Annotated in this window: 43 protein-coding genes (1 of these 43 running past the window's edge); 19 read left to right on the forward strand and 24 right to left on the reverse strand. The window is 43.1% G+C overall.

Annotation, left to right across the window (positions count from 1 at the left end; genetic code table 11):
- Positions 1 to 790: 790 nt before the first annotated feature.
- Both AB4138_RS15240 and AB4138_RS15245 read left to right on the forward strand, forming a co-directional pair.
- Positions 791 to 1,393 carry a porin family protein gene (locus AB4138_RS15240; protein WP_017059668.1) on the forward strand — a complete coding sequence of 201 codons (603 nt, stop codon included), beginning with the start codon at positions 791 to 793 and terminating at the stop codon, positions 1,391 to 1,393.
- 338 nt (positions 1,394 to 1,731) lie between these two features.
- On the forward strand, positions 1,732 to 2,334 hold the full coding sequence (locus AB4138_RS15245; protein ID WP_017059669.1) for a DUF2971 domain-containing protein: 603 nt from the start codon (positions 1,732 to 1,734) through the stop codon (positions 2,332 to 2,334).
- Between the two features lie 100 nt (positions 2,335 to 2,434).
- Here AB4138_RS15245 and AB4138_RS15250 read toward each other — a convergent pair whose 3' ends face one another.
- The 4 genes from AB4138_RS15250 to matP form a co-directional block, all read right to left on the reverse strand.
- Positions 2,435 to 3,655, reverse strand: coding sequence for a hypothetical protein (locus tag AB4138_RS15250; RefSeq protein WP_017066879.1), 1,221 nt, complete (start codon positions 3,653 to 3,655; stop codon positions 2,435 to 2,437).
- Between the two features lie 144 nt (positions 3,656 to 3,799).
- Positions 3,800 to 4,111: a hypothetical protein gene (locus AB4138_RS15255; protein ID WP_017059671.1), complete on the reverse strand. Its 312-nt coding sequence runs from the start codon at positions 4,109 to 4,111 to the stop codon at positions 3,800 to 3,802.
- Positions 4,112 to 4,216: 105 nt separating this feature from the next.
- Entirely contained in the window at positions 4,217 to 4,525 is a 309-nt protein-coding gene (locus tag AB4138_RS15260) for a DUF3634 family protein (RefSeq protein ID WP_017059672.1), read from the reverse strand.
- Positions 4,526 to 4,548: 23 nt separating this feature from the next.
- The gene (gene matP, locus AB4138_RS15265; RefSeq protein ID WP_017059673.1) at positions 4,549 to 5,004 is read right to left on the reverse strand and encodes a macrodomain Ter protein MatP; all 456 of its coding nucleotides are present in this window, start codon (positions 5,002 to 5,004) and stop codon (positions 4,549 to 4,551) included.
- Between the two features lie 189 nt (positions 5,005 to 5,193).
- Here matP and AB4138_RS15270 point away from each other — a divergent pair, with 189 nt between their 5' ends.
- Entirely contained in the window at positions 5,194 to 6,846 is a 1,653-nt protein-coding gene (locus tag AB4138_RS15270) for an AAA family ATPase (RefSeq protein ID WP_372306630.1), read from the forward strand.
- A gap of 70 nt (positions 6,847 to 6,916) precedes the next feature.
- Complete coding sequence (fabA, locus tag AB4138_RS15275) at positions 6,917 to 7,432, forward strand: bifunctional 3-hydroxydecanoyl-ACP dehydratase/trans-2-decenoyl-ACP isomerase (RefSeq protein ID WP_017059675.1); 516 nt, start codon at positions 6,917 to 6,919, stop codon at positions 7,430 to 7,432.
- Between the two features lie 252 nt (positions 7,433 to 7,684).
- On the opposite strand, the gene rmf is transcribed toward fabA, so the two are convergent.
- The 14 genes from rmf to AB4138_RS15345 form a co-directional block, all read right to left on the reverse strand.
- Positions 7,685 to 7,858, reverse strand: coding sequence for a ribosome modulation factor (gene rmf, locus AB4138_RS15280; protein ID WP_017059676.1), 174 nt, complete (start codon positions 7,856 to 7,858; stop codon positions 7,685 to 7,687).
- A 161-nt stretch (positions 7,859 to 8,019) separates the two neighbouring features.
- Entirely contained in the window at positions 8,020 to 9,756 is a 1,737-nt protein-coding gene (locus tag AB4138_RS15285) for a DUF3466 family protein (RefSeq protein ID WP_372306633.1), read from the reverse strand.
- 9 nt (positions 9,757 to 9,765) lie between these two features.
- Positions 9,766 to 11,682, reverse strand: a complete 1,917-nt coding sequence (locus AB4138_RS15290; protein WP_017068914.1) for an ABC transporter ATP-binding protein — start codon at positions 11,680 to 11,682, stop codon at positions 9,766 to 9,768.
- Entirely contained in the window at positions 11,660 to 11,920 is a 261-nt protein-coding gene (locus tag AB4138_RS15295) for a glutaredoxin family protein (RefSeq protein ID WP_019823251.1), read from the reverse strand. The genes AB4138_RS15290 and AB4138_RS15295 overlap by 23 nt, the downstream gene beginning before the upstream one ends.
- 25 nt (positions 11,921 to 11,945) lie before the next feature.
- Positions 11,946 to 14,066, reverse strand: coding sequence for a bifunctional 23S rRNA (guanine(2069)-N(7))-methyltransferase RlmK/23S rRNA (guanine(2445)-N(2))-methyltransferase RlmL (gene rlmKL / locus AB4138_RS15300; RefSeq protein ID WP_017059679.1), 2,121 nt, complete (start codon positions 14,064 to 14,066; stop codon positions 11,946 to 11,948).
- A gap of 506 nt (positions 14,067 to 14,572) precedes the next feature.
- Entirely contained in the window at positions 14,573 to 15,121 is a 549-nt protein-coding gene (locus AB4138_RS15305; protein ID WP_372306636.1) for a cell division protein ZapC, read from the reverse strand.
- Positions 15,122 to 15,326: 205 nt separating this feature from the next.
- Positions 15,327 to 16,337, reverse strand: a complete 1,011-nt coding sequence (pyrD, locus tag AB4138_RS15310; protein WP_017063847.1) for a quinone-dependent dihydroorotate dehydrogenase — start codon at positions 16,335 to 16,337, stop codon at positions 15,327 to 15,329.
- Positions 16,338 to 16,667: 330 nt separating this feature from the next.
- The gene (locus tag AB4138_RS15315) at positions 16,668 to 21,509 is read right to left on the reverse strand and encodes an NAD-glutamate dehydrogenase (protein WP_372306638.1); all 4,842 of its coding nucleotides are present in this window, start codon (positions 21,507 to 21,509) and stop codon (positions 16,668 to 16,670) included.
- Between the two features lie 228 nt (positions 21,510 to 21,737).
- Positions 21,738 to 21,956, reverse strand: coding sequence for a DUF2835 domain-containing protein (locus AB4138_RS15320; protein WP_081325156.1), 219 nt, complete (start codon positions 21,954 to 21,956; stop codon positions 21,738 to 21,740).
- Positions 21,957 to 22,175: 219 nt separating this feature from the next.
- Positions 22,176 to 24,782 carry an aminopeptidase N gene (pepN, locus tag AB4138_RS15325; protein WP_372306641.1) on the reverse strand — a complete coding sequence of 869 codons (2,607 nt, stop codon included), beginning with the start codon at positions 24,780 to 24,782 and terminating at the stop codon, positions 22,176 to 22,178.
- Positions 24,783 to 25,000: 218 nt separating this feature from the next.
- On the reverse strand, positions 25,001 to 25,684 hold the full coding sequence (locus AB4138_RS15330; RefSeq protein ID WP_372306644.1) for a hypothetical protein: 684 nt from the start codon (positions 25,682 to 25,684) through the stop codon (positions 25,001 to 25,003).
- A gap of 322 nt (positions 25,685 to 26,006) precedes the next feature.
- A complete protein-coding gene (prc, locus tag AB4138_RS15335) occupies positions 26,007 to 28,001 on the reverse strand; it encodes a carboxy terminal-processing peptidase (RefSeq protein WP_372306647.1) in 1,995 nt (664 codons plus the stop codon).
- 17 nt (positions 28,002 to 28,018) lie between these two features.
- Positions 28,019 to 28,642, reverse strand: a complete 624-nt coding sequence (gene proQ / locus AB4138_RS15340; RefSeq protein ID WP_017057223.1) for an RNA chaperone ProQ — start codon at positions 28,640 to 28,642, stop codon at positions 28,019 to 28,021.
- Between the two features lie 97 nt (positions 28,643 to 28,739).
- Positions 28,740 to 29,231: a GAF domain-containing protein gene (locus tag AB4138_RS15345; protein WP_017066966.1), complete on the reverse strand. Its 492-nt coding sequence runs from the start codon at positions 29,229 to 29,231 to the stop codon at positions 28,740 to 28,742.
- A gap of 89 nt (positions 29,232 to 29,320) precedes the next feature.
- On the opposite strand from AB4138_RS15345, the gene AB4138_RS15350 reads away from it, so the two are divergent.
- The 4 genes from AB4138_RS15350 (at position 29,321) to rsmF (ending at position 36,670) form a co-directional block, all read left to right on the forward strand.
- Positions 29,321 to 31,117, forward strand: coding sequence for an ABC transporter ATP-binding protein (locus AB4138_RS15350; RefSeq protein ID WP_017059690.1), 1,797 nt, complete (start codon positions 29,321 to 29,323; stop codon positions 31,115 to 31,117).
- A 54-nt stretch (positions 31,118 to 31,171) separates the two neighbouring features.
- On the forward strand, positions 31,172 to 32,455 hold the full coding sequence (locus AB4138_RS15355; RefSeq protein ID WP_136982185.1) for a paraquat-inducible protein A: 1,284 nt from the start codon (positions 31,172 to 31,174) through the stop codon (positions 32,453 to 32,455).
- Positions 32,442 to 35,099 (forward strand): MlaD family protein, encoded by a 2,658-nt coding sequence (locus AB4138_RS15360; RefSeq protein WP_372306649.1) that lies wholly within the window; start codon positions 32,442 to 32,444, stop codon positions 35,097 to 35,099. Before AB4138_RS15355 ends, AB4138_RS15360 begins: the two co-directional genes overlap by 14 nt.
- A 149-nt stretch (positions 35,100 to 35,248) precedes the next feature.
- The gene (gene rsmF / locus AB4138_RS15365) at positions 35,249 to 36,670 is read left to right on the forward strand and encodes a 16S rRNA (cytosine(1407)-C(5))-methyltransferase RsmF (protein ID WP_372138234.1); all 1,422 of its coding nucleotides are present in this window, start codon (positions 35,249 to 35,251) and stop codon (positions 36,668 to 36,670) included.
- A 299-nt stretch (positions 36,671 to 36,969) separates the two neighbouring features.
- Here rsmF and AB4138_RS15370 read toward each other — a convergent pair whose 3' ends face one another.
- Positions 36,970 to 37,878 (reverse strand): S1 RNA-binding domain-containing protein, encoded by a 909-nt coding sequence (locus tag AB4138_RS15370; protein WP_017059694.1) that lies wholly within the window; start codon positions 37,876 to 37,878, stop codon positions 36,970 to 36,972.
- 28 nt (positions 37,879 to 37,906) lie between these two features.
- On the opposite strand from AB4138_RS15370, the gene AB4138_RS15375 reads away from it, so the two are divergent.
- A complete protein-coding gene (locus AB4138_RS15375; protein WP_017063834.1) occupies positions 37,907 to 39,262 on the forward strand; it encodes a hypothetical protein in 1,356 nt (451 codons plus the stop codon).
- 108 nt (positions 39,263 to 39,370) lie between these two features.
- On the opposite strand, the gene AB4138_RS15380 is transcribed toward AB4138_RS15375, so the two are convergent.
- Together AB4138_RS15380 and AB4138_RS15385 are read right to left on the reverse strand one after the other, a co-directional pair.
- Positions 39,371 to 39,856, reverse strand: coding sequence for a PaaI family thioesterase (locus AB4138_RS15380; RefSeq protein ID WP_017059696.1), 486 nt, complete (start codon positions 39,854 to 39,856; stop codon positions 39,371 to 39,373).
- A 159-nt stretch (positions 39,857 to 40,015) separates the two neighbouring features.
- Entirely contained in the window at positions 40,016 to 40,903 is an 888-nt protein-coding gene (locus tag AB4138_RS15385; protein ID WP_136974300.1) for a putative PEP-binding protein, read from the reverse strand.
- A 207-nt stretch (positions 40,904 to 41,110) separates the two neighbouring features.
- Between AB4138_RS15385 and AB4138_RS15390 the strand changes: the two genes are divergently transcribed.
- Together AB4138_RS15390 and AB4138_RS15395 are read left to right on the forward strand one after the other, a co-directional pair.
- Positions 41,111 to 42,169: a 3-deoxy-7-phosphoheptulonate synthase gene (locus tag AB4138_RS15390; protein WP_017059698.1), complete on the forward strand. Its 1,059-nt coding sequence runs from the start codon at positions 41,111 to 41,113 to the stop codon at positions 42,167 to 42,169.
- A 12-nt stretch (positions 42,170 to 42,181) separates the two neighbouring features.
- On the forward strand, positions 42,182 to 42,664 hold the full coding sequence (locus tag AB4138_RS15395) for a YajQ family cyclic di-GMP-binding protein (RefSeq protein WP_017063832.1): 483 nt from the start codon (positions 42,182 to 42,184) through the stop codon (positions 42,662 to 42,664).
- A 185-nt stretch (positions 42,665 to 42,849) separates the two neighbouring features.
- Here the strand turns inward: AB4138_RS15395 and AB4138_RS15400 are convergent, their stop codons facing one another.
- The gene (locus tag AB4138_RS15400) at positions 42,850 to 43,791 is read right to left on the reverse strand and encodes a bifunctional precorrin-2 dehydrogenase/sirohydrochlorin ferrochelatase (protein ID WP_017059700.1); all 942 of its coding nucleotides are present in this window, start codon (positions 43,789 to 43,791) and stop codon (positions 42,850 to 42,852) included.
- A 480-nt stretch (positions 43,792 to 44,271) separates the two neighbouring features.
- Here AB4138_RS15400 and AB4138_RS15405 point away from each other — a divergent pair, with 480 nt between their 5' ends.
- The 6 genes from AB4138_RS15405 to AB4138_RS15430 all read left to right on the forward strand — a co-directional run bounded on the left by AB4138_RS15405 (position 44,272) and on the right by AB4138_RS15430 (position 49,901).
- Positions 44,272 to 45,300: an amino acid ABC transporter substrate-binding protein gene (locus tag AB4138_RS15405; RefSeq protein ID WP_017059701.1), complete on the forward strand. Its 1,029-nt coding sequence runs from the start codon at positions 44,272 to 44,274 to the stop codon at positions 45,298 to 45,300.
- A gap of 71 nt (positions 45,301 to 45,371) precedes the next feature.
- Positions 45,372 to 46,577 (forward strand): amino acid ABC transporter permease, encoded by a 1,206-nt coding sequence (locus AB4138_RS15410; protein WP_017066316.1) that lies wholly within the window; start codon positions 45,372 to 45,374, stop codon positions 46,575 to 46,577.
- 1 nt (position 46,578) lies between these two features.
- Positions 46,579 to 47,676, forward strand: a complete 1,098-nt coding sequence (locus AB4138_RS15415) for an amino acid ABC transporter permease (protein ID WP_017066317.1) — start codon at positions 46,579 to 46,581, stop codon at positions 47,674 to 47,676.
- A 22-nt stretch (positions 47,677 to 47,698) separates the two neighbouring features.
- The gene (locus AB4138_RS15420) at positions 47,699 to 48,463 is read left to right on the forward strand and encodes an amino acid ABC transporter ATP-binding protein (RefSeq protein ID WP_017059704.1); all 765 of its coding nucleotides are present in this window, start codon (positions 47,699 to 47,701) and stop codon (positions 48,461 to 48,463) included.
- A 282-nt stretch (positions 48,464 to 48,745) separates the two neighbouring features.
- Positions 48,746 to 49,411, forward strand: a complete 666-nt coding sequence (locus AB4138_RS15425) for a Bax inhibitor-1/YccA family protein (protein ID WP_017057206.1) — start codon at positions 48,746 to 48,748, stop codon at positions 49,409 to 49,411.
- A 160-nt stretch (positions 49,412 to 49,571) separates the two neighbouring features.
- Positions 49,572 to 49,901, forward strand: a complete 330-nt coding sequence (locus AB4138_RS15430; RefSeq protein WP_372306654.1) for a TusE/DsrC/DsvC family sulfur relay protein — start codon at positions 49,572 to 49,574, stop codon at positions 49,899 to 49,901.
- 59 nt (positions 49,902 to 49,960) lie between these two features.
- Here the strand turns inward: AB4138_RS15430 and yccX are convergent, their stop codons facing one another.
- Positions 49,961 to 50,248 carry an acylphosphatase gene (gene yccX / locus AB4138_RS15435; RefSeq protein WP_017059706.1) on the reverse strand — a complete coding sequence of 96 codons (288 nt, stop codon included), beginning with the start codon at positions 50,246 to 50,248 and terminating at the stop codon, positions 49,961 to 49,963.
- An 88-nt stretch (positions 50,249 to 50,336) separates the two neighbouring features.
- On the opposite strand from yccX, the gene AB4138_RS15440 reads away from it, so the two are divergent.
- Entirely contained in the window at positions 50,337 to 51,740 is a 1,404-nt protein-coding gene (locus AB4138_RS15440; RefSeq protein WP_102319806.1) for a methyl-accepting chemotaxis protein, read from the forward strand.
- A 128-nt stretch (positions 51,741 to 51,868) separates the two neighbouring features.
- Entirely contained in the window at positions 51,869 to 53,062 is a 1,194-nt protein-coding gene (locus AB4138_RS15445) for a class I SAM-dependent methyltransferase (RefSeq protein ID WP_108082860.1), read from the forward strand.
- 88 nt (positions 53,063 to 53,150) lie between these two features.
- Here AB4138_RS15445 and AB4138_RS15450 read toward each other — a convergent pair whose 3' ends face one another.
- Positions 53,151 to 57,671 carry the 3' end of a tandem-95 repeat protein gene (locus tag AB4138_RS15450; protein ID WP_372306657.1) on the reverse strand. The gene runs 6,054 nt beyond the window's last position, so the window shows 4,521 of its 10,575 coding nt (coding positions 6,055–10,575); its start codon lies off the right edge, out of view; its stop codon occupies positions 53,151 to 53,153.

Genomic DNA, 57,671 nt, shown 5'->3' on the forward strand with positions numbered 1-57,671 from the left:
CATAACCATAATACGCAGTTGGCATGACAAAAAAGGAGATTGAAATCTGAGAGGTTTCAGGGCCTGTTACTCGCGTAATTTTACGTACAGCGCCGCATGAATCTATCTATTTAATTACTGGCTGGCTTTGACTCCGCGTTAATTGGATTAAATCGTGATGGCTTTATCACATGTCTGCTCAAACTTAATTAAGACTTCTAATTACGGATGCCTCTCCAAAGTTAGTCCAGAGTCTCTGCTGGTTGAGTGTTAAAAGCTATTACCCTGATTTTGCTTACCAAAGAACCTAGATGATTAACGCTTCCACTAACTCTCGGTCTATTGTCCGTACTACCAATAAACTGAAAAGACTTGGTTACTCTTGTTCGCTAGATTTAACGGTCCCAAAAGACCAAGCGAACTCCCGAATCATCTAGTCTTGTTTACCTATGTTGGCTTGTTCTTCACCAAATTGAATCAACTATCAACGTCATCAGTAACATCCGTATTCGTTTTTCAAACCACTAACTTTGAATTTTCTGATGCCCAACGGTCATTGTTACCAAACTGCGTTGCCATCCAAAACGAACTTCTATAAACGACTTGGCTAATCGTAAGTTACAGTGCAACATAAATTCTATTAACCTCTGTCTGGACTATATTAACTTGTCTCATAACTGCGATAATGACACTTCTATTACCAACAAGTCTTTAAAATCAGATCTTTAGGCTAGTTCTCAATTAGTTAGAGTATCTTTTGTTTGTTAACATATTCTGGAACTGAATAACTTATTATCTTAGAAGGCTTTACATGAAAATCAGTACAATCGCCCTATCGCTATTCACCGCTTTTTTTGGCATCAGCTCGCAGGCGCTTGCTAGTGAAAACGAAAACTCACCTAGAGAGCATGGTCATTTTTATGCTGGTGTTGATATCGGCTTTTATAATGAAACTGAATTAGAATATCGTGGCAGCGCCATTGAAGATTCATCTGATCTATCAGACTTTAGCTATAACTTGGTTGGAGGCTACGAATTCAATACACATGATGTCGTCAAACTGGGGCTAGAAGCCGAGTACCGAAAAATCGGAAAAGTTAGCTATAACGACTTAATGGATATTGAAGGCCATGCTTTCTTCGTAAACATTAAACCAAAGTTTATTGTTGAAGGTGACGTATTAGATCTGTATGTATCTTTATTAGCCGGTGTTGGCTCTATGGATATGGAAGCGAAAGCTTTTGGAGTATCAGACTCTAAGTCTGAAGCAGCCTACCAAGTTGGTGCTGAGCTTGGTGCGATGGTAACAGACAACATCGATATCCATATTGGTTACCGCTATGCAAACGTTGAAATTGAATCCATCGATGTGTCACCTCAAACCGCTTACCTAGGTGCAAGGTACCACTTCTAAACTTGATTCACTCGTAGGCTCAATACTACTAAAGCCGTCCTTTTAAAGCTCGGCTTTAATTTTGATCACCTATTTCCCTACTCGACCTCTACTTTGACAAGACAATTCAACCATAAATAAAGTTACGTTGTATCTTCTGTAAAAAGTTACAACTTGAAAGCTTTGCCCTAACGCAAAATAAACCACTTTAACAGGCTACTATTTCGTGTTTAAATTTTGATCTATCAAACAGTTATACGAATAAATTTGGTGATTAAGCAATCAAATGCTATGCATTCAATCCTTAAAAGTAAATTAAAGTGTTAACATCAGGCAATTTTGTAAACTAGGCGTTTGATATGTTGCCTAAACTTTATAAGTTCAGATCGCTCCACGACAGAAACATACAATCTATTTCCGAGTGTTCGTTGTGGTTTGATTACGCTAAAACTTTTAATAACCCTTTTGAATCTAACCACGCATTCAACAAAGAGCTTCAACAAAACTTTAAGATCATGTGTTTCTCTCAGTCGAACGACCACCCAATACTATGGTCGCAGTATGGTGACAACTTTAAAGGCATGTGTATCGAGTATGATCTCAACTGCTATAACGGTGAGGCCAATCTCAACTGTTTTGAAGTCCAGTATGAAGACGAACCGAATATGTTCCGCCCGGCATCGCTAAGAGGTTTACAAACATCAAGACTGGGAGCTGAGATATTCAAAATTAAGCATTCTAATTGGCGTTATGAAAAGGAATACCGCTGGGTATTACCTGATGACGAGATGATCGGAAATAAACTCTACCTTAATAGAGAGTGCCTAAGCTCGGTGATTCTGTCAGAGCACGCTCCTGCCGACAGGAAATTGAAAGTTCTGATGACTTGCCAGCGCCTTGGTATCCCTGTTAAACACGCAATAGCAAAGCAAGAGTCGTTTACCTTCGAAGTGGTCAGTTAAGTAGAGTGTAATCCTACTGTTTAGCGCCAAAACAAGACATTCACATAAAGTTACAGCGCAACAAAAAAGAGAGCGACATTAATGAGACTCTCTCTTTTTATTACATGTTCACCGTAAGCTTTCCCAATCCTTTATCTTGCATCTGCTCAATCGTCGCGATAGACATTTGAACAGTTGAAAACCAATAAGGTCGGTGCTTAACGTTAAATAGTTCACTATTATCTAACGCCTCGAAAACAGAATATTTTCTACCTTGAGCCAAAGCTGCACCATAAACCGTTCGCTCAAGTACTGGAATGTCATTCACTTCCTCTAGAAGTGCCCTCTTGATGAACTGATTTCCAGGGCTCCAATCTATAAATTCAACGAGGTTTTTTAGTAGCTTAAGCTCTAGCTGCTCGACCATTGATTCAAGAAACTGTGTGTTTGGCATCACCTCAGTACAAGCATAATATTCGTCATGCTTGTCACTTGCTTCACGATAACCAAGCATCGTTTTTACCAATGCGTCTTCAAACGTTGAAGAAAAGTGGTTACAAATTAAAAACAAAGGCAGAACTCTCAACACACCAAGTAAAATGCCTACGTTAGGATCTTTAACCGACGTTTCTTGAAGTCGAATTCGAGTCGCATTTGACGTCACGACCAAGTGTTGCCAAACCTTAGGTGTGATGTGTTTAATGTTGCCATCATTCCACTTAATCAGCTGTTGACTCATTAACAATGGGAACAATAAACGACAATTTTCTATTCCTATTTGTCGTGCTGCAACTTTTGGATCGAGAATTACCTTAGATTTCTTTCCATATTTATCTGCAAACTCTTGATTGGAAACAAACTCGATTAAACTTGAGCTCAATGGCCTACTTTTCGCGGATATTTCATGGAGTTTGGAAAAGTTTAAAGATGGCGAATACGCAACACTAGCGAACTGATTGTAATCGGGTAAGTCTGAAAACAACGAACTTATTAAGGTACCTTGAAGCTTCTCAAGCATTAGCGCAGAAGCGGCATTGCTGACATCATCGATAACGTATCGTAAGGTTTGTTGCTTCGCGTCGACTTTTTCACGATGAGCATTGACTCTATCCTGCTCGCAGCGCAATAAAATACGTTGATTGTGAGATATGCGGTCAGATTCATCAAATATGACACTATCACAATACCTATTTTCCAAACTTAGTAACGTGTCTACTGTAGATTGTGCGAGCTTATATTCAGGTGAGATTAACCATCGATTAAAGCGAGCTTCAACATTGATTGAGACCTTCCTTGAGATCTCAACTACTTCAGGGGTATAACTTTTATTTGCTAACAACAACCGTGACTTTCCTTTGCCGTAAATGCTCTTGTATCGGCATATCCTGCCTTTATAACAAAACTAATATTAATAGAAATTAGAGATTGGTTCACGAAATTGTTTCAATAAAATCAAGGATATTTAGTTATAGTGCGTTGAGAGTGGCTAGTGTGTGATATGTAGCCGGATATACTTTTCTGGAAAGCTGTATTTGAACCTTTTCTTCGTCGGTAGGTGTTTTTTCGCCTGCTTGCAAACTTTACTATCTCCAGACGTTCTCACCTTTTTGATTCTTGCATAACCTTTAGAGTGCTTCATCTCAATCATCAGATCGCAATAACCCTCGAAATCAACATTACTCTTGTTGAGCCCTTTCATGACGGTGACTTTTATCTTTTTAGCTACAGGATTAACCAATGCATCGTCGGGAAAAGCGACTGGGGATAAAAAACATAATAGTAATACTAGATATCTCATACTGCTCTCTCTTTGTTGAGGGTGAGAACAGTATGCGGAGATTTAAGAGAAATGAAGGATTAACTTAGTATGAGGATTGACCAGCTAACGCGTAACTCTCAACGATTACGCTTTCTTTGAGCCTTTAGACTTAAAACCATTATGCGGGAACACGTTACGAATACGTTGCTGTACGTTTTTAGGAACATCTTTAGTGAACTTGAGATTGTAACCAGAACGTTTTGCATACACTTTTAGCTCGCCTTTAAAGGTATTGTTATGACCAATCTCTTGAAGGTTGTGCTTAAAGCTCGGTGGAAGATGCCCTTTAACTTGTTCGATCGCCCCGTCGCTAAATTTAATTTTCAATACCGGTCGGTCGACTGCTACTAACCAAAAAACTAATACCGCACCGATTAAGATTACGTACATCATAATGTCACCACTACTGTTGATGGTTATTTATCGTCAGAAAGGAGCTTGCTTAAGTCTTCTTTGAGGCTAGTCACCGTCTTGCTGGCCTGCTCACTACGAGACGCTTCGCTAACCAAATACTCGATGGCATCTGAGAGCGTACAACCTAGCTCGTTCGCACGTTGAGATAGCTTTTCCCATACACGGTAATCAAGGTCGATTGATTTCTTCTTTGTATGAACTTGTTCAGCATTGAAGTGGCGTTTTCGCTTAGCTCTGATCGCTTGTTTAAGCTTGTTATCGAGCTCAGGAGACATGTTGTTAGATATCCACTCAAGGACACCTGTAGGTTGGTGTTCAAGCTTCAATAAGGCTTTAACAGCAACGTCAGCTTCACTTGAATCTATGTGGCAGGTGATCGACTCGCCTTCTTTCCATTTTTTGACCAGATAGTTCCATTTCCAACCACATTCCAAGTTTTCAAGTTGCTGATATTTCATGTCTAATCTCGAGAGTTAATCCTAGTGACAGCGTAACCCAAAATAGGCTATTTAACAATTATGATCTTGAAAGAATAGACCAAGATCATACTTATATTAGCTTAGTGATTAGTAACTACAACATAGAGCTACAAGCGAGATCGGTTTTTCTATATACTCCCTACCTCATTATCATAATCAGAAACTTAAATGACTCAAGTAGATTGGCGACATGTTACGCCTCAGTACGACGAATATAGCGCTCAATTAGAGCAATTCCCTGACATCTCGCCTTTCCCGTTTTCAGATATTCAACATAGATTCAAAGATGCGTTAACCCGCTTTGTCCGTTTGTCTAACCTTTCGCGTGTTTTACTTGTAAACGCTCCAGACAATTCGATCTATCGTCAAATGATTGTTGAATCTCTAGTCACTGCTTTAGATGATCACACTCTACCGGTTATAAAAACTGAGTCTTTAAATGCTGTCTCTCTGTTTGACCAAGTTCAGTCAAAAGACGGTAAGGTTGTAGCGACAAAGCCCGGCCTACTGGCTAGAGCAAACAACGGCTATCTGATCGTTTCAGCAAACTTGATCTTGGCCAACCCAGGAAGCTGGTTACTGCTTAAATCAGCACTGCTTGGTGAAGCCGTAGAACCAATCAGCAGTAATCCAGAGCACTTGAACCCATCCCCGACTTTGCCTTTGACTTACAACATTAAGTTGATTGTTGTTGGAGACAGAGCTCAACTAGGTGACCTTGATTACCTGGACAGCGATATTCAAACCGGCTTTTGCCTATTTAGCGAAATTGAACAAGATATCAAGCTCTCTGAAGAGACTTTGACTCAATATCTTGGTTACCTTAAGTGGCTTCAACAACGCTATGAATTACCAAACATCACGCAACAAGCGTTGACTGGCATTCTTACTGCCGGAGCAAGAGAAACCGAAGATCAAAGCTATATCCCACTGTGCCCTATTTGGCACAACGCGTTATTGAACGAAGCTTTGATTGAAGCCGACAATGGTGAGATTGATATTCACCATATCCAGCAAGCTCAACAGCACAAATACAACCGTGAATCTTATCTACCAGAACGCGCCCTTGATGATATTCGTGATGGCCAAGTCATTATCGAAACTGAAGGTGAACAAGTTGGTCAAGTTAATGGATTGACGGTCATCGATGTACCGGGACACCCAATATCGTATGGTGAACCTGCACGAATTTCCTGTGTTATTCACTTTGGTGATGGTGATATTGCCGATGTTGAGCGCAAAGCCGAGCTGGGTGGTAATCTTCATGCTAAAGGCATGATGATCATGCAAGCATTTGTGAGCAGCGCACTAAACCTTGAAGATCCATTACCATACGCAGCTTCCGTAGTATTTGAGCAGTCTTACTGCGAAGTAGATGGCGATAGTGCTTCTCTTGCGGAGTTGTGTTCTCTGGTTAGTGCTTTGTCTGAATACCCTATCAATCAACAAATTGCGGTTACTGGTGCAGTGGACCAATTTGGTCGTGTACAAGCGGTTGGTGGGCTAAACGAAAAAATCGAAGGCTTCTACCATGTGTGTAAGCACAATGGCTTAACTGGCGAACAAGGTGTGATCCTTCCAAGATCGAATTTAAGGCACCTCGCACTGAAGCCAGACCTTATTGAAAGCATTAAGAATGAAGAATTCCATATTTGGTCTGTGTCTAATGTAGATGAAGCAATTCCTCTCATTATGAACAAACCATTTAGAGACGATGAACAAGAAAGCGTTCTGAGCAAAATCGCGGAACGTATTGAAAACTTTGAAAGACATGAGCACCCTATTGGAATCGTTGGACGCATTAAAAACTGGTTTGTCTAGTACTGATCGGACTTGTTTAGCGTACACCTGTTCACTAATATGCACCTATCAAAAATCGGAGTAATTGATAATGCAAAACAAACGTGATTCTTACACTCGCGAAGAGCTTCTAGCATCAAGCCAAGGCGAACTATGGCCACAAGGTCCTCAACTACCAGCACCGAACATGCTAATGATGGATCGCATCACTAAAATGTCTGAAACTGAAGGTGATTACGGTAAAGGTTTAGTTCTTGCTGAGCTGGATATTACTCCTGACCTATGGTTCTTCGATTGTCACTTCCCAGGTGACCCTGTAATGCCGGGTTGTTTAGGCCTTGACGCAATGTGGCAGCTTGTTGGCTTCTACCTTGGTTGGGTTGGCGGCGAAGGTAAAGGTCGAGCTCTAGGTGTTGGCGAAGTGAAATTCACTGGTCAAATTCTGCCTACAGCGAAAAAAGTAACTTACGAGATCCACATGAAGCGTGTTGTTAACCGTCGTCTAGTTATGGGCCTTGCGGATGGTCGCGTACTTGTTGATGGTAAAGAGATCTACGTTGCTAAAGATTTGAAAGTTGGCCTTTTCCAAGATACGTCAGCATTCTAATCTAATAGTTAGATTTTTAGTAAAGCAGCCCATGGCTGCTTTATTTTCGTTCCAATAAATTTAGTTATAGTGCATTAAAGTATCCCGTATTAAGCTTGAAACAGGATAAATCCACCAGCGATACGCTTATGATAGCGAAACTATAATACTTTATAGCTCTGGGGAGCTTATCACTCGTCTGAAACTAACAAGGCTCCGGCCGTTGTAATCAACAGACAATGGAGCCCTGACCTTGAATTCTTTACGCCCTATCTACTTATAGAGACCTGATTGCTTGTCATCTTTGGCGTCACGCCATCCACCTAACCAATAAGACCTAGAATCCATTTGGCTATATGGGCAAGCTTCTTGCGACCGTCCATTTAAACCAGCCTTGTAGCCTTGAGATTGTGCTCGTTCTAGTCGATCACGCTTTTGTCTCTTCATAGTGCAGTCCTCATACGGGTGTTCCATTTACTAACATACAATGATTACAACTTTACGGAGTTTTTGTGACTCCAACTTTAAGAATCGGTCAAATTTTCACTTTTCTCAAGGCGAAAAAAAGCCCGAGTTCAGAATTGTGAACTCGGGCTCAGGAGATAAAATTATTTAAATTTTCTGCGGAACCCTAATAGACCAAGCACAGTCAAAGTTAACCAACCTAGGCTACCACCTTGGCGCTCAACTTTCTCGGTGTCGGTGCTACGAGTTACTACGCTATCAATGTCAGAGCCAGTGTCATACCTTGCTCCCTTGATTGGGATAAGCTTAACAGCTACAACCTTTTCGGCTGCGTTAGATGAGGCACCACCACAGTATGAGTTGTGTGATGTTGTGTCATAAGGCTTATCATTACCGTCGACTGTACATTTGATAGCCGTTGCTGAAATCACGCCAGCATCATTGATATCCGTCGCATCAATGATTCTAAATTGGTTATTGTGACTAGACGCATCACCATCATTTGTTAAGTCATCTAACCACCATGCTTTACCACCAAAAATATCAACACGGCGTTCATCAGTTGAAGACGGGAGATCGTAAGGGTAAATAAAGCCTCTGTGTCTTCTTTCGCTGCCATCGACTTCACGCGTCGTTTCCGCATCGATCTGGCCAACAAGTTCATTGTAATTATTTACCGCTTTAGCTTCACCGCTTGAGCCACTGAAGAAGATACCGCCAGACAAATACGTTGCTGTTGGGTTTTTAGCATCCGTTACAATAAAAGGCTTATTACCGGCACTTCCATTTTCAGGAACATAACCGTTACGTTTTGAATATCCAACTGCAAACAAGTTGTCGTTAATATCGGTTGCTACTGAGTTACTGTATCTAGCATCATCGTTAGATGAACCAGACTTAACCTCTGCACCGCTAATTTGTGTAGTTGTCCACGTTGCCGTAGCGAGATCGAGTGAAGTACTCACAAAGACACTTGCATTCATATCTTGTAGATCGCCGTTTCCATCAGCAGTATTATAGCCTACACCATAAAAAAGAGAGTCCGATTCAACAATTGAACGCATGCTGCCTTGGGCAAAATAATCGCCCTGTTGAGCGTTACCAGATCTAATCCAGTCGATCTCTTTCGTTATTGTGCCATCCCAAATAGCCGCCTTTGAACTAAACGTTGTATCTGACGTATCCGTTTTAGCTCCTTCCGTAGATACACTACCTACATTGTAAACTTTGTCGTTACTTGCTTTGATAGCGTGCCATGCACGAGTTTCCGAAGTGCCTGTTGGCCCATTTGGTGTAGTTGTGAACATCGCGTTATTACGAATACCACCTTCAGATTTAACCCCCAAAGGCTCAACTTCATCGGCATCGTTTATATAAAGCGAGTTAATTACCGTATTGCGGCTATCAAAGGTTTCGCCACCTTCAACAAAGGCTTTCGCATTGACATGAGTAAGGTCGTTTCTTTCCTTATTCCAAGTATCATTCCAACGATTTTGAGCCCAGCTTTCACATGTAGAATATCTCAGCTCTCGATAACAATAGTTTTCGAAATCATCACGCTCTTGAATGTACTGAAATGGTGCATCCATTGCGAATGGTACTTCTTCACGATAACTTACCGCTTCAAGCGTATCGCGAGTCTCACCAGCAAGTTTAAATGCACTATCGGTACAGTTGGTTGCAGCTGAATCGAAGCAACCTAACGCAAGCTCATTCGTTCCGTCTGTCGCAACACCAGGTTGAATCGCCACACCATAGATTTCAGAGGCACCTGTAATTGAAGGAGTGACTTCAACGACCTTGTAAAGCGCAGCGTTGGCATTAGTTGCAGCCAAAACTAGGGCTGCAACAGTTGTTAATTTGAATTTAGTACAAGTCATTATTACTTCTTAACTTTCCTGTTGTAGTGCCTCGAGCTCTTCCCAGCGCTCAAAAGCAACTTCAAGCTCCTGCTCTGCTGCAGATAGCTTATCTAATACTGGTTGTGTCTGCTCTACAGATTTTGAAAAGAAGCTTGGATCGTTGACTTCTTCCTGAAGAGTTTCAATTTGAGTTTCCAATTCTTCCAAACGCATTGGTAGCGCTTCTAGTTCTCGTTGTAGCTTATACGATAACTTCTTAGGTTTAGCCTTAACTGGCGCAGTTTTGGGAGTTTCCTCAACTACTTTCTCAGGCTTTGATGGCTTTTCAACCTGTCGGTACTCTAATGCTTGCTTTCTTTGCTGCTGGGCATCGTGGTAACCACCAACAAATTCTTCAATAACGCCATTACCCTCAAAGATCCAACTTGTCATCACTGTGTTATCAACAAACTGACGATCGTGACTCACTAAAAGCAGCGTACCCTGATAGTTGGCAAGCAAATCTTCTAAAAGTTCCAAAGTTTCGATATCTAGATCGTTGGTTGGCTCATCGAGAATCAACAAGTTGTTCGACTTAAGGAAAATACGCGCCAATAACAGACGGTTTTTCTCACCACCAGATAGTGCTTTAACAGGAGTGCGAGCACGTTTTGGAGAGAATAAGAAATCTTGTAAGTAGCTTAGAGCATGACGCTCACGGCCACCTACGGTCACTTCTTGCTTACCATCCGCGAGGTTATCAATTACAGACTTCTCAGGGTCTAGAATTTCGCGGTATTGGTCAAAGTAAGCGACTTCAAGCTTAGTACCACAATGCAAACGACCTGAATCAGGCTTAAGCTGGTCAAGAAGCAGCTTAAGTACCGTACTCTTACCACAACCGTTAGGACCAATCAGAGCGATACGATCGCCACGCATGATGTTGAAGCTGAAGTCCTTAACAATTTCTTTGCCTTCAAAGCCAAAGTTAAGATTCTCAGCTTCAAATACAATCTTGCCTGAACGCTGGCCATCGTCGATTTGGATAATCGCTTTGCCCTGCACTTCACGACGGTTCAAACGTTCTTCACGTAGCTTCTTAAGCGCACGAACACGGCCTTCGTTACGAGTACGACGAGCTTTGATGCCCTGACGAATCCAAACTTCCTCTTGAGCAAGCTTCTTATCGAATTCAGCGTTTTGCATTTCTTCAACACGAAGCGCCTCTTCTTTCTCAACAAGGTAATTTTCGTAATCGCCCGGGAAAGAGCTCAATTTACCGCGATCAAGATCGACAATACGTGTTGCCATCGATTTAATGAACGCACGGTCATGCGAGATAAAGATGATTGAACCGCGGAAGTCTTTCAGGAAGCCCTCTAACCATTCAATGGTTGCAACATCCAAGTGGTTAGTCGGTTCGTCGAGTAGAAGCACGTCAGGGTCACATACAAGCGCACGAGCAAGTGCCGCTTTACGTTGCCAACCACCAGACAAATCTGTCAGTTTGGTTTCAGCAGTCAGCTTAAGTGCTGCCAATACGTTACTTACGCGATCTTCAAAACGCCATGCATTAGCATGATCCAGTTGTTCTTGAACGCGAGTAAGGCGGTTTAGATTCTTTTCACTTGGGTCTGTCGCGATGAGATCCAGAAGATCATGATAGATCTTCAGCTGTTCGCCGATTTCAGCAAGGCCACCAGCAACATAGTCATAAACTGTACCTTGTTCATTACGCGGTGGATCTTGTTCTAGACGAGACACAACCACATCTTGCGTGATTTGCATCTTACCGTCGTCCATGATGATGTTTCCAGATAGGATTTTCATCAATGTCGACTTACCAGCGCCATTGCGCCCTACTAAACATACACGTTCGTTTTCTTGCAGCACGAAGTCCGCACGATCTAATAATGGGTGATCACCAAACGCTAATTGCCCATTATGAATTGTAAGTAATGCCATTCTTCTTTAACCAATCATTAAGTTCTAACAAGCCAAATGGCCAGTTAAGCTCTGAGCTTTGAGAAAGGTCAGAGCTTTCAAATTTGAGCACCGGAATAGTGACCCCGTAACGGGAAAAGAGCTCATCATCAAATGCAATGTCAACAACGTTGACGTGATGGCTAATGTTTAACTGTTCCGTGAGTTGGAATGCCATCTCACATAGATGGCACCCTTCTGTACTGTAGAGAGTCAGCACTCTATATCCTTATACGATCTCTTAACTACTTATGTGTAATCAACCAGCAGTTATGAATGTGCTTATTGCGAGAGAAGTCCAATGGAAGTGTCTTCGCTGAGATATTCTGAGCCTTAAGACCTAACTCATCTAGAGCTTCCAAGTCCATTTTGAAGTGACGCTTGTTGTTAGAGAACACAATCGTGCCTTCTTCACGAAGAAGACGTTTAAGGTTTTCCATCAGCTGAATGTGATCACGTTGAACATCGAAAGATTGATCCATACGCTTTGAGTTAGAGAACGTAGGTGGATCGATAAAGATCAGATCATAAGAACCCTGCTCTTTAGCTAGCCATTGTAGACAGTCAGCTTGAACAAACTGATGTTGACGACCAACACGACCGTTAAGCTCCATGTTCTCTTTCGCCCACTCTAGGTAGGTATTAGACATATCAACAGTAGTTGTAGAACGAGCACCACCCACAGCAGCATGAACAGATGCACTTCCTGTATAAGCAAACAAGTTTAGGAAATCCTTACCTGCGGCCATCTCACCGATACGACGACGAGTGATCTTATGATCTAGGAACAACCCGGTATCTAGGTAATCATGAAGATTAACAATCAGCTTAACGCCATACTCGTTCACTTCTAAGTTCGATGAGTCTTGAGCCAATTTCTGGTATTGAGAACGGCCTTTCTGTTTCTGACGAACTTTAAGCACAACGTTGTTTGCTTCTACGCCTGTTACTTGAATAGAAGCACGGATGATATCGGTTAAGCGACGTTTTGCCTTCTCTTCCGGTACATCTTTAGGCGCTGCGTATTCTTGAATCACAAGGTGACCTGGGTATACATCAATCGCTACATTGTATTCTGGTAGGTCAGCGTCGTAGATACGGTAGCAATCTAATTGCTCTTTCTTAGCCCACTTGCCAATTTTACCGATGTTCTTTTTAAGACGGTTCGCGAAATCAGGTGCAATCAATTGTTCTTGCTCGCCTGATGGACGCTCTGACATCGGACGATCTGAAATTGAGTAGTTCTTTTGGTGACACGGTAACGCACCGTTGTTCAACTTGAACTGTTTATCTGCACGCATGCGTAAGCAGCTTAGTAGCTCGTCTGAGCTAGAGAAGATAGATGCGTTACAGCCACCAAATTCAGCTTTGAGCTGTGCACCGAATGCTGTGTAAAGTGCAATAAGACCCGGCTCGGTACCAAGACGTTCACCGTAAGGCGGGTTAGAAACAATCACACCATCAGTAAACTCTGTAGGACGCTTAAGCTTTGCAGCATCGCCTACTTCGAATTCAATCAACTCTTCAACACCCGCACGACGAGCATTGTCACGCGCTGTTTTGATCATGCGTTCGTCATTGTCATAGCCATAGAACTTACATTCTACTTTCTTAACGCCACGACGACCTTGAACGTTCGCTTCCGCTTTCACTTCAGCCCAAAGCTCTGGTTCGAAATCTTCTAGTGATTCAAAACACCACTTCTGGCGTTTAACACCTGGAGCCATGTTTGCAGCCATCATTGCCGCTTCAATCACTAACGTACCTGAACCACACATAGGGTCTAGGAAAGGCTTAGTCGCATCCCAACCACTACGAAGAAGAATCGCTGCAGCAAGTGTTTCACGCAGTGGTGCACGACCTGATTCTGGACGGTAACCACGTTGGTGAAGACCGCTGCCCACCATATCAACACCAAGAATCGCTTTATCACGGTGTAGACGAACGTGAATACGAATGTCTGGGTTCTCTTTGCTGATAGAAGGACGAGGTAGAGACTTCTTCTCGAAGCAATCAACAACAGCATCTTTTACTTTCATTGCACCGTATTGGCTATTTCGGATTTCGTTGTTCGTACCATTGAAGTCAACAACAAAACGCTTAGAGCTATGGAATTGATTTACCCAGTTAACCGCAGTGGTTGATAGGTACAAATCCATGTCGTCCATACAAGTGAATTCAGAAAGGACACGTACAAATCGAGAAGCCAAACGGCTCCACAAACAACAACGATAAATTTGCTCATTGGTGGCTTTGAATTTAACACCTGCTTGAACAGGTTTTGCGTTTGTAATCCCTAGTTGGGTTAGTTCTTCAACTAATAAATTCTCAAGGCCATTTGAGGTAACCGCTAGATATTGATTCATAGTGTTCTTTTATTGATAAAAATGAGCTCGATTATACCTGAATTTGTTACTAGAGCATCACACTAAACTCGTCTTTTCATTGAATCTTTCTTCTAACTGGCTAGCAAACGCACAGTGTTGAAGCGATCGCTTACCCACATCCCCTTAGAACATAAGACTTATCAAACCAACACGATTCAGGACCCAATACCGACCAAAGCGACAATGTGAATTTATATTCACCCTAAAATTGGTATATACCAAATGAAATTTAAGGGTGAAAGTTAGCTACAAAAGGGCAAAAACAGGGAATAAAGATGGGAAAATTACACTTCTGGAGATAAAAACAGGCAGAAATTAAGGTGAAAAAATAGTCGTAAGTTCACTATTTAAATGGATAAGCAGTGATGTATTTATCAGGATGAGGTTTTTTAGGCACAAAAAAATCGGCTAATGAGCCGATTTTGGGGAAGATTTGACAGGTTGATGCGTTGCGATGTGTGAGGGATGATGGACTAAATTGAAGGCTAACCGACCATAGCAATGTGCGTTTGATGAAGAATAGCGTTCGCGTCTATCATTCTATCGTGCATGACCTTAATCGAGTCGCCAAAGCGTAACCCTTTTGAAGATGTAAGCAGAAACTCTTCTAGGTCGACAAATGCACATAGGCTCGCACACTCTCCCACTTCTAATACAATGAAATACCCTAAGCTATGCTCGTTATTCATTTGTACGATATCCCCTTCCTGAGGATATTCGTGGCCAGCGCCCTGTGAGTCGAAGAACCAACTCTTAGGCTGTACAGGCTTGTGGAAGCGCTTTGCTGCCACGCAATAAAGCGCGAGTTCAGCTTGACGAGGCTCAGACAGTTCTAAGCCAGAAATTTGTTCTTTGAAGGTTTGGTATGAAGATGCGTCATCAACGGTGAATTCATTATCTCTAAACGCGCAGTCCACCAGCTTATTGCGGACCAGATTCGTTTTGAAAATCATATCCTCTCCGAGGTTTAGCATTAATGAACATTGCTGCTCATCGTAATACCAACTCCATGTATCGCTAGGTTTAAGCATCATTTCGTCTCACACTGTTGAACCATTCCATTAGGTAAAACGCAAAATTACCTTCAATTACAGTAATTTTACTGAGCAATAGGCAAAAAAAAAGAGGAAATGAATTCCTCTTTCTTATCGCTTTTCTCTACAACTCAGTGAGTTACAGTGTCTCTTTTAGTAAGACGATGCCAGATTGTCGCTTTTCAAAAATAAAAGCAATTTCCGCTTATAGATTTTTAACGATGTCGCCAACTAAGCCTGGGCCTTTGTAGATGAAACCAGAGTAAACCTGTACAAGCTTCGCGCCCGCCATCATTTTCTCTTTTGCAGCAACATACGAGTCAACACCACCTACTCCAATGATCGGCAGTTTGTCACCCAGCTCTTCGTGAAGTTTACGAACTACTTCAGTACTACGAGATTGAACAGGACGTCCACTTAGGCCACCCGCTTCATCACAATGTTTCATACCTTCAACGATTGAACGATCCAATGTTGTGTTTGTTGCGATCACACCATCGATCTTATTTTTGATCAATGATTCACAAATTTGGCGAATTTCGTCGTCGCTTAGATCCGGAGCAATCTTAAGAGCAAGAGGAACATATTTACCATGCTTCTCTTCCAGTTCAGATTGTTTCGTTTTAAGTTCAGACAATAGATCGTCTAGAGCTTCGCCGTATTGTAGAGAACGAAGTCCTGGAGTGTTTGGTGAAGAGATGTTCACAGCAATGTAACCAGCGTATTGATATACCTTCTCCATACAGATCAAGTAATCTTCAGCGCCCTTTTCAATTGGTGTGTCTTTATTCTTACCAATGTTAATGCCTAAGATGCCATCGTAGTTCGACTTCTTAACATTCTCAACAAGGTTGTCGACGCCTAGGTTATTAAAGCCCATGCGGTTGATAATACCTTCAGCTTCAACAAGACGGAATAAACGAGGTTTGTCGTTACCCGCTTGCGGACGTGGAGTCACTGTTCCTACTTCTACGAAACCAAAACCCATTGCGCCAAATGCATCAATACATTCGCCGTTTTTATCTAGGCCGGCAGCTAAGCCAACTGGGTTTTTAAAAGTAAGACCCATGCACTCTACAGGTCGATGAGGTAATTGTTGGCGATACAAAAGATCAATAGGTGTGCCTGTGAAGCGCTTGAAATTTTGAATTGCAAGATCATGTGCCTTTTCGGCATCAAGTTGGAAAAAGCCAGTTCTGGCTAGACGGTAAAGCATTGTGCCTCCGATAGAAAAAAGCCCCGTGTAAACGGGGCGATATTATTTACTTATTTACCCAACTATTCAATCTATTACTGTCTGTAAGGGTAAGATAATCGAGTTTGCTAACGAATGAGATTCATTATTAAGCAAACGTTATCGTTTCTTCAAGTTATTAAGCTATTTCTAATCTCAACCTTAGTACAGCCACCTGCTCGCTTAACAACAAACAACGCGTGCGTCGAAGTTTGTTCTTCAAAAGTCGTTAGGCCTATTGTTTCCACTTTACCGAAACGAAAAAGGCAGACCTTGTGGCCTGCCCTTATAGTGTTTCGTCTTATCTAGTGACTAGTCTTTCGACATACAGTTTAGATTCAACAGCATCAATTCACGCAGTGCTACTGAGAACTTAGCAAACTCATGAACAGAACCCACTTTGAATTCGTTCAGGATGCTTTCCCAACGATGTAGAGAAACAGAGTTACTTTCCATCCAGTCATCAAGCGCTTTAATCACATCGATGTCTGAAGCACAGCCACAGTTAAGTACTTGGCCAGTTAACTGACGTTGCTGCCAATCCAGATCTTCTCTGAATGCCGCACGCGCCAGTGCTTGCCAGTTGTTGTCTACAGCTTGGCCATTGATTTGCTTCAAGAACCAGTGCAGTGACAAACGGTCGCCAAGGTTGAAGTAAAGCTTAGACGCTTGTTGTACTGTTTTACCTGTTTCACGGGCTACTGTGGATATATCCAGTGCTGAGTACAGGCTAGACAAACGAGCCACTGAATTAGCCAGCTCAGCATTTACACCTTGATCAATCCATAGTTGAGCCATTGCTTGATGCTCTTCTACTTCTGAAGCTACTAAGTTTTCGTCCAGTTTTTCAGTAATCGCAGCCACATCACCTTGGTAAAGCTCAATCAATGCGTTCACTGACTGTTTACCCGTACGGTTTCTTAGCAACCAGCGTGCTAGACGACGAAGCGTACGACGTACATGGTAAAGCAATTCGTATTGAGCTTCAGAACTTGAGATGTTGTCCAGTTCACGGATGCTCTTCAATACCTTACCCAGGCCGTAGATTTCACGTGATGCCGCGTAAGCATTCGCAATATCAACAATGTTCGCGCCCGTCTCTTCTTGCAAGCGAGTCACGAAGTTACAGCCCATCTCGTTAACCATTTGGTTAGCAAGCGCAGTCGCAATGATCTCTGCACGAAGTGGATGGTTATCCATGTGCTGAGAGTAGTTACGGCGTAACTCTGTTGGGAAGTATTGCATCAGTTGTTGAGCATGGAACTCATCATTCGCAATGTCATCACTCACAAGATCTTCTTTTAGAACCATTTTACCGTAAGCGATCAATACTGATAGCTCTGGTCTTGTTAGTGCTTGGCCCTGCTTCTCACGTTCTAGCAGCGTTTCGTCATCTGGGATGTATTCCAAACCACGGTCTAAGTACCCGGCTTTTTCCATTGTGTGGATAAAGCGGATTTGCTCTTTCACTAAGCCTACACCTTGATGCTCAGTAACAGAGATAGACTCAGCTTGGCAGTAAGCGTCGTCTAGTACGATTTCACCTACTTCATCTTCCATAGATTCAAGAACTTGGTTACGTTGCTTAACGGTAAGATCACCATTAGACACCAAGCCATTCAAGAAGATCTTAATGTTAACTTCGTTATCCGAGCAATCTACACCACCAACGTTATCGACAAAGTCAGTATTAACTCGACCGCCCGTTAGAGCGTATTCAATACGACCCAATTGAGTCATACCCAAGTTACCGCCTTCACCAACAACCTTAGCTTTCAGGTCACGGCCATCGATACGTAGCACGTCATTTGCACGGTCACCCACATCGGTATGAGTCTCACTAGAAGACTTAACGTAAGTACCAATACCGCCGTTCCAAAGTAGATCAACTTTCATAGACAAGATCGCTTTGATCAAGTCGTTTGGTGCCATTGATGCTTTCTTGGTACCCAGCATTTTCTGAATTTCAGGTGTCAAAGAGATAGACTTCGCTCGGCGAGAGAAGATGCCACCACCTTGAGAAATCAGGTCTTTATTGTAATCTTCCCAACTTGAACGAGGCAGATTAAACAGACGGTCACGCTCTACCCAGCTTGATGCTGATTCTGGATTCGGGTCAATGAAGATATGCATGTGGTTAAACGCAGCTTGTAAGCGAATATGCTTAGATAGCAGCATACCGTTACCGAATACGTCGCCCGCCATATCACCGACACCAATTGCAGTGAAGTCTGTGCTTTGACAGTTGATGCCCATTTCACGGAAGTGACGTTTAACAGATTCCCAACCACCTTTCGCCGTGATACCCATAGCTTTATGGTCGTAACCGTTAGAACCACCAGAGGCAAACGCGTCACCTAACCAGAAGTTGTACTCTTCAGCTACCGAGTTCGCTAGATCTGAGAATGTCGCGGTACCTTTATCGGCAGCTACAACCAAGTACGGGTCATCTTCATCGTGACGAACAACACTCTTAGGTGGGATAACCTCACCTTCAATGATGTTGTCTGATACGTCTAGTAAGGCACGGATGAAGCGCTTGTAACAACGTTGACCTTCAGCAAAGATCTCATCTCGGCCAGACATAGTGTGTTGACGCTTACAAACAAAACCACCTTTAGCACCAACCGGTACGATAACCGTGTTCTTAACTTGTTGCGCTTTAACTAGGCCTAGAATCTCAGTACGGAAGTCCTCTTGACGGTCTGACCAACGTAAACCACCGCGTGCTACTTTACCGCCACGTAAATGCACACCTTCAATGTCTGGTGCGTAAACGAAGATCTCAAACGCAGGAACCGGCGCAGGGATATCTGGAATCTCGCTTGGTCTCATTTTCAGAGCCAACCAAGGTTTAGACTGCTTATTCTCGTCTACTTGGTAGTAGTTAGTACGAAGCGTTGCAGTGATCATTTCCATGTAGCGACGAATGATACGATCATCATCCAAGCTTTCTACATGATCCAACTGTTCAGTGATCTTCTTAATAAGATCTTGTTGGCCTTTTACGCTGCCCTTCAGTTTCGGGTCAAAACGCTTGCCGAATAGGCTCACTAGCCCTTTCGCTAATTCTGGGTAATGAGACAATGTGTCTTCAATATATTGTTGGCTGAATGGGAAACCAACTTGACGCATGTAACGAGCATAAGCACGTAAGATTGAGATTTCACGGCCAGAAAGACCAGCGCCAAGTACTAAGCGGTTGAAACCATCGCTGTCTAACTCACCCGCCCAGATTGCCGCAAAGGCTTGTTGGAAAAGATCGCGAGCTTCACGAAGATCAATGGTCTTATCGCTCTTGTGCAACATCGAGAAATCAAGGATCCAATAGGTCACACCGTTGGTTTTACGCACTTCATATGGAGATTCACCGATAACGCGTAGGCCAAAGTTTTCAAGCATTGGCATAACATCAGAAAGGTGAATTGGCTCATCGCTGTGGTAGAACAACTTCAAACGAACGGCTTTTGAATCTGCCGCTTCTTCTTGAGGACGGTAGAAAAGCATACCCAGTTTGTTGTCTTCACTTAGCGCTTCTAAACGTTCAATATCCGCAACAGCAGAACCTGGCATCATGTCTTCTTTGTACGAACGTGGGAATGCACGCATGTACTCTTTCGACAATGGAAGACCTTTGCTTTCACCGAAGTTTGCAATGATAGATTCAGACAGACGGTCATCCCACGTAGACGATACTTCCATTAAATTTTGCTCAATTGTTTTCACGTCCACATCCATGTTGTTGTTATCAACACGAACAATATAGTGCGTTCTTGCTAGCGGGCTTTCAGAGAAGTACGTTGTAAATTCAACCTCTTCTTCACAACCAAAGTACTGTTTCAAGATGCGCTGTGTTTGGCGACGAAGCTCAGTGTTGTAACGATCTTTTGTTACGTAAACCATGCAGCTAAAGAAACGACCAAACGGGTCTTTGCGAACAAACAAACGCAGGAGATCGCGATCTTGCATTTGTACTACGCCCGTACCGACTTCTAGTAGCTCTTCTTCTCGAGCTTGCAGCAGTTCATCACGTGGGTAGTTTTCAAGAATGTTGTGCAGCGCTTTGTAAGAGTATGAACCTTCACGGTAACCACTCGCATCCAAAATACGTTCTACTTTCTCGCGAACAAGAGGAATCGTTTCAACGGTTTGGTTATAAACGGCAGATGTGTAAAGACCAGTAAAGCGGTGCTCACCAATGACCTTACCGTTCTTATCGAACTTCTTAATACCAATGTAATCGTTGTAAGCTGGGCGGTGAATGCGTGAAGCCGTGTTGCCCTTGGTTACGATAAGCACATAAGGCTTTTTCGCTTCAAGACGTGCCGAATCAGAAAACTCAGATAGCTTAACGTTACGTACACGATCTGAGTTCGCAAACAAACCAAGACCTTGCTCCTTGGTCGGTTGCAGTTCAGTGTCGCCGTTAACTGAAACTAGGTCATATTCCTTATAACCCATGAATGTAAAGTTGTGTTGGCCTAACCAACGAAGAAACGCCAACGTTTCATCAAAGCGCTGGCCGTCTACTGGAATGCTCTCTTTTTGCTGTTCAACTTGATTGGTCACTTCTTCAAGTCTTTCAACCATCTTCAACCAATCGTTCACGACTAAGCTAGTGTCGGTAAAGATATCCAGCAACTCCGTTTTAAGTGCTGTCATTTCAGCTTTACTACTCAGACGGTCAACTTCGATATGGAAAAGCGATTGGAATGCACCTTCGTTATTGCTTACACCGACAACACTGCCCTTATCTGAGCGAGAGATTTGTGTTGGGTTATGAAGCATAAGGTGAGAAGAAAGGTCTAGGCGAGTCAATGCCATTTTTACGGAATCAACAAGGAATGGACTGTCTGGAACGACTATCTCAACGATAGTATGAGTAGACTGCCAACCTTGACGACTTACCGTCGGGTTGAATACGCGTACAGAGATTTCGTCGGCTTTCTTTTCATTGATGTGATGCCATAAGCTAACTACAGCACCATATAAATCAGATTCGTTTCTCTGAGTTAGATCGTCGTGAGAAACGTTACTAAACAAGTGTTGAGCAAGTTGAGTTACGAGAGGTCGATGAGCAAGGTCAAGTTTGTCTTGAATCAGCTTGTAAACTTTTTCAAGTAAAACTGGAACCACAGTTTCACGTGCGGTCATAGTCACACTCCACAATTAGAATTATATTTTATTATTAGGGGGATCACTTAATCTGATGTTTGAAACGTGCCGTTGAGCGCTTTTCTACTAACGAGTTAAGCAAAGGTAATGCATTCATTTATTGTAAAAGCATTATTGAGAAATAGTTAATTGTTTTGGAGGTGGTAAGAGGTGAAATGTTTGATTATGTGATTAAGATTCCTTTTAACTCACTAGGCATGCCAAGGTTTACAGAGCTTCTAACTTAATAAACTTATTTTTTTGGTCAGTTGTCAGCCTAAACTGCCCTCTAACCCCTATTTGTGTAAGAAATGGTCTGAATCGAGTTGCAGGTAACTGTAAGCGTAAACCTGTTGTTGTTATCACTTGAACTTTACTTGCCGTACCAGAATAGCTGGCCAAAAACTGCTGATATGAGATGTTAAGTTGGAAAATATAGCGATTCATACGATACCTGTATAAATATACAGTGCCAGTGTTTTTTGGCACTTTTAGATGTCTGACGGTGAAACTGAACTTGAAGCTGCTCTAGCTTATCGAAAATTCGATGAACCAGAAACAAAAAATCAGTGGCAGATATTCTCTACCACTGATGGCCTTTCGTTATAGCAAACAGTTTATTAGTAAACCGCTTATTAGCAAACAGTTACCTGAATGCGCGCTGACTTAAGCCTCTAGTGCTTTCGTCACTTTCTCAAACAAGTCTTTTGCTAGGTTGTCCATGTTCTTTAACGTCTCTAGTTCTTTTTTGATAAGAGCTTGACGTTCATCATCGTACTTACGGAACTTAAGTAGCGGGTCAATCAGACGTGAAGCCACTTGCGGGTTGCTGCTGTTCAGTTCTCGTAAGATCTCGCCAGCAAATGCATAGCCTTGACCAGACTTGTCGTGGAATTGAACCGGGTTCATGTTTAAGAATGAACCGACCAAGTTACGGGTACGGTTCGGGTTCTTCAAACTGAACGCCTGGTGCGACATCGACGCTTTGATCACTTCAAGTGCGTTTGAACTTGGGTTTGTACCTTGCAATGCAAACCACTTATCCATAACAAGACCATCGTGTTTCCACTTGTCACTGTAATCCACCATCAAGGTTTCACGACATGGTAGTTGTGCACTGTTTGCCGCGCCCATTGCTGCCATCGTATCTGTCATGTTATTCGCTTGTTGATACATCGCAACAACCAAGTCATTACCCTGCCCAGTATGAGCTAAGTAACTTAAGCAAACTTTACGTAGAGTACGCTTACCAATCGAATCGTGATCGATCGTGTATTCTGTTAGTGCGTGGCTGTGATAAACCGCCGCTAACTCGTCTTCAAGTTCTGCAGCTAATGTAACTTTCATCGAGTTAAGAACCGATGCGACCGCATCAATATCAACACGCTCATACCAACCTGATACTTCATTGTGGCTTGGTAAAGAAAGCATTTCTGCAATAAACGCAGGCTCTAGTGAATCACTCAGCAGTACGCCACGGAATGCATCAACAACAGAATCAGAAAGCTCAAACGCTTGACCCTGTTGAACCTTCTCAACGTTGCTGCGAATGTACTTCGCCAATAGCATTTGACCCGCATCCCAACGAGAGAACTCATTGCGTGCATTTACCATTAGGAAGATCAGTTCTTCATCTGAATAGTTGTACTCCAGTTTCACTGGCGCAGAAAATTCACGAAGTAATGATGGGATCGGTTGCTCAGAAACGTTTTCAAACACGAACGTTTGCTCTGCTTCTTTCACATCTAATACATTATGAACTGGCTTACCGTTACATTGTAACTCAACAACTTCACCCGCAGCTGTGTACAGCTCGATATCAAGAGGAATATGCAGAGCCTGTTTTTCCGATTGCTCATGAGTTGGCGCTGTTACTTGGCGAGTTGTTAACGTGTACTGTTTCTTCTCTGCGTCGTACTTACTTTCAACAGACAGCGTCGGCGTACCAGACTGGCTGTACCATAAGCGGAACTGAGATAAGTCAACGCCCGACGCATCTTCCATTGCCGCGACGAAGTCTTCACATGTTGCAGCCGTACCATCGTGACGTTCGAAGTACAGCTTCATGCCTTTTTGGAAACCATCTTCGCCCAACAATGTGTGAATCATACGGATCACTTCACTGCCCTTTTCGTACACGGTCAAAGTATAGAAGTTATTCATTTCTATCACTTTTTCTGGACGAATTGGATGAGACATTGGGCTAGCATCTTCTGCAAATTGTGGACCGCGAATGATACGTACATTGTTAATACGGTTTACTGCGCGAGAACCAAGATCAGATGAGAATTCTTGGTCACGGAATACCGTTAAGCCTTCTTTCAGACTTAACTGGAACCAATCGCGACACGTCACTCGGTTACCTGTCCAGTTGTGGAAATATTCATGGCCGATTACTGCTTCAATACCTAGGTAATCTGTATCCGTTGCAGTTTGGTCGTTTGCTAGAACGAACTTCGAATTGAATACGTTCAAGCCTTTGTTTTCCATCGCACCCATGTTGAAGAAATCAACGGCTACGATCATGTAGATGTCTAAGTCGTATTCAAGATTGAAACGTTCTTCGTCCCACTTCATTGAGTTAATCAAAGAAACCATCGCGTGGCTCGCACGGTCTAGATTGCCTTTATCAACAAAGATTTCTAGGTCAACTTTACGACCCGATTGTGTAGTGTATGCGTCACGAAGTACATCAAAGTCACCCGCTACTAAAGCAAACAAGTACGCTGGTTTTGGATGTGGGTCTTGCCACTTCACCCAATGACGACCGTTTTCAGCTTCACCTTCATCTACACGGTTACCATTACTTAATAAGAATGGGTTCTCTGCTTTGTCTGCAATTACCGTTGTAGTGAATTTCGCCAACACATCTGGGCGATCCATGTAGTAAGTGATACGGCGGAAACCTTCAGCTTCACATTGAGTACAGAACGCGCCACCCGACTTGTACAAGCCTTCAAGTGCACTGTTCCCTTCAGGGTTAACTTCGGTAACGATGGTTAGAGTAAATTCTTTTGGAAGGTCATTCAGCGTAAGTTGAGTTTCAGACTGCTCGTACTGAGTCCATTCGTTGCCTTCAACCAAAACAGAAACCAACTTCAAGCCTTCACCATCAAGTACTAATGTCGTGCTGTCTTTCTCCTGCTTAACACTAGAAACAGCCGTAACAATGGATGCTGAGTCGTACAAATCGAAAGTAAGATCGATTTCAGAAATCGTGTGAGATGGTGATTGATAATCTTTACGATACTTGGCTTGAGGTGTATGTGCCATGACGGGTTCCTTTTGATCGTTATACGTAATTATTTTTTAACTGTATATATCTAAAGGTTGAGCGCCAATAAAACAAGGGGAATATTAAAAAAAGGAGGCATTGTAAGAAAATGCCTCCATGTTTTGCTATTTTATCAATCAAATCAGACAGGAACGCCTAAGAAATGAACTGTGCACAATATTATCAACGAGTACGCCGTTACTGCTAAAACTCACGATTATCGAATGCGATTGAGTACCGCAAACATATCTCCCTCTTCACCTTGCAGCGTTAACACATCGCTGTTCAGTGTATATCGAGTGCCGTGTTCACCGTTCTCATAAAGTAACACTAGTTGATCGCCTTCTGTGTAATACACCCCGCGACGAATGACTTCACCACCTTCTTCATCTGATACTCGGAACATGAATATAAAGTCCGGCTGAAGGACTAAATCCATTTTTTGAATGTTACTCGCACGTAGATCGCTTCCAGACAGTTGGGCACTTGACCAGATTCCCGCCAATGCATTTGGCAAGGCCTTAGTGAACATAACACCGTTAAGATTCAGCATGTTGTGATTACTGCTGTACGCGTAAACCTGAGGTTCTGAGGTATTCAAACCCAAAATAATCGTGTCTTCATTGGCGTTATACAAACCTTCCCAATGATCGACACTGTAGTCTTTCTTTTGGATATCGATAGTGAATGAGTAGTTTGAATCAAGAGTGAGCTTGATCGCTCTAAAGTTTTCAGTGCCTTGCTCAGGATCAGGATTCATCAAATACCAATCACCAAGCAGCAAAGGAAGGTCAAAATGAGATAGATTACTATCACTTTTTGATTGTTGGTTATTCGAAGCGACCTCGCTCCCAAAAGCCACAAAACTTAAACAAGATAAAAATAGTAGAATCCATTTCATAAGCGTCCCCTCGTTTTCTTTAAGCTTAGGCACGTAATGAATAGAAAGCGAAAAAATATGATCTAAGTCACTAAATTTTAAGTGCGAAGTAACTTAAATGTCATTATCACTCGAAAAATAATACTTAAGTTTAGTTATTTTTACAGTGTACTTCACAGCCGAAAATCAAATAACAGTGGTTCTGCAGCAAGTTAAAAAGCGAGGAAGCATGCCGTTAACATGACATTATTCGAGGCAAGAACACAGGTACAAAAAAAGCGAGCCTAAGCTCGCTTTTCAAATAGTACGTCTTTAAACAATCACCTTATAACAGGTATTTTGTTTATTTCTTGATCATATCCAGCATGATAGCAACTGATTCATCAAGATAAGCATCCGGGGCTTCGTAGTCTTTTGGAATATCATCCAACGTTTTAAATGCCTCTAACTTAGCGGCTTTTTGACGTTGGTTAATACGCTCTAGACGAAGCGCATCCGCATCATCACTCTCTTGTTGACGAACCTTTTCATTAAGAGAAAGGTCATTGTCGTCTTTATCTGCCTTATATTTTTCAATATCTTGCGCGATAAAGCCAAATTCCATGTCTGTTGCGATACGAGCTTCGTGTTTAGCCGTCAACGCTGCGATCTGCTCATCGTTACGCTGTAACACTGAGTACTTCGCTTTGTCGATGCTGTCCCAAGGAAGAGCGTTGTCTTCAACACTTTCACCAGTATCTGCAGGATCAATTGGCGTTGGGTAAGCAATATCAGGTACTACACCCTTGTTTTGCGTACTACCACCATTGATTCGGTAGAATTTTTGGATTGTGTATTGAACGTAGCCCAACTCTTTATCGAACAAATCATAGATATGATTCAAAGAACGATGTTGTTGTACCGTACCTTTACCGAAAGAGTTTTCACCTAGGATGATTGCACGACCGTAATCCTGCATCGCTGCTGCAAAGATCTCAGATGCCGAAGCACTGTAGCGATTCACCAATACCGTTAACGGACCTTGGTAACTGATTTCACCATCAGTATCGCTGTTCACTTTGACACGACCATAGCTATCACGAACCTGAACAACAGGCCCCTCTTTGATAAATAAACCAGAGAGTTCAGTTGCTTCCGTTAGTGCACCACCGCCATTGTTTCGCAGATCAACAATAATACCTTCAACACCTTGCTCTTTAAGCTCGGTGATCAGTTTATCGGTATCTTTAGAAAGACCAACATAGAAACTAGGTACTTCGAGTACACCAATCTTCTTGCCATCTTTCTCGATAACTTCTGATTTAACAGCGCGGTCTTCTAAACGAATCTTATCGCGTACAATTGTGACAACGTGACTTTTTGCATCTTTACCGTCTGGCAAGATCTGTAGCTTAACTTTAGTCCCTTTCGGTCCTTTAATTAATTGCACTACATCGTCTAAACGCCAGCCGATAACATCAACAATTTCTTCGCCATCTTGACCAACACCAACAATGCGGTCTCCATCACTCAATTGTTTGCTGTTTGACGCAGGGCCACCAGCAACTAAAGAGCGAATAACGGTGTAGTCGTCTGTCATCTGAAGCACAGCACCAATACCTTCTAGAGATAGGTTCATCTCAGATTGGAATTGTTCTGCATTTCTTGGAGAAAGGTAACTTGTGTGAGGATCAACTTCACGCGCAAATGCGTTCATGTAGATCTGGAAAGCATCTTCATTATGCGATTGCGTAATACGCTTCATCGCATTGTTGTAACGCTTTTCCAAAACTTCTTGAATCTCTGGCCACTCTTTACCAGTAAGTTTTAGATTCAACGCATCATATTTAACGCGTTTTCTCCAAAGCTCATTCACTTCAGCGATATCTTTTGGCCACTCAGCTTCACTACGATTGAGCTCAATACTTTCATCGGTATCAAACTTAATCTCTGTATCTAGCAAAGACAATGCATATTGAAAACGTTCAAAACGCTTCTGCATAGACAGATTATAAACATCGAATGCAATCTGGTTATTGCCCGATTTCAGCTGATCATCAATTTGCTTAGATGACGCAGAGAAAGAGTCAATATCAGCTTGAGTGAAGATATTACGATTATAATCCAGCATCTCTAAGTAACGATTAAAGATAGCTTGAGAGAAATCATCGTTGAGATTGAAGTGTTTATAGTGAGAACGAGTAAATCGAGAAGTAACACGTTTACTAGCAGTTTCGTGTTGGACCTCAGGAGCGAGTAGAGGTAAATCGTCCTGATCTAATTTGGCTTCAAGAGCCTGAGCTGAAGCTGCTAGCCAAAAGCTAGCAGCAATCAGTGTCAATTTTGAACGGCATTTCATGCGTAGGAGTATCTCCTTTAAGCGCGCAAGTGCTCCGCTTTAACAACCATTTGTAGGCCGTTTGCTAACTGAACACGCACATCTTCCTTATTGATTTCAACAATGGTCGCAGCCATGTTTCCTTTACCCATGTTCACATTTACTTCTTTGCCAGCGATGAATTCGTCAGCGTTCAAAGCGCGTGTTTCTACAGGCTTTTCTACTTTTGGTGCTTTAGGCGCTTGACGACGAGGCTGTTGAGCTTTCTTCGCCTTAGGTTTCGCTTTGCCTTCTTCACGAGCTTTTTGTGCTTGTTCTTTACGACGAGCCTGAACTTTCGCTTTGCTTTCAGCAAGTGTAGCTTTAGCGTGTTCAACGTGCTCTTCTTCTAGTGTGCCACACGCGTTGCCGTCTAGGTCAACACGTTCTGCGCCAGCTTTTACGCCGTGCAGGTAACGCCATGATGATGTGTACTGTCTTAACGCTGCACGAAGCTGAGTCTTACTTACTTTTTCGTCTTCATTTAGACGTTCAGCAAGATCTTGAAAAATACCAATTTTAAGTGGCTTCGCTTCACCTTCTAGAGTAAAGCATTTAGGGAAACATTCAGCAATATATGCGATAACTTCTTTGCTGTTTTTTAACTTTTCAGTGTTTTCCATGTGGGTTCCTGGTTTTTGCGGTTTTCCGCGAGCATTAAGAAAATATTTTTACGTATTATAGAGAGATGCTTGGGAAAAACCACAGTAAGAGAATAATTTATGCCTTGTTCGCGTGCGAATTAAGCAGCTTTTCCACTTCTGCCATGAAAAATGTCAATCCGTCCTCGTCAATTTGAGAAAAACGACCAACATTTGGGCTATCAATATCAAGAACACCCGCTATTTTTCCGCCAATCGAGAACGGAATAACGATTTCTGAGTTACTTGCAGCGTCACAAGCGATGTGACCTTCGAACTCATGAACATCATGAATGCGCTGAACGGTATTCGACGCAACCGCAGTTCCACACACTCCACGCCCTACCGGAATTCGCACACAAGCAGGTTGACCTTGGAAAGGACCCAGTACAAGTTCGTCTTTTTCCTTAGCTTGGTCCTGCTTCATTAAATAGAAACCCGCCCAATTCAAGCCATCCAATTCCATGAATAATAATGAACTGATATTAGCAAGATTAGCAGTTAGATCGGTTTCTGATTCAATTAATGCAACGGCTTGTTTGGTTAAGCGTTGGTAATGTTCTATTTTCATATTAACTTCCAATTAAATTGAGACTTCCATTATCAAGAGAACGCAGTAGAATGCGGCCATCAAACTAAATAGGACTTATTCTCATTACAATGAACAATTCAGAAGACACTATTAGCCGTTCTTGGTTAATAACTCAAGTAAAAAAACACAAGTCCAAATTACTGTTTGCTAACATTATTGCCATATTTGCAACTCTCATTAGTGTCCCTATCCCGTTGCTCATGCCATTAATGGTTGATGAAGTATTACTTGATAAGCCCGCTTCAGGCTTAGAGATGATGAACCACCTACTTCCATCTTCATTACAAACACCGACTGGCTATATCGCACTAACTTTGTTGTTAGTGATTATCATGCGCTCCGTTAGCCAAGCGCTGAACATTCTGCAAGGGCGCCAGTTTACGCTTGTGTCCAAAACAATTACCTATCAAATGCGCAGCAAGATGATAGATAAGCTTGGCCGCATCAGTATTCGACAATACGAAACCAAAGGCAGTGGCGGTATTAACGCCCACCTAATAACAGACATAGAGACAATAGATAAGTTCATTGGCTCGACTCTTTCTAAATTTATCATCAGCTTCCTGACCGTGTTCGGGACAGCGATCGTGCTGTTGTGGTTAGAGTGGCGTTTAGGATTGTTCATTTTATTGGTCAATCCTGTTGTAATTTATTTCTCCCGTAAACTAGGCAGCAGGGTCAAACACCTTAAGAAATACGAAAACCAATCTTTCGAGCGCTTTCAAAACCGTTTGGTGGAAACCTTAGACGGCATTTACCAACTGCGTGCGGCGAATAAAGAACGTATCTTTCTCGATGAACTTAAGGTTCAAGCAAACCAAGTAAGAATCGATGCAGACAAATACGCTTGGCAATCTGAAGCTGCTGGCCGTGTTTCGTTTCTGCTGTTCTTACTAGGTTTCGAGCTTTTCCGTGCCGTCGCTATGCTAATGGTGTTATTCAGTGACTTAACCATTGGTCAGATTTTCGCGGTATTTGGCTACTTGTGGTTCATGTTAGGCCCGGTCCAAGAGCTACTAGGGATTCAATTCTCTTGGTATAGCGCGAAAGCGGCACTACAACGCATCAACGATCTTCTTCAGTTAGAAGAAGAGAAGCGCCCTATCAGTAAAGTGAACCCATTTACTGAAGATCAAGAAGTGACAGTTGACATCGAAGACGTTACATTCTCTTACACATTAGAAAACACTGTTTTAAATAGGCTATCGCTGCACATCCCTGCAGGTAAAAAAGTCGCTTTGGTCGGTGCGAGTGGAGGGGGTAAATCCACGCTAATCCAGTTGCTGATTGGGGTTTACCAAGCAGACTCAGGTTGCATTCGCTATAACGGTGAAACAACCGATGACATCAGCTTTGATGTAATACGCAATCAAATTGCCGTTGTTTTACAACAACCTATACTCTTTAACGACACATTAAGGCATAATCTGACCCTTGGTGCTGAATACGACGAAATGTCGTTGTGGCGTGCGCTTGAAGTCGCTCAAATGCAAGATGTCATCAAGCAACTGAGCAATGGCTTAGATACACAAATTGGTAGGAATGGCGTTCGACTGTCTGGTGGTCAACGACAACGCTTAGCAATAGCTCGTATGGTGCTGAGCAATCCTAAGTTTGTTATTCTTGATGAAGCGACATCTGCACTCGATACAGCAACAGAGTCAGCACTGCATAAAGCGTTGAGCGAGTTTTTGAAAGATCGCACAACTTTGATAGTGGCTCATCGATTATCAGCGGTGAAACAAGCCGATCTAATCTATGTTTTAGAAGATGGACAAGTCACACAGACGGGAACACATGGTGAATTGGTTGAACAACAAGGACTCTATCAAACACTCTACGGCAGTGTGCAATCGCACGCCTGATGTTTGTGGCTCTGAGTCTTTAAGTCGGGTTGCTAACCTAACTTACGTTTCAACTTGGGAGGTCGCGTGACCTCCCCATCCGTAACCAACCCTTTATCAACAAAACACCAATGCGACAGCAGCTCAGTGCGTCTTTGCCAGGGCTGCGAACTTCCCGTAGATAAAATGGACATCCCTTTAGGGAAATCAGCTTACTGCCCAAGATGCGGAACTCAGCTTTATAGAGGCGGTACCCCTAGCCTCTCTGGAAACCTAGCAATCGCAATTACCTGCTTATTGCTGTTTATCCCATCGCACTTTTTTGAATTCATCAGTATTCGCCTGATTGGCGTCATGATACCCGCGACGTTACCATCGGGTGTTTTTACCTTAATGGGCGAAGGCTTTCCTCTACTTGGTTTGCTGATCCTGTTCTGCAGTTCGATCGCTCCGTTGCTCGTGTGCACCTCGGTACTCATCACTCATGCATCACTGCGTCTTAAGATCTTCACACCCTTTCGTTATGCATTAGCCATTATTCAGACTCTCAAACATTGGATGATGTTGGATGTGTTTCTGGTAAGTTTGGCGGTCTCATGTTTCAAACTGCAAGATTACTCTGACATTTTCGTCGGCCCTGGATTGGTTGGCCTCATTCTTCTGCAGCTTTTCAGTGTATTGTTGGTAAGCCGCATCAGCGTGCGTCGCTACTGGGAAGCTTGGACAAAAGAATCTGACTACTCATTTACTGAAAGTAAGAACGTACACTGTCACAACTGCCACCTATCTCAACCGGATGGGCATACTTGCGTGCGTTGTCACCATGACTTATACCACCGCAAGCCCTACTCTATACAGAAGACATGGGCACTGTTGTTTGCCGCATCAGTGGCTATTGTGCCAGCCAACGTCATTCCGATTTCTATCCTTATCACCAACGGACAAAGGCTAGAAGACACAATAATTTCCGGTGTCGCGTCGCTAATAAATAGCGATATGTATGGCATTGCAGCGATCATTTTCATTGCCAGTATCGTCGTTCCCGTCGCGAAAATACTGGGCCTCGCGTACATCTTAATCTGTATCAAGATGAAGCGTACGATTTACCACAGACAACGTATGACAATCTATTTCATCGTGAAATGGGTGGGAAAATGGTCGGTTATGGATCTATTCGTTATTTCGATCATGATGACCTTGGTCGACCGCGGACAAATTTTAAACTTTACACCAGGTTATGGTGCAGTCGCTTTTGGCGTCGTGGTTGTTCTCACGATGCTAGCAGCGGAAAGCTTAGATCCTAGGCTAATTTGGGATAACTACACCTCTAAAGATGAGTCAGTGAATGAACAACGATAACCAATCACAAACGTCATATTCACCAGAAGTAAGGAAAAACAAAGGCATCTCACCTTTGTGGATTCTGCCGATATTAACCGTCGCATTAGCCGGTTGGTTGGTCATGAAATCGATACACGATGCTGGGCAACGTGTGCAAATATACTTCTCAGATGCCGCAGGTTTAGTCGCAGGTCGAACAACGATTCGTTACCAAGGCTTAGAAGTGGGTATGGTGCGCGACATCACTTTATCCAAAGATCTATCGAGCATCTATGTCGATGCAGACATCTACCCTGAAGCGAAGAAGCTACTCTCAAAAGGCACTCGTTTCTGGCTTGTAAAACCGACAGCAAGTTTGTCGGGTATCTCAGGATTAGACGCACTTGTTTCAGGTAACTATATTGCTATCCACCCGAGCGAAACCAAACAAGACCCAGAAACCATTTTCCAAGCGTTAGAATCCTCCCCTTCTGATTTACTGGCTTCTGAAGGTTTGAATATTTCACTGACGACCAAAGATCTGGGTGGCGTATCTGTTGGTTCTCAAATCGTTTACCGTAAAATCCCAATTGGTGAGGTTTACAACTACCAGTTAAACGACAACGCGAAATCCGTTACGATTCAAGCGTCGATTAAAGATGAATACAGCCATATCATTACCGACCAAAGCCGTTTTTGGAATGTCAGTGGCTTAGGTGCCAGTATTGGCTTTTCTGGTGTTGATGTTCGCTTAGAGAGCCTAAGTGCATTGCTTGGCGGTTCAATTGCGGTCGACTCTCCAGGAGAAGGCCAACCGGTTGAGATGAATACTAAGTTCAAACTCTACCCAGATCTGAAAACAGCGGGTCGAGGTATCTCTATCAAGATTGCCGTTCCCGATGATAATAAAATCAGTGCAACGGGTGCTCCGATCATGTATCGCGGCATTGAAATCGGTCAAATCACTGATTTATCGCTAAGTGAAGGGCGTGAAAACGTCGTTGCATCTGCCGCTATCCAACCGGCATTCAGTGACTTTTTAAACAGCGGCAGTAAATTCGTTCTAGAAGAGGCTGAATTGTCGCTTACTGGCATGAAAAACATTGCCAATTTAGTGACAGGTAACTTTTTAACCTTGGTACCGGGTGAAGGTGAAAAGGCGCGTCGATTTACTGCAATCCGCAAAAATGAATTCAGTCAGGAACAAGAGAAATCCGTTGCGATTCGCTTAACGTCGAACAATTCGTTCGGGTTAGATGTCGGTACACAACTTCTCTACAAAGGCATTGCCGTTGGCTCTATCATCCATGTGGGATTAGTTGATGGTGTTGGTACGGGCTCTGAAAAACACGAAGTCTTCATGGATGCACTTATCGATAATGAGTATGCGCACCTTATCAAAAGCCACAACCGTTTCTTTGTGACAGGTAGTGCGACTGCAGAGCTAACCGAATCAGGCTTGAGTGTTACGGTCCCACCAGCAAAACAGCTTCTTACCGGCTCGATTAGCTTTGTGAGTGAAGGTAAATCTGAAGCTCGAACGGACTACCAACTTTTCCAAAGTAAGTCGTTAGCAGAAATTGCTAAGTTTAATCAGTCTGGTTCAAAGACACTTTCTTTGTTTGCCAGTGAGTTACCTTCAATTTCTAAAGGCAGTCCACTCCTCTACCGCAACCTACAAGTGGGTAGTATTTCTGATTTTCAGCTTGCCGACGGTGGCGTAAGAATCAAAGTCACAATCGAAAATCGTTACACACACTTACTCAACAAGCACACTGTTTTCTGGAACCGATCAGGCGTTGAGGTTGATGCGTCGCTATCGGGTATCAGCATTAAAGCGGCACCAGTTAAAACCCTTATCCAAGGCGGTATTGCTTTTGACTCTCTGCCGGGAATCGACAACAAACTCGGCGATGTGTGGAAGCTTTATAAAGATTCGAAATCCGCTCGAAAATTTGGCCGCGCGATTACTATCACCTCTTCTGGCGATCAAGAAGTCAGCAAGGGCATGGCGATCAAATATCAAGGTGTCACTGTTGGTGAGGTTACTTTGGTGATTCCGAACTTCAACAAGGGCGGCATTGAAATTACTGCGCGTATTTTACCTGAGTACGTCGACAAGATTGCCGTGACGAACAGTCACTTCTGGTTGGCAGAACCTGAGATTGGCCTTAATGGCATCAAAAACGTCTCTGCGCTGCTCTCTAAACACATCAACGTAGATCCGGGCAAAGGTGAAAGAAACACGAAATTTGAGCTTAGCAAAGGACCCGTGCAGCCTGAAGGCAAGATATTCCAACTGCAAAGCGAAACGCGAGGCTCAGTATCTGAAGGCACACCTATCCTATTCCGTGAGCTAGAAATCGGCAGTGTTATTGATGTTCAGTTAGGCGAGTTTGCTGACCGCATCATCTCTACGATTCAAATAGAACCAGACTACGCGTATCTAATCCGCGCAAACACCGTGTTCTGGAACGTGTCGGGCGTCGATGTCTCTATCGGCCTGTCAGGCGCAAACATCAAAGCCGGAACGGTAGACAGCTTGTTAAGAGGTGGTATTACATTCTCAACGCCACCGACAAATGAACTTCAACCAGTAGCAAGCGAAGATCAGTCTTTCTACCTCTATCCTCAAGCCGAAGATGAGTGGAAATCATGGAGAACAGCAATTCCTCGTCCATAGAGTGAATTCCCTGACGTTTCTGGAAGATTAATTCTTCATCAAAATGCAACCATTCGGCTGCATTTTTGTTGTTTGCTATAAATATGGTTTAGGGCGGCCTCATTTTGCTTTAAACTCCCCGCATTAATGCAATAAATCGAGATACTCTTTTGCACGCTAACGTATATATTCCTGAAGAATTCCTAACGCACATCGAAGCAATCATGCCTAGTCATCTAGATATGACTTCTTTTGTCGCGTCATGCCAAAAACCACTTCGTAAAAGTATTCGAATCAACACATTGAAAATCAGTGTTGAAGACTTCCTAGTACGAGCAAAAGAGAAAGGCTGGGAACTGGAACCTGTACCTTGGTGTGAAACGGGCTTTTGGATTACAGCTGATGAAAGTGAAGCGCCACTAGGTAATACGGCAGAACACATGTCTGGTCTTTTCTACATCCAAGAAGCCAGCTCGATGATGCCACCTTCGGCACTTTTCCAAGGTGAAGCTGATTACCAAGCGGTGTTAGACACTGCGGCAGCACCCGGTTCTAAAACAACGCAAATCGCTGCGCTAATGAATAATCGCGGTGTATTGGTTGCCAATGAGTACGCAGCAAGCCGTGTGAAAGTCCTTCACGCTAACATAGAACGTTGTGGTGTTCGTAATGCCGCTCTAAGTAACTTTGACGGTCGAGTTTTCGGTGGTTGGTTACCAGAACAGTTTGATGCTGTGTTGCTAGACGCTCCCTGTTCTGGCGAAGGTACCATTCGTAAAGACGCCGATGCGATGAAGAACTGGACGTATCAATCTGTGGTCGATATTGCCGACACGCAAAAAGATCTGATTGAAAGTGCATTCCATGCTCTTAAACCTAATGGTGTTTTGGTTTACTCAACGTGTACGCTTAGCACCGAAGAGAACCAACAAGTGTGTCATCACTTAAAAGAAACCTTTGGTGATGCGGTTGAATTTGAATCTCTTGAATCACTATTCGACAACGCAAAAGCAACCACGACAGAGGAAGGCTTTCTACACATCTTCCCTCAAGTTTATGACTCAGAAGGTTTCTTTGTTGCACGTATCCGTAAATTAGCGTCTGTTACTCCACCAGAAGTTAAAAAACGTATGGGTAAATTCCCATTTGAAAAAGCATCAAAGAAAACTCAACAAGAAGTCGCTGAACAACTAATGAGTACTCTCGATATCGAATTGCCAAGCGATACTCAGGTTTGGATTCGCGACAAAGACGTTTGGCTATTCCCAGAAGCGCTAGAGCCTATGATCGGTGAGTTCCGTTTTTCTCGCATGGGAATCAAGATCGCTGAAACCCATAAAAAAGGTTACCGCTGGCAGCACCAAGTAGCGACAACGCTCGCAACAGGTAATGAAGCTAATGTTGTAGAGCTTAGTATTGAAGATGCTCGTGAATGGTTCATGGGCCGCGATGTTCGCCCTGAAAACTTGTCAGGAAAAGGTGAAGTACTAGTGAAGTACAATGGTGCAATCATCGGCCTTGGTAAGTGGGTTGGCAACCGAGTGAAGAACGGTTTACCACGCGAACTCGTGCGCGATAAGAACCTTTTCTAAAAGCGTTCGCACTGAGTACACCTTAATAAACAAAAAGCCCAAACAACGTTAATTGTTTGGGCTTTTTCTATTCTATCGGCCATATAAGTCAGTGTGCGAGCGCTTGTAAATCAACACCTAATTATATAAATATCAATTCAAGTCACTATTTCCAAAAAGAAAAATCGCAATTTAGAGAATCTAAACTAGACTTCAATCTAACAGTCAAAAGATTAAAACGATTAGCGTAGGCTCTTCGGAGCCCTTTCCCCTAAGCCCAAACAGGAAGGTTTGGGCTTTTTTTTGACCGAAAGGACCGCTTACTTAACTAAGCTGATACCTTCTTTGTCGATAGTGATCTTGCCAGATTTGTATAGACCACCAATTGTCTTCTTGAACGTACCTTTGCTGGTTCTGAATGCAGAGAAAATAACTTCAGGAGAAGACTTATCATTCAAAGGCAGGTAACCGCCTTTCTTCTCAAGCAGGTCAAGAACCTTAGTGCTTAAGTCATCCATCTTAGCCACACCAACCTTCTGAAGAGACAAATCAATCTTACCGTCTTCTTCACGAACGTTTTTAATGTAGCCTTTTAGTGTTTTACCAATGAACAGCTTACCGATGATGTCAGATGGGAAAATCATACCCCAGTGTTCACCGTTCACGATCGCTTTGTAACCTAACTGGCTGCGCTCAGCGATAATGAGATCGACTTGCTCATTTTGCTTATAAGTCGCAGGCGTGTTGTCTAACCATTTGTTGAACTTCGTTGTACCAACGATACGGCTCGATGCTTTATCGATATACACATATACTAAGATTGACTGACCTTCGTTTAAACGGCCACGCTGCTCGCTGAAAGGAACAAGAAGGTCTTTACCTTTCACGCCCCAGCTCATGAATGCACCAGTGCTGTTAACACCTTCAACCGTCATCAAACCAAACTGGCCTACTTGAGCTATTGGTTTTTCAGTCGTTGCAGCGATCTGGTTGTCAGAATCTATGTATAAGAAAACATCTAGCTTTTGACCAATTTCAACACCTTCAGGAGTAAATCGTTTCGGCAGCAACACGGTTCCATAGTCGCTCGCGTCAAGGAATACACCGAAGTCTGCTTGTTTTACTACTTCTAAGTTGTTTATTTGACCAATATTAATCATCAAGGTTGTCTCTACTTTAAATTTGGCGGAGATTATACGTGATCTCTGATATGCTTTCGCTAGTTTCATTCATATTTTTACATTCTAGGAGACATCGTTGATCACCGTTGATAAACAAGATGCGATAACACTTAAAATTAACCATGCCATGGCTAAGACCAAAAAGCTCGACATGGACGTTTATCTATTCATTCCCGGTGAACTTGGACTGACTCCTGAAGTGCTTTCTGAAAGTGCCTTTTTCTACAGCTCAATCACTCAAAAACGTGCCTACTATAGTGACAAAACACTTTTACCTTTGGTACACAGTCGCTTGGCAAAACGTGGACGCTTATCTACAACACAGTATCGTGTCAGTTTGAGTCTGTTTGCCTACCAATATGTTATCGCGTTAGATAAAGCAGTCAGCAGCTTAAATAAAACTGATAGTGACGACGTAACGGCTGATGAAGTAGATGAAGTCATTGAATTGGCTTTAGATATCTTGAAGAAGCTACGCCGAAGCATCCCTTACGAAGAAAATCTCAAGCGCTACTACGCTAATATCGATAACTACCTATCTTGGTATACCGAGCAAAAGTTCCTATCGCTAGTTTCACACATGCCACGAGGTAGTGAGTATTCAACGATTAAAGAACGACTCTTAACGCTTTGTGATAAAGAGACCGCGCACCGTAAACTGAACCGCTACAACTCAGCAAGAGTTCGAGAGGACGTTACCCGCTTGAGTAACAAGATGCGTTTGCTGCGTCGTTTGATTGAACACCCTATCGTGCTTAAAGAAAAGACAACGTCGATGGGTAAGAACGTTAAGCGTGCCGTGAAAGGCATCGCGACCGGTTTGGTGATGGTTGTCGTGACCACTACTGTGATCTTGGCTCGTGACTTTCTTGGTGAGATTACCGCCTCTTTCATCGTGGCAATGTCTTTCATTTACGCACTGCGTGAGATCTTTAAAGATGACTTGAGAGACATCCTTTGGCGCTGGCTGCGTAAAGGCAAGCCAAAATGGAAGCGTCGTTACTATGATCCAACGACCAACAAGTCAGTAGGCCATAAACTGGAATGGTTGGACTACGCAAATTTTTCTAAGCTTGCAGATCGCATTCAGTCGATCCGTAAAAAGCGTGTGGTACAACGTGAAGAGCAAATCTTGCATTACCGCTCTCATACTGAGATGTCGACATCGACCTTTATGAGTGGTTATGAGGAGACTCGTGAAACGTTATCGATCAGCCTAAGAGCGCTGACACGGTTGATGGATAAAGGCTCAAACAAGATCTACCGCTTGAATGAAGGACAAGTGAGCCGCGAATCAGTAGAAAAGCGTCATCTTCTCAACCTGATCATTAAAGAGAACAACCATGATAACGAACCAACCTACTACCGTTGGAAGATCGTTATGAACCGTTCAAAAATAGTTGATATTGAGCAGATCACTCAAGAGTCATAGAGCCGTTATAAAGTTCTCTATAACGGTATGTGGAAACCATTCACATACCGTTGTTTTATCTCTTCAACGTTACCCATGACTTCTAAACCAAAATCTATTATTTAATCGCTATTTTCTTGAAGGGACTTTCTTAATTGAAAGCGTAAGCGTGAACTCCGCCATCGGCTCGTCACCATGTAAAGATGGGCAAGTCGCGATAATGGTTACGGGTTGATTGACCCGTTCTCCGGTCGACATGGTTTCTGCCAGCATAGTGTTGATCAGCTCACCGTCGTTACAAGTGAAATGCACATCACCTTCAGGGCGCTTCAAAAAGTTACCCGTCACCTCTTTAAAAGCCAACGAGATCTTTTCACCTTGCTGCTGAGATTTGCTCATCGCAAGAAACCCACCCGCGACATCCGCACCTACAGCCAAAACGCCAAAGTACATACTGTTAAGGTGATTCTTAGTACGCCTTCTAAGCGGGATTTTCACTTCAACATGTTGGTTGTCCAACGCGAGTAGTTTTGGTCGGCACAACCAGATAAGTGGGACTTTGAAAAAGCCAAACATGCTTAAGTAGAAATTTGCTTTTTGTAGAGGGGTCAACATTCGAATTACCTAGCCAAGTTAGTCATCAGACCAGTTAATCGACTAGCGATAAGAATGTCAAAAAAATGTTACAAAAAAGAGATATCATCGCACAATGATATCTCTTTCATTCTCAAAGCATTAGCGCCTTAAGTCGGCTTATCAGGCAAGCTAATCGATTTACGCAGTCACGACCGTTTCAACACCTTCAAGGTCAGCAATGTAACCTTGTAGACGTGGATAATCGACTAAACCTTGCGTAACTAGCAGCACTGGCTTCTTCGCGTTCAGGGTTGCTTTAACAATCATATCCAACAAGGTAATAACCGCTTCGTTTTGTGGATCAAAAGCGTGTTGCTGAGCTTCATTGTGTTTGTCTACGCCTAAAGTGAAAGACGCTAAGCTATCAACGTTTACCACTACACCATCGAAGTAATGCAGTAAACGTTCGCTCAGTAGCACTGCAGACGGCACATCGCACGAGAACAGTACTTTCAAACCGTTAAGGCCGCGTGGTAGCCCTTGCTCGGCAAGCAGGTCAATAATCTTAGCGGCATCGCTTAATGTTCGTACATAAGGCACAACCACTTCAACGTTAATACCCTGCTCACGCAATGTTTTAATGACCTGACACTCTAAAGCGAAAGCCTTGCTGTATTCTGGTGTTGCATAGCGAGCAACGCCACGAACGCCTAGTGCTGGGTTAATCTCTTCAGCTTCACAGTTCCCGCCAAGTAGCGAACGGAAGCCATAGCTGTCTGCACTACTTAATGCGATACGAACAGAAGTGTGATTTGGCTGAACGGCAGCTTGAATGGCAATCACTAAGGTCGAAACAAAATGCTCATCGACAGTTTTATCGCCAAGGATCGCATCTAAAGACGTTTTTTCAATATCAGTCAAAGTATCTAAGTGACTCTCGATACTTGGGTGATAAAAGACACGATCCATCACCAATTCTGATAGTGAAACGTATAAGTGGTTGGAATTATTATTATCGTTATAAGAAGGCAGCACATCACCTAAGACAAGTTCTGGGTGCAAAGTGCTTTGATTTTCTTGAGTCATTGCTGCTCCAGCATTTTTATGTTGTGTTCAAACGAAAATACCGATAGCTGCCTGTTAATACAAGTGAAAATCCCTTATTTGACGCTGGCCTGCTGATAAAAATAAGAATATTAGCAATAACTGAGATAACTTTGACTCAATAGAGTTTATTCCTCTGTTCAATTCCGTTATCTTAACCACTTCGCAATAGAATAAAAAAGCTATCACATGCCATTAAAAACTGATGAGTTGAGAACCCAAGCTCTGGGTCCTATGCCAACTCCTGCCGAACTAGGCAATGCACACCCTATTACTGACGACGTTGCTGAGCGCATTAAAAATTCTCGCCGCCAAATCGAAGATATCCTAACTGGTCGTGATAACCGCCTATTAGTTATCGTAGGCCCTTGCTCTGTTCACGATACAGATGCGGCACTTGATTACGCTGAGCGCCTAAGCAAAATTCAAGACCAGTACAAAGATGAACTGTTCGTTGTAATGAGAACCTACTTCGAGAAGCCTCGTACTGTTGTAGGTTGGAAGGGTTTGATTACAGATCCTAACCTTGATGGTTCATACGCACTTGAAACAGGCTTGAACAAAGCTCGTAAGCTTCTGCTAGATATCAACAAGCTTGGCCTAGCTACCGCGACTGAATTCCTTGATATGATCACAGGTCAGTACATTGCAGACCTTATCACTTGGGGTGCGATTGGCGCTCGTACAACTGAATCTCAGATTCACCGTGAAATGGCTTCTGCACTGTCTTGCCCTGTTGGCTTCAAGAACGCGACCAACGGCAACATCAAGATTGCTATCGATGCAATTCGTGCAGCACATGCTTCACACTACTTCTACTCTCCAGATAAGAACGGCCGCATGACGGTTTACCGTACTTCTGGCAACCCATACGGTCACGTTATTCTACGTGGTGGTGATAAAGGCCCTAACTTCGACGCTGAATCTGTAGATACTGCATGTAAGCAACTGGCTGAATTCGATCTACCTCAACGTTTGGTTGTAGACTTTAGCCACGCTAACTGTCAGAAGCAACACCGTAAGCAGTTAGAAGTTGCACAAGACATTTGTGAGCAAATTAAATCTAACAAGAACCAAATTGCAGGCATTATGGCAGAGAGCTTCATTATTGAAGGCAACCAGCCAATGACAGACATTAACAACCTAGAATATGGCAAGTCGATTACTGACCCATGCCTAAGCTGGGAAGATACTGCAACAATGCTAGACATGCTTGCAACAGCAATTAAAGATAGAAACTTAGCTTAAGGAAACAACACAATGCCATCATTTGACATTATCTCTGAAGTAGAAGCAGTAGAACTGCGTAACGCAGTAGACAACGCAAACCGTGAACTATCGACTCGTTTCGATTTCCGCGGCGTTGACGCAAGCTTTGATTACAAAGATGAATCAGTAAAATTGACTGCTCAAGACGATTTTCAACTGAAGCAAATGCGCGATATCCTTCGCAGCAACCTAACGAAGCGTAATGTTGATCCTAACGCGATGGAAGCGAAAGCGGCAGACCAAACAGGTCGCACTTGGCACCAAACGGTTATCTTTAAGCAAGGCATTGAAACTGATGTCGCTAAGAAGATCGTTAAGCTAATCAAAGACAACAAAGTTAAAGTTCAAGCTTCTATCCAAGGCGACAAAGTTCGTGTTACTGGTAAGAAGCGTGATGACCTACAAGCTGTTATGGCTCTAGTTCGCGGCGGTGAACTTGGTCAACCTTTCCAGTTTGACAACTTCCGCGACTAATTATTGAGTTTGAGCGACCGCCTATTTGGGTTGCTCATTCATCAGCACAATGTCGTGTTTGAAATAGCAAAAAGCCACTTCTCGAAGTGGCTTTTTATTTATCTGGTCCAGCTTTAGTTTTATTCCGAGCCTCTAGCCGATTTCAAACAACCAGAAAGCTCTCATTTCAACTAGAAGCAATTACCTCAACTGAGTACTTGGGCTGCTGACAATTTTAGATCTTTGCCGACCAACAGATTAAACTCTACGCTTGCTGGTGGAATAAACACACACACTCGTAATTTCTCTGCTCTTGCTTGCTCAAGCTTTGTTGATAGCTCTCCGCTGTTGGCGTAGCTCTCTCTTTCTGCATCTCGGCGGCACAGGTCGATAAATTCAAATGGACAATCGCTCGGTGAAAGTACGAGCTCTGCCTCCTGCATCAAACGTAAAGCCTTCATAGACAGCAGCTCGACATCTTGCTCGAATTCAATCCAAGTGACCTGCCCTTCGCTATCAATGCCTTCGGTTAGCGCTTGCTGGTAGTAAGACTCTAACTGCTCTCTGTCATTCACCTGCTCGATAAAGCTGGATGACAAGAAACGCTCCCAAAATTTACGACGCTCGTCGACGGTTGGGAATGACTCTTTGATTGAATTGCGTTTTGATGCACCGAAGTCTGCTATCAAACCTATGTTTTGTGGCAATACCGTTTCGAGTTTTTCTCTGATATTTCTTACTAAAACAGGTGATGCCCCGCCACTAGAGATGGCAATTTGGATTCTGCCGCGATTTATCATCGAAGGTGTGATGAAGTCGCAGTAAGGAAGATCGTCAACCACATTGACTAAAATACCCAGTTTTTTCGCATCATTATACACTTGGTGATTCAAGCTTGGGTTGTCTGTTGTGGCCCAAACCTGCAAGTAATTTTTCGATATGATCTGTGACGAGTAAAAGTTTTGAACCCAGTGAAGCTTGTTCTCGTCCACAAGCTGCTTTAAGTAAGGCGCTACCTTGGGAGACACCAAAGTCACATCCGCTCCCGCTCGTAGTAAGCTATCGACTTTACGGCAAGCAACCTCACCCCCACCAACCACTAAGATTGGCTTATTTTCTACATCCAAAAACATTGGGAAATAACGCATGTTCTTCCTTGAGACTACTTCAATAACTATTCAGCCATGCTACCAAATTTGGAGCATATTCATAACTATCGAAGTGTAATAAAAATATTTATTGACCAAATTTCAACATTTCTTAAGTTTAATATTTCATCATTGTGATGTTTATTCAGAATATTTATCTAGTCGATTATCAATATAAAAATCTAAATCTCGTTGCACCAACAGTGTGAACCGTTGCACTATTTACATTCACTTAACATTTGGTCATTCTAATTGTGTTCGGATTTGTGATTTCATTCAAAATTCTTTTTAAATTATACATTTGTGAAACTACGGATCCTTTCCTAACCTTATAAACAGTTGTTTAAATCGCACACAGTTTCATTTGCAAAATGCAACTCGTTTAATTTGAACAACAAGGTCATAGAAAACGCAACACATAAGAGAAACTCAAACGAGCACGAGTATCAGGTGTCACCTGGTTAACAAGGAAGGATACAAATGACAAATAAACTAACACTTCTTGCTTCAGTAGTAGCTGCATCAACTGCGATGATGGCAACATCGGCATCAGCGGCAGAAAGCACTCTGGACAAAGTCACATCTCAAGGTTTTCTAACTTGTGGTGTAAGTACCGGTCTTCCAGGGTTCTCTAACCCTAACTCAAAAGGTGAATGGGAAGGAATTGATGTTGAGTATTGTCAAGCTCTTGCAGCGGCTGTACTCGGTGACAAGACTAAAGTTAAGTATGTACCTCTAACAGCAAAAGAGCGTTTTACTGCGCTTCAATCTGGCGAAATCGACGTACTATCTCGTAACACAACATGGACATTACATCGTGACACTGCTCTAGGTCTGAACTTCGTAGGCGTTAACTACTACGATGGTCAAGGCTTCATGGTTAAGAAAGAACTTGGCCTAACAAGTGCTCAAGAGCTTGATGGCGCTTCTGTATGTGTTCAATCAGGTACAACAACTGAACTTAACCTAGCCGATTACTTCCGTAACAGTGGCATGTCTTACAAGCCAGTGGTATTCGATACGGCAGCACAAACATCGAAAGGTTTCGACGCAGGTCGTTGTGACGTACTAACAACTGACCAATCTGGTCTATACGCACTTCGCCTAAACCTAGCTGATCCTAAATCTGCAGAAGTACTTCCTGAAATCATCTCTAAAGAGCCTCTAGGCCCTGTTGTTCGTCAAGATGATGATCAATGGTTTAACGTTGCTAAGTGGACACTTTCAGCAATGATTAACGCGGAAGAATACGGCATCTCTTCTAAAAATGCAGACGAAATGCTTAAGTCAAAAGATCCAAACATCAAACGTATTCTTGGTGTAGACGGTCCTAAAGGTAAAGGCCTTGGCATTCGCGACGACTGGGGTTACCAAGTAATTAAGCAAGTTGGTAACTACGGTGAGAGTTTTGAGCGTACTGTTGGTACAGGTTCTCCACTTCAAATCTCTCGTGGTGTAAATGCATTATGGAATGCGGGCGGCTTTATGTACGCTCCACCAATCCGTTAATAAATTTTCAAGCATCAATTAGGGCGGAGTTTTCCGCCCTATTTATTAAATGGATTTGAGGTTATAGTAGTATGAAACCTAATGAAACTATTTCTCCAGCTCAGGCAAAGCCACAGCCCAAAAGTGCCAACTTATTTTACAACCCCACTTTTCGCTCCATCATTTTCCAAATTATCGCCGTCGGGGCGCTTTGTGCTTTCTTTTACACGATTGTAAATAATGCACTCACAAACTTAGATTCCCGTGGTATCACCACTGGTTTTGATTTTCTCTCCCAAGAAGCTGGTTTTGGTATCGGCTTAACACTGATTGAATACGACGAGACCTTCTCATACGGTCGTACATTCTTTATCGGTCTTCTCAATACCGCTTTGGTTTCAGTACTCGGCATCATGCTAGCGACAGTGCTGGGCTTTAGTATGGGTATCGCTAGACTCTCTTCAAACTGGCTAGTTAGCCGATTTGCAGCTGTCTACATTGAGATATTCCGAAATATCCCTCTGCTATTACAAATCTTTTTCTGGTATTTCGCCGTTCTACAAGCCTTGCCTTCTGCTCGTCAAAGTATGAGTCTAGGTGAAGCAATTTTCTTGAACGTACGCGGGTTGTACTTCCCTGCTCCAGTCTTTGAGCAAGGCAGTAGCATTGTCATCGCATCATTGATTGTCGGTATTATCGCTACGTTTATTATCAACATCTGGGCTAAGAACAGACAGAAACTGACCGGCCAACAAACACCGATGTTGCGAATTGCAGCTGCGTTGATTTTAGGCTTACCGTTGATAACTTACTTTGTTATGGGCATGCCTATCTCTGCAGATTACCCTGTGTTGAAAGGGTTTAACTTCAAGGGTGGTGTTACGATAATCCCTGAGCTTGCTGCATTGATGCTCGCTTTAAGTATCTATACAGCAGCGTTCATTGCTGAGATTGTTCGTTCAGGTATTAACGCGGTAAACCATGGGCAAACTGAGGCTGCGATGTCTCTAGGCATCCCACGTTCTAGAACTCTAAAGCTTGTCATTATTCCACAAGCATTAAGAATCATTATCCCACCACTAACCAGTCAGTATCTAAACCTGACCAAAAACTCATCACTTGCGATGGCCATTGGTTATCCTGATCTTGTCTCTGTATTTGCAGGAACAACACTTAACCAAACTGGACAAGCTATCGAAGTAATCGCGATGACAATGGGCGTCTACCTAACCTTGAGCCTATTAACGTCCGCTCTAATGAACATATACAACCGCAAAGTAGCATTGGTGGAGAGATAAGATGAGTACACATCAATTTCAACCTGATCTTCCGCCTCCAGCGAATACCGTTGGGCCAGTCGGTTGGTTAAGAAAAAATCTATTTAATGGACCTGTTAACAGCGTCGTCACTGTGATTCTTGCTTACTTTGCTTTCACCCTATTATGGGCAATAGCGGATTGGGCATTCATCAGTGCCGACTGGATAGGAACCACACGTGATGCCTGTACTAGCGAAGGCGCTTGTTGGGTTTTTATCAGCGTTCGTTGGGACCAATTCATGTATGGCTTCTACCCAGAAGCTGAACTGTGGCGACCTCGCCTCTTCTATGCAACGTTGGCCATTTTTGTAGCCTTACTGGCTTATGAAAAAACACCTAAACGTACGTGGATTTGGTTGTTCTTCGTCAACATCTACCCATTTATCATTGCTGGCTTGCTATACGGTGGCGTCTTTGGGTTAGAAGTTGTTGATACCCATAAATGGGGCGGCCTACTGGTTACACTGGTCATCGCACTTGTTGGTATTGTAGTGTCACTCCCTATTGGTGTTGCACTTGCTCTTGGGCGCCGCTCAGAGATGCCGATCATTCGCAGTATGTGTACCGTATACATCGAAATTTGGCGTGGCGTACCGCTCATTACAGTTCTATTCATGGCTTCAGTAATGCTGCCACTCTTTTTATCAGAAGGGACAGAAACCGATAAGCTCATTCGAGCACTTGTAGGGGTAGTTCTATTCAGTGCAGCCTACATGGCCGAAGTAATTCGAGGTGGTCTACAAGCAATACCAAAAGGCCAATACGAAGCAGCTGATGCTCTGGGGTTAAGCTACTGGAAAAAGACCGGGCTTATCATTCTACCTCAAGCTCTTAAAATCACGATTCCTTCAATTGTGAACACCTTCATTGGTTTGTTTAAAGATACCAGTCTTGTTTTGATTATTGGTATGTTTGATGTACTAGGAATTGGCCAAGCCGCGAATACCGACCCTGAATGGCTTGGGTATTCAACAGAAAGTTATGTATTTGTCGCGTTAGTGTTCTGGGTGTTTTGTTTTGGCATGTCGAGATATTCGATATGGCTAGAAAACAGACTTCACACCGGTCACAAACGATAATTAACAAGATCAAGGACGTATTATGACGCAGCAGACAGAAAACAACTCTCAAGGTCTTATGATCGAGTTGAAAGACATGAACAAGTGGTACGGTGAATTCCACGTACTTAAGAACATCAATTTAGAAGTTAAAAAAGGCGAGAAAATCGTTATCTGTGGCCCTTCAGGCTCTGGTAAATCAACGATGATCCGCTGCATCAACCGATTAGAAGAGCACCAAAAAGGTCATATCTTCGTTTCAGGTAATGAATTAACGGAAGACCTAAAGAACATCGAAGCCGTGCGTAGAGATGTCGGCATGTGTTTCCAACACTTCAATCTGTTTCCACATCTGACGGTATTAGAGAACTGTACTCTGGCTCCAATCTGGGTCAAAAAGATGCCAAAAGAAGAAGCCGAAGCGATTGCAATGAAGTACCTAGAGCGCGTAAAAATCCCTGAGCAAGCGGACAAGTTCCCAGGTCAGCTTTCAGGTGGTCAACAGCAGCGTGTAGCTATCGCTCGCTCTTTGTGTATGAACCCTCAAGTGATGCTGTTTGATGAGCCAACGTCGGCGCTCGATCCAGAAATGGTTCGTGAGGTGTTAGACGTAATGGTTGAGCTTGCAGAAGAAGGCATGACGATGCTTTGTGTAACGCACGAGATGGGCTTTGCTAAAGAGGTCGCGGATCGCGTTATCTTCATGGATGCCGGTGAAATCATAGAAGAGAACAACCCTGTCGATTTCTTTGAAAACCCACAATCAGACAGAACGCAGAACTTCTTAAGCCAAATCTTACACCACTAATGTGTTATGATGCATAAACTACAGAGGCGGCTTAGGTCGCCTCTTTGTTTTCAGTGTTATAATTAGTTTTTCAAGATTATAAACAGCGATTCAGTGCGATTAAAATTGAACAACGAACCTTAACTGCACTTTAAGAAATACTTTGTTACACCTTCAGAAACACTTAACCGACTATTTTGATTATTATTTTACGTATACAAGAGGAATGAGAGACTTGATTTTTCGAACTTTCACCCCCATAAATGTACTAATAACTATTGAAGTCACCTTACGAGGAAGATTATGAACAGCCCTATGTTTTCACGCACAGCATCTCAAGAAAGTGCTCTGCAAACCAATAAAGTGTTGCGTAACACCTACGCATTACTGTCTATGACACTACTTTGGTCTGCTGTTGTAGCAGGCGTATCCATGGCGATGAACCTTCCTCGCCCGGGTCTTATTATCATGCTAGTTGGCTTCTACGGCCTACTTTTCCTAACAGAAAAGAACCGTGACAACAGCATGGGTCTAGTCTTCACATTCCTATTTACAGGTTTCTTAGGCTACACCATCGGTCCAATCTTAAACATGTACGTTGGCGCAGGCATGGGTGATGTCATCCTAACTGCACTTGGCGGTACAGCACTGGCGTTTATGGGCGCATCAGCTTACGCACTAACAACTAAGCGTGACCTGTCGTTCCTTAATGGCATGCTATTAGCGGGTTTCGTAGTACTACTTGTAGGTATGGTTGCAAACATCTTCCTACAAATGCCTCTACTATCATTGGCAATGAGCGGTATGTTCATCCTGTTCTCGACTGGTGTTATCTTGCTTACAACGCAAAACATCATTCGTGGCGGTGAAACAAACTACATCTCTGCAACGATCAGCTTGTACGTATCGATCTACAACATCTTCATCAGCCTACTAAGCATCCTAGGCATCATGGGCAGCGACGACTAATCGTTCCCATCATTGAAGAATATCTAGCCCAAGAGCCTACCTCTTGGGCTTTTTTGTATCTATAAGTACGATATTTCATTGGATAGCTACAATTTCTGTTGAGAAAGACAAACTTGGTCATGTACCCTATCCGCATAGTTAATTGGATTCTGGATTAAACATGTTTGAATATAACGGCAAGCAAATCGAAACCGACGCTCAAGGCTACCTATTGGATTACACGCAATGGGAAGAAGGCATGATTGAAATTCTTGCTCAAGACGAGGCGATTGAACTTACAGATGCACACTTAGAAATCGTACATTTTGTAAGGAGCTTTTACGAAGAGTTCAACACCTCACCAGCGGTTCGCATGCTCGTTAAAGCAATGGAAAAAGCTCACGGCCCAGAAAAAGGCAATAGTAAGTACCTTTTCAAGTTATTCAAAAAAGGCCCTGCAAAACAAGCGACCAAGCTCGCCGGTTTACCTAAACCAGCAAAGTGCTTGTAAAACCTAACCCGCTTTAGGTCATTAAGTTACGTTCAATATAAAATACTGTAGTGCTACAACTACAGTATTTTAAACGCCCCTATGCGTACGTCTTGGCGCTCACTATCTTTAACTTGATGCATCACAACGTTGTCTACTGTTGCGCTCGAAGGGCCAATATAGAGCCAAGCATGTAACTTCTCAATTTGCTGACTCTCTCCGACAACTAACACTTCAACTCGACCATCATTTAAGTTCTTTGCATAACCTGAGAGACCCATAGCTTGCGCCTGCCTACTGGTGTGGTAACGGAACCCAACACATTGAACTACGCCTGACACGACAAAAATATATTGTGAACTTTCCATAACGTTGCCTCATAAATTATATGAATGATATAGTCGAGTTTCTATTCATTCACCGCTTATTGGTGGACTTACTTCGAGTATAACGATTATGAAAGAAATCCCATTTCGTTGGATTGACAAATATCTCATTCACCTAAAAATCCAAGAAAAGTTCTATCTACTCTTCTTATTGCCTCTTCTCGCCCTGGTTATATTAACTCTCGTTTTAGATAGTGCCGCGGACTCTTTACTTGCTCACCTTTATCAAGAAGAAATGCTCTTGATGAAAGGGCTTATCGAAGCGGGTCAACTCACTAAAGATCAAGTAGCTCAGCTTGTCAGCAGCTCTGAAACCATCTCTTTAGGCTACGGTGCTGGTTCTGTTTCAGTGATGAATGGAGCGTTCAGCCTAGTTGCTAACCATGACCAAAACCTTTGGTCTGCTCTATCGACGACTCAGGTTTCTATCATCGCTGTAACCCTAACGCTTATCGCACTAGGTGTTTACTACATCATGACCTTTATTGGCGGCGCGATGTTCTCTATGAACAAAGCTCTGAACACGCTTGCGAATGGCGACTTAACTTGCCGCATGAACTACTTCTTAGTTCGTGACGAGTTCAGTGAAATCGCGATTACAATCGATAAAGTTGCGGAGCGTGAACAAAACATGGTTCTATCAATCCAAGAGTCTGTCGCTCTCATGCAGCAGATCAGCTCGGACTTGAACCAGTCAACACAACAAAGTTCAGACATCTCAGGTAACCAACAAGAACACCTGAATAGCTTAGCAAGTGCAACGGAACAAATGGCGGCTACCATTCGCGAAGTCGCTACCCTTGCTCATGCGTCTAGCTCACAAACGATGGACGCTCGCGGCGTTGCTCAGAGCGGTCAAGTCAAGGTTTCAAATACACTGGAGTCTATCTCTAGCCTATCTCAAGAGATCCAGTCCGCTTCACAAGCAGTAGAAGAACTGGATGCCAACGCGGCGCAGATCGATGAAGTAGTCACAACCATCAACGGTATTTCTGAACAGACTAACCTGTTAGCGTTGAACGCAGCTATCGAAGCCGCACGTGCTGGCGAGCAAGGTCGTGGATTTGCTGTTGTTGCCGATGAAGTTCGTGCCCTTGCCGGTCGTACTCAGCAAGCAACGGTTGAAATCCAAAGCATGATTGAATCATTACAACGTAACAGTCAATCACTGACCAAGCTGATGGAAGTCACGGTGAACAATGCTAACGAAGGCCAAACACTGATGTCAGAAGTGAACGTCGAGATCGGTTCATTAGCGGAAAAAAACCAGTCTATTTCAGATAGCAGCACTCAAATTGCTACCGCGGCTGAAGAACAAGGCGTAGTCGCTGACAACATTGCACAGAGTGTTGAAGAGATTCGTCATCAGTCAGACAGTATCTGCGAGATGATCAGTAAGAGTAATTCCAATGTTGACCAACTTCGTAAACAAAGCGATACGATGGAAGGTTTGCTGACAGGTCTTAAAGCTTAATACTGATATCCACCACAATGTGTTGATTAATCATTACTAGGGCTGCTTCTGCAGCCCTTTCTTATTTGCTTTTCACCTGCACTTCCCCGACAATACCCCTCCTTCAAATTCAACAAACAGAGTAAATTATGACTCCTTCAATTCATCTAGCTAAAGGCCGAGATAAATCACTACGCCGCAAACACCCTTGGGTATTTTCACGCGGTATCGATAAGGTCGAAGGCGAACCAAAACAAGGTGAAACTGTAGACGTATATGCTCAAAATGGTCAGTGGCTTGCAAAAGCGGCTTACTCACCAGAATCTCAAATTCGAGCTCGTGTTTGGACATTTGAAAAAGAAGAGATCAACAAGGCGTTCTTCGTAAAACGAATTCAAGACGCACAGTCTTTACGAGAAGACATTATCGAACGTGATGGTCTAACGGGCTACCGCCTAACGGCCGCAGAGTCTGATGGCTTACCAGGTATCACAATCGACAAATACCAAGACTTTCTTGTTTGCCAACTGCTAAGTGCTGGCGCTGAGTTTAACAAAAGCGTATTGGTTGAAGCGTTAATCGAGTGCTTCCCTGACTGCAACATCTACGAGCGTTCAGACGTGGCAGTTCGTAAGAAAGAAGGCCTAGAACAAGTTGTCGGCGTTCTTCATGGTGAAGAGCCACCAAAATCTATCGTGATTGAAGAAAATGGCGTTAAAATCAGCGTGAACATTATGGAAGGCCACAAAACAGGCTTCTACATGGACCAACGTGATAGCCGCAAAGAATCGATGAAGTACGTTAAAGGCAAAGATGTCCTTAACTGTTTCTCATATACAGGTGGTTTTGGCCTTTACGCACTGAAAGGCGACGCAAAGCGTGTTATCAACGCTGATGTATCTCAACTTGCTCTTGATACAGCTAAGCTCAACGCTGAACTTAATGAGTTTGATATCTCGAAAAAGCGCGCTGTGTTCCTAAACGCTGACGTTTTCAAACTGCTTCGTGAATACCGTGACCAAGGCACTAAGTTTGACGTAGTGATCATGGACCCACCAAAGTTTGTTTCAAGTAAGAACAACCTAACTTCAGGCGCTAACGGCTACAAAGACGTTAACATGCTTGCGATGCAAATCCTGAAACCAGGTGGCACTCTACTCACCTACTCTTGCTCTGGCTTAATGGGTACTGATTTGTTCCAAAAAATCATTGCTGATGCAGCATTAGATGCAGGCCGCACTGTTAAATTCGTAGAACGCTTCGAACAAGCAGCCGACCACCTAACAGACACTGCCTACCCAGAAGGTTTCTACCTGAAAGGTTTCGCTTGTAAGGTTCTTTAAATACAAATTACCAATCTAAGAAACAGCGTTACAGTTCATAAAAAAACCGAGATTCTTCAATCTCGGTTTTTTATTGGTATCAGCAAACTCAATCGTCTTTAATAACAAGGATGTCAGACAAACTATTCGTCAAGTCTGCAGCGGAGAGGCCATCAAATTCAATTTTAACTTGCTGTCCATCTTTTTCTACAACCATGGCGGAGTTAACTTCGCCTCCTTCAACCTCGATGTTGTCTAACAACTCAGTGACTTGTTGTTGAGTTGGCGCATCAGCAAATAAGTCAGACAAATCAACCTTATCTCCTTCCGCGATGCTGAAATCAGATATTCGATCGGTACTTCCATCTAAATCACCATCAACCCACTTGAATATATCAGCGTCATCACCACCAATAAGGATATCGTTTCCGAGACCACCAATCAGCGTATCTTGACCAACTCCACCTTTAAGTGCGTCATCACCACTCCCACCATCTAAGTAGTCATTACCAGTACCACCATCGATAGCGTCGATACCTGCTTGTCCGTAAACTGTATCGTTACCGTCACCAGTGAAAGCAATATCGATGCTGTCATTCTTATTCATACTTGGTCTATAACTATCGCCTTCCGATACAAAATCATCACGCTCAGCCGCACCGTCTTTAGGGTTCTTGGCTAATGACTCACTCCCCCCAAGGTAAACCGTGTCGTTTCCACCTCCTAGTTGAACGTAATCACCACCTTTGCCAACATCAACAAGGTAATCGGTGTTTGTATTATCAAACGTTGATGTTCTCTCATTTTCTGTATTCCCAGCAGAGAATTGATGCTTCTGCCATTGAAGGTCAGCTCCATCTACGGTAATCGTGTCGGTGACATCTCCAGAAGAACTAATCGTGGTTGGTGTTACGGGCTCAGGAACCTCAATTTCTGCAGTTGCCGTAGAGCTTGCAAATTTGTCCGCTCCCGTAACATATTGCTCTTCACTAACTGCTTCAACTGTAATACCAAAATCACGATTTCCAGTATAATCCGCCGGGAATACTAATTGAGCACTTACCGTCCCCACAACTCCAGCTGCATCAACAGCAAGTGCAAGTATGTAATTACTTGTACCATTGACTGGCGTTTGCAGTACTCCATCTACATACAGTTTCGCCCCTGACGGAATACCACTCACCGTAACCGAATCACCTTTAATGATTTCACTGCCATCCGTATCTTGCAAAGAAACCGTTATATCGACAGGGATTTCCTGTTGTTGAACAATACGATAGCTTCCATCTATGTTGTTTAGTTCAACGATAGCATCAGAGAAAATCAATCGTTCAATTTCATATAAGTGGTCTCCATTTTCATCAGAAGGAGTATATTGATCATTAGGTGTATCGGTCCCCTTCGTATCTCGCACTAGCCAGTGGCCGACACCTCCACCATGATCGCCTAGATCTGTGATTATGTACTGAGAAACTGGACCTGAGTAAATTACAGTGTCATACCCATCGACACCTATATCACTGGTAGTTTCATCACCTTCAATTTTGTCATTTCCAGCGCCTGATACGAACCAATCGTTGCCCGCACCACCTATATAGTGGTCCGAGTCCTGACTTTGGTCACCAACATAAAGCTTGTCCTTAGATCCGCCTTGATGTAAGTGCTCATGAATATCCGCGTTAAGTACTCTGCCTTCCTCAAAACCATCTAATTTAAGTTCTGTAAGTAGTGTGTTTTTCTCTGTAGTAGTCAACTGGGAGAACCCAACAAGTTCTTGATATACGTCGATACCGTTGGAAAAGGTAATATCCCCAATGGAAACAGCTACTAATGGGGCATCAGCCACAGGCGTAATATCTACCGTAAGCGTATGCTCTTCTGACGTACCATTCTCGTTTACAGCCTTGAACTTAATTTCAGCGTAGTCATTCGATTTATTGCCTACACCATCAACATTAAAGCCGTCATAACCAGATTCGTTAATATCCGGATTAAAGCCAATCACGCCTGAAGTTAATTGAGCCGATGTAATCTGATTCGAGTTTAGTGGCTGCCAATTTGGCTCTTGATCAGTGCCAAGGTTAATCACCAACGCTCCATCGAGTGGTTGATGAGTTATCACTACATCGTTGCCAGACTCAATCCCAAAATCATCAATCGATAGCACTAAAATAGTATCTTCCTGTCCAAAGGCTTCCTTACTTTCAGCATCTGGTCCAACAGGTACTGGATGGACAATTAGCTCGAAGGCCCCATTCGAAATCTCACTGGTATCGCCGACAATCTCGTCTGAAATAGCTTCAACCTTAACGCTATAAGTGCCTGGCTCATCAACCTGAATCATCAGATCAGCGAGCACTGTTTCGGCAGTACCATTTGATGTTAACCAAGCAGATATATCAACTTCACCATCAGCATTAACAACAAGCTCCTGATCTCCAAGTTTAACAATTGAACCTTCAGGTAAACCAGACACGACGAGTCTCAACGTCTCTGAACCATCGGTATCAACAAGCTGCGTAGTGATCTTAGAGACATTGATAAAGGTATCTTCCAGCCCTTCATTAATATCGAACGCTGGGTAATAACCACCCTCTAAGGATTCATGTTCAACCTGTGTCCCGATATTAACTTTATCCTCAAGCGAACTTACATCAGGAACAATATCAAAGTTGTCCGTGTTAAAGTCTACGGGTTCATTGCCACCAACTGCGACACTGATAGTGGCATTACCTGGACCAGCCTCGTTGTCGTGGAATGCAGTAATTGTGTACCAACCTGATGCCGATGGTACAAAGGCTGAAGACTCATAGGTACCACCTCCACCCCAAGTTTGAGAGGCCATGGTTTCACCACCGACTTCAAGTCTAAATGAATCATCTGCATGACCGCTAAACACGTATGACTCACCAGCAACTAGGAATACCAAACCAGTAAGTTTGCTCGAAATGTTTTCGATAGCTGGAGAGTTCTGAGTGCCAAAGTCTGGCGTCTGTGTAACTTCTGAAGTGTTGGCAACACCTGCAGACTCGATTGCTTGTTCAACAACGTCCGGAGCGACACCGCTACCATTGTTGTAATCAAAGTCTAGGTTCTCCCATTGCTCTAACTTAAAACCTTCATCTAAATCTACATTTGGTGATTCTACAACTAACTTGGCAAGTGTCGTATCAGGGCGAATATCAATCGACATCGTCGTACTAGAGCTGGTGTTGATGCCATCAGAACTGTGGTAGTTAAACTCCGCATAATCTTGCTGATTATTACCAGTTACTACATTATCTTCATCAAACATTGATGTACTAGATTCATAGCTTACTGGGTTGAATATCAAGAAACCTTGTTCTACCTGCTCTTGGCTTACTGATACACCTGTACCAATCGTTTCAGTATTTAACAGAACCCATTCATCAGTAGATTCGTTGTACAGATACATATCACCCGCACCTGGAGCACTAGTGATAACAATCGACAATTCGCTGGAATCTGCATCAGAAACGTTGAAATCGGCCCACTTAAACGTAATCGATGAACCTTGGGCTTGTGCCTCATCGCCAATGACATGTGAGTCCTGTGCTTGCGGTGCTTCATCGTTATCAATGATCGTCGCAATACCTTGCTTACCATCCACTTCGAGCGTGAAGTTCTCATTTAACTCATCAATGCCGTCTTCGTTAGTTGGTACCTTGATGTCAAACGACGTTACTCCCGCAGGCACAACAAGCTGACCATTAACAAGCGTCACGCCCTCAGTGAACTCTACGTTGTCGGTGAAATCTTTGTTATCACCGAGCTCGGCAGAACCTGAGTTTAACGACCAGTCGAATCGAGTCTCTTGGCTGCTTGTGTTAACTAGGTTCACGGTGAAGACGGCTATATCGCCTTCAATTACTTGTTCATTATTTAGATTAACCGCGTTGCTCACTGTATCGATAATTGGAGCTTCATCGTTATCAGTAATGCTACCCACAGAGGATTCACCACCAACAGTCACGGTGTAGGTTTCAGCGATCTCATGGAGACTGTCATCAATTGTCGGAATCAAGATTGCAAAGTCCTTCACTCCAATTGGGACAATCAGTTTTCCACTTTGCTGATCATAGGTGACGCCATTAGTAAAACGAACCTGACTCAAGTCGAGATCTTTTTCTTCACCCGAATCATTCGCAGCATCCGTGTTCTTACCAAAAGTAACGTCCAATACAGACTCAACAAGTGCACTTGAATCCAGAATTACTTTAAAGCCAAGATCATCACCTTCAACTACTGAGTCTGCTAGCAGGTCTACAGACGCAACACTAGAAGGAGTCGGTAAAGGGTTGACGATAACATTAACTTCAGCACTCGCGATTTGGCCATTATCATCAGTAACCTGATATTTAAACGTTGTTTCACCGACAAAATCATCGCCAGTTAAATCAAAGTATACGATGCCGTCTTTGATATACGCATTACCTTCCGTTTCACCGTATACATAGGTAATACGTAGATTGTCGCCATCTGAATCGATATCGTTATTTAGAAGCTCAGAACCGATAATGCCAGCAAGCTTCGATGTTGGAATCTCAAGAATGCCGCCTTGATTCACTGCATACGCGCCTTCACTAGAGGCTTTAAAACCAGTTAGGAA

Source organism: Vibrio sp. 10N.286.52.C3 (assembly GCF_041468865.1).
Taxonomy (GTDB): Bacteria; Pseudomonadota; Gammaproteobacteria; order Enterobacterales; family Vibrionaceae; genus Vibrio; species Vibrio crassostreae_C.

What these genes read in the sequence shown, in the direction of transcription:
- AB4138_RS15240 (WP_017059668.1), top strand. Translation starts at nt 791, where the DNA reads ATGAAAATCAGTACAATCGCCCTATCGCTATTCACCGCTTTTTTTGGC.
- AB4138_RS15245 (WP_017059669.1), top strand. Translation starts at nt 1,732, where the DNA reads ATGTTGCCTAAACTTTATAAGTTCAGATCGCTCCACGACAGAAACATA.
- AB4138_RS15255 (WP_017059671.1), bottom strand. Translation starts at nt 4,111, where the DNA reads ATGAGATATCTAGTATTACTATTATGTTTTTTATCCCCAGTCGCTTTT.
- AB4138_RS15260 (WP_017059672.1), bottom strand. Translation starts at nt 4,525, where the DNA reads ATGATGTACGTAATCTTAATCGGTGCGGTATTAGTTTTTTGGTTAGTA.
- matP (WP_017059673.1), bottom strand. Translation starts at nt 5,004, where the DNA reads ATGAAATATCAGCAACTTGAAAACTTGGAATGTGGTTGGAAATGGAAC.
- AB4138_RS15270 (WP_372306630.1), top strand. Translation starts at nt 5,194, where the DNA reads ATGACTCAAGTAGATTGGCGACATGTTACGCCTCAGTACGACGAATAT.
- fabA (WP_017059675.1), top strand. Translation starts at nt 6,917, where the DNA reads ATGCAAAACAAACGTGATTCTTACACTCGCGAAGAGCTTCTAGCATCA.
- rmf (WP_017059676.1), bottom strand. Translation starts at nt 7,858, where the DNA reads ATGAAGAGACAAAAGCGTGATCGACTAGAACGAGCACAATCTCAAGGC.
- AB4138_RS15285 (WP_372306633.1), bottom strand. Translation starts at nt 9,756, where the DNA reads ATGACTTGTACTAAATTCAAATTAACAACTGTTGCAGCCCTAGTTTTG.
- AB4138_RS15290 (WP_017068914.1), bottom strand. Translation starts at nt 11,682, where the DNA reads ATGGCATTACTTACAATTCATAATGGGCAATTAGCGTTTGGTGATCAC.
- rlmKL (WP_017059679.1), bottom strand. Translation starts at nt 14,066, where the DNA reads ATGAATCAATATCTAGCGGTTACCTCAAATGGCCTTGAGAATTTATTA.
- AB4138_RS15305 (WP_372306636.1), bottom strand. Translation starts at nt 15,121, where the DNA reads ATGATGCTTAAACCTAGCGATACATGGAGTTGGTATTACGATGAGCAG.
- pyrD (WP_017063847.1), bottom strand. Translation starts at nt 16,337, where the DNA reads ATGCTTTACCGTCTAGCCAGAACTGGCTTTTTCCAACTTGATGCCGAA.
- AB4138_RS15315 (WP_372306638.1), bottom strand. Translation starts at nt 21,509, where the DNA reads ATGACCGCACGTGAAACTGTGGTTCCAGTTTTACTTGAAAAAGTTTAC.
- AB4138_RS15320 (WP_081325156.1), bottom strand. Translation starts at nt 21,956, where the DNA reads ATGAATCGCTATATTTTCCAACTTAACATCTCATATCAGCAGTTTTTG.
- pepN (WP_372306641.1), bottom strand. Translation starts at nt 24,782, where the DNA reads ATGGCACATACACCTCAAGCCAAGTATCGTAAAGATTATCAATCACCA.
- AB4138_RS15330 (WP_372306644.1), bottom strand. Translation starts at nt 25,684, where the DNA reads ATGAAATGGATTCTACTATTTTTATCTTGTTTAAGTTTTGTGGCTTTT.
- prc (WP_372306647.1), bottom strand. Translation starts at nt 28,001, where the DNA reads ATGAAATGCCGTTCAAAATTGACACTGATTGCTGCTAGCTTTTGGCTA.
- proQ (WP_017057223.1), bottom strand. Translation starts at nt 28,642, where the DNA reads ATGGAAAACACTGAAAAGTTAAAAAACAGCAAAGAAGTTATCGCATAT.
- AB4138_RS15345 (WP_017066966.1), bottom strand. Translation starts at nt 29,231, where the DNA reads ATGAAAATAGAACATTACCAACGCTTAACCAAACAAGCCGTTGCATTA.
- AB4138_RS15350 (WP_017059690.1), top strand. Translation starts at nt 29,321, where the DNA reads ATGAACAATTCAGAAGACACTATTAGCCGTTCTTGGTTAATAACTCAA.
- AB4138_RS15360 (WP_372306649.1), top strand. Translation starts at nt 32,442, where the DNA reads ATGAACAACGATAACCAATCACAAACGTCATATTCACCAGAAGTAAGG.
- AB4138_RS15370 (WP_017059694.1), bottom strand. Translation starts at nt 37,878, where the DNA reads ATGAAACTAGCGAAAGCATATCAGAGATCACGTATAATCTCCGCCAAA.
- AB4138_RS15380 (WP_017059696.1), bottom strand. Translation starts at nt 39,856, where the DNA reads ATGTTGACCCCTCTACAAAAAGCAAATTTCTACTTAAGCATGTTTGGC.
- AB4138_RS15385 (WP_136974300.1), bottom strand. Translation starts at nt 40,903, where the DNA reads ATGACTCAAGAAAATCAAAGCACTTTGCACCCAGAACTTGTCTTAGGT.
- AB4138_RS15390 (WP_017059698.1), top strand. Translation starts at nt 41,111, where the DNA reads ATGCCATTAAAAACTGATGAGTTGAGAACCCAAGCTCTGGGTCCTATG.
- AB4138_RS15395 (WP_017063832.1), top strand. Translation starts at nt 42,182, where the DNA reads ATGCCATCATTTGACATTATCTCTGAAGTAGAAGCAGTAGAACTGCGT.
- AB4138_RS15400 (WP_017059700.1), bottom strand. Translation starts at nt 43,791, where the DNA reads ATGCGTTATTTCCCAATGTTTTTGGATGTAGAAAATAAGCCAATCTTA.
- AB4138_RS15405 (WP_017059701.1), top strand. Translation starts at nt 44,272, where the DNA reads ATGACAAATAAACTAACACTTCTTGCTTCAGTAGTAGCTGCATCAACT.
- AB4138_RS15410 (WP_017066316.1), top strand. Translation starts at nt 45,372, where the DNA reads ATGAAACCTAATGAAACTATTTCTCCAGCTCAGGCAAAGCCACAGCCC.
- AB4138_RS15415 (WP_017066317.1), top strand. Translation starts at nt 46,579, where the DNA reads ATGAGTACACATCAATTTCAACCTGATCTTCCGCCTCCAGCGAATACC.
- AB4138_RS15420 (WP_017059704.1), top strand. Translation starts at nt 47,699, where the DNA reads ATGACGCAGCAGACAGAAAACAACTCTCAAGGTCTTATGATCGAGTTG.
- AB4138_RS15425 (WP_017057206.1), top strand. Translation starts at nt 48,746, where the DNA reads ATGAACAGCCCTATGTTTTCACGCACAGCATCTCAAGAAAGTGCTCTG.
- AB4138_RS15430 (WP_372306654.1), top strand. Translation starts at nt 49,572, where the DNA reads ATGTTTGAATATAACGGCAAGCAAATCGAAACCGACGCTCAAGGCTAC.
- yccX (WP_017059706.1), bottom strand. Translation starts at nt 50,248, where the DNA reads ATGGAAAGTTCACAATATATTTTTGTCGTGTCAGGCGTAGTTCAATGT.
- AB4138_RS15440 (WP_102319806.1), top strand. Translation starts at nt 50,337, where the DNA reads ATGAAAGAAATCCCATTTCGTTGGATTGACAAATATCTCATTCACCTA.
- AB4138_RS15445 (WP_108082860.1), top strand. Translation starts at nt 51,869, where the DNA reads ATGACTCCTTCAATTCATCTAGCTAAAGGCCGAGATAAATCACTACGC.